The sequence below is a fragment of the Collinsella aerofaciens genome (assembly GCF_015558785.1).
Lineage (GTDB): Bacteria > Actinomycetota > Coriobacteriia > Coriobacteriales > Coriobacteriaceae > Collinsella > Collinsella aerofaciens_P.
Genome location: NZ_JADMOP010000006.1, coordinates 1 through 57,671, shown reverse-complemented (window position 1 = coordinate 57,671; position 57,671 = coordinate 1). Strand labels below are relative to the sequence as shown.

Genomic DNA, 57,671 nt, shown 5'->3' with positions numbered 1-57,671 from the left:
CAGGCTGTTGAGCATGTGCTGGCCCGCGCGACGGCACCCGATGCCGCCCCCGAGCTCGCCGCCTCGCTCAAGGCCCTTTACGCCTGGTATCCCATGGCGGGCGAGGGCGGGCCGTTTGGTACCGGCACGACCATTAAGGGCCTGGTGCGCGAGCTGCTGGAGCTGTCGAGCCAGTTGCCGGGCGGCATGGACGACGTGCGCGTGGCGCGCGGCCAGGCCGATACCTCGGCACTCGCCGATGCCTATCGTGCGGCGCTGGGCGCAAGCAAGGCCGCGACCGAGAAAGCGCAGGTGGCGCTCGATGCCATCGATGCGTTTGAGGCGAGCGGCAAGACCATGGCCGATGCGGCGCGACTTATGATGTCGTGCACCATGCCGCGCGCGAGCAAGGCGTTTCCTAAGGAGCAGGTGGAGCTACTCAAGGCCGAGGCGGCTGATGCGTTTATCAATATCGTGCTTGCCTGCGGCGGTTCGGCGCTCGATGCGCTGGTGGGGCTCGCCCGTGCCGTAGAGGCGGAGTATCGCGCATTGAAGGCTGCCCAGTCCGCCCTCGATAATAACGACCTGCTGCGTATGGCCTACGAGGCCCTGCGCGATTACCCAGCCATCCGTGCTGCGTACGAGGGCCGCTTTAAGATGGTCATGATCGATGAGTTCCAGGATACCGATCAGATGCAGGTCGATTTGATTCGCTATCTGACGGGCGCGGGGGAGCGCGCGCTGTGCACCGTGGGCGATGCGCAGCAGTCGATCTACCGCTTCCGTGGCGCCGAGGTCGAGGTGTTTCGCCGCCAGGAGCGCAAGGTGGGCTCGTCTGCCGCGTCCGAGGCGACTGCCGTGGCCGATGCCCCTGCCGGCGAACTCGTTAAACTCGTGCGCAACTTCCGCAGCCATGACGAGGTGCTGCGTTACGTGGCGCGCGTCTTCGACGGCGATGACGGCGGCCTGATGCAGGGCTTTTTGGATCTTGAGGCGAGCGACGGCCGCAAGGACACGCTGGTGGCGGACGCCTCGCGCCGCCAGGCCCTCTTTGTTGCCGGCGGTAGTATGCAGGAGCGCACACAGGCCAAGGCCCGTGCGATCGCCGAGCGCTTCCGCGCGCTTGCCGATGCCGGCCAGCCCCAGGGCGGCATGGTACTGCTGCTGGGCCGCATGACCAACGCCGACGTCTACGCCCAGGCCTTCCGCGATCAGGGGCTCGACTGCGTCATCGCGGGCGGCTCGGTCTTTGCCCAAGCAGCCGAGGTGCAGACGGTGCGCGCCCTGGTTTGTGCGCTCGCCAATCCGGCCGATACGGCGCGGGGCCTTATGCCGCTGCTCGCCTCGCCGATGTTTGCGCTCGGCGCTCAGGAGTTCCTGGCGCTGGCGACCAAGCTCGATAGCGAGACAGGGGAGACCTCGCGCCGGAATATCGACATGGGCATCATGAGCGATTCCGACGTGCCGGGTTTGCAAGACTTGCCGCTTGTGAAGCGCGCCCGCGAGGTGCTGCGGTATGCGCTTCGTCGCGCGGGCCGCGATTCGTTCGCCGCCATCGCGCGCGACGTGGTCAACGCCTCCGGCTGGTTTGTGCGCCTGGCGCAGCGCGGCCCCGAGGGCAAGGCCATTGCCGCCAACGTGCTCAAGGCGCTCGACGCCGTGGCTGAGGCTGAGGCCGAGTTCGGCAACTCGCCGCGTTCCATCGCGCTGGCCTTCGACCGCTTCTTGGCGGGCAAGGAGGCCCCGGGCGCGCTCAACGAGGAGGGTGACGGCGCGGTACGCATCATGACGGTGCATGCCTCCAAGGGTCTGGAATATCCGGTCGTGGCGGTCGCCGAGTGCTTTGGCGTGCGTAAGTCCTCGGGTGCGGCACAGATGGGTCGCGTCGATGGCGGAGCGCAGGTCGTGGCACTGCCGGCACGCTTCGACGGCGTTAAGCTCGCCGACGGAACCTTTGTGAAGGGCGACGACGTCAAAAAGCAGTTTGAGCATGCGTTTAAGGGCAAGGGCACGTCGCTGTGGCTGCCGCCGGAGCTCATGGAGGACGTTTGTGCGACGGGTTCTCCCGCCGAGGCATTTGCTCGCCTGCGCAACGACGACCTGCAGCTCTCGCTCGAGGAGCGGGCCCGCCTGCTCTATGTCGCCATGACGCGAGCACGCGAGCTGGTCATTCTGGCGATGGATGCCGGTGTGAGCCGTGGCAAGGTGACGGCGCCGACCTTCGATGTCGAGACGGATCTGACCTACGACGTGCTGCGCCGTATTTTGCCGACCGACGCTCTGGACACGCCGCAGCTCGATAGCGACCGCCTGGTGTTCGACAACTCCCAGCCGGGCGACTACGAGCTCATTTCGCTCACGGACTTTACCTTTGGCGAGCAGGCGTTTGAGGCAAACGCTTCGCTGGATGCCGAGGGCAGGCTTGTCCGCGGCGATGCGGAGCCGGAGGGTGCCGGTGCAGATGCCCGCGCCGCCGTTCCCGGTCCTGCCGACCCCGAGCCCGATGCGTTTGAGCTCGTGTATCCCCAGGCGGTGGGCGTGCGCATGGGCACCTGCCCGTATCCGGAGCGCGATTCGTACAGCTACTCGTCAATTGCCGCGGCGCTGCATGCCGAGTCCGAGGACCGTGCCGCCGAGGCGCACGTGCCCATGGACGAGGCTGGCGATGATGCAGAGTCGGATGGCTCGGAGATGGCCGATGCGGACGTGGCCGTCGTTGAGCCCGCCGGCAACCCCATGGCGCTGGGCTCGGCGTTCCACGCCGCCTGCCAGTGGCTCATCGAGATGGGTGCCGACGCGTTGCCCGCTGCGCGCGCCGATGCACTGGCGCGTCTGTGGCGCCTGACGCCGGAGCAGCGCGAACGCTTCGACGTTGCCCTGAACCGCTGGCTCAAGTCGGCTGTTCGTGCCGACCTGCTCGCGTGGCCGTGCGTTCGCGCCGAGGTGCCGTTCTTTTCGCTGGGCTGCGAGGACGAGGACATCGCCCGCTACGGTGCATATGCCGAAGGCGCCATCGATGCACTGGCCACCGACCCGGCCGATCCGTCGCGCGCCCTGGTCATTGATTACAAGACGGGTGGCACGCCGGATGAGACGCCGGAACAGCTGCTCGAGAAGCACGCCCTGCAGGCGCGCGTCTACGCCGACGTGTTGCACAAGGCGGGCGTTGAGGCGGTGACGGTCAAGTTCGTTCGCGTGGAGCAGACGAATCCAGCCATCTTCGTCGAACCCGCCGAACCTCAAGTAGTCACCTACAATCTCTAGCCCTCAGATAACTTGCGGTGGAATACGGACTGTTTTGGCCAAAAAAGCCGCCAAACAGTCCGCATTTCACCGCAACTGCAAGAGGAGCCGTGTTGGTTTGGCTAGGTTCGGGTGCCGTCCGCGCCGTGCGGTAAAATCGTTCAGTCAGAACACGAACCCGCATCGGAGCTCATCACATGGCATTCGTCCATCTGCACAATCACACTGTTTTCTCCATGCTCGACGGTGCAACCCGTATCCAGGATATGGTCAATCGTGCCGTTGAACTTGGCATGCCCGCCGTGGCCATTACCGACCACGGCTACATGTATGGCGTGCCCGACCTGGCGCTGGCCTGCGACGCCGTCAATCACAACACGCCCGAGTACAAAACCTGGAGCCACGACAAGGCCTTCTTGGAAAAGGACCGCCGCGACGAGCTGGTGGAGCCCGACCCCGAGGAAAACCCGCGCGAGCATGCCCAGTATGTGAAGGACATGGCCATGTGGGACGAGAAGGGCAATATCGACGAGCTCAAGCCGCCTCTGGTCATCAAGCCCATCTTTGGCTGCGAGGTCTACTTTACGCCGGACGAGACCCTTGCCCGCGACCACAAGCCAGAGCTCTACCACATGATCCTTCTGGCCAAAGACCAGGAAGGCTACGTCAACCTGATGCAGACGGTTTCCGAGGCCGCCGTGCAGGGCTTTTACTACAAGCCGCGCGTGACGCTCGACAACCTACGCCGCCACGCCAAGGGCATGATCTGCACGAGCGCCTGCATCGCGGGCATCATCCCCAAATACATCGACCGCGGTGACATGGAGGGCGCCATCAAGTGGGCCGAGACCTTCCGCGATACCTTCGACCCCGGCGACTTCTACATCGAGATCCAGGAACATGGCATCACCACCGACAACGGCCTGACCGACGAGCAGATGGACCGCACGCTCATCGATATCGCCAAGCAGGTGGGCGTCAAGGTCATCGCCACCAACGACTTCCACTACCTGCGCCGCGAGGATGCGCCCGTGCAGGACGTCATCATGTGTATTGGCATGAACGCCAAGGTCGATGACCCCAACCGCATGCGCATGACCGGCTCGGAGTTTTACATGAAGACCGAGGAGGAGATGCGGGCGATGTTCCCGTATTGCCCCGAGGCCTGCGACAACACGCTCGAGATCGCCGACAAGTGCTACGTTGAGCTGGACTGGGACTCTATCATCCTGCCGCGCTTCCCGTTGCTCGATCCCGGAGAGACGCACGAGAGCCAGTTCCGCCGCGAGTGCGAGAAAGGCCTGCGTCAGCACTACGGTGACGACTGGGCCACGCGCGAGATCGGCGGCGTCAACATCAAAGAGCGCTTTGAGTACGAATACAAGGTCATCTGCGACAAGGGCTTTGCCGCCTACTTCTTGATCGTCGCCGAGTACGTGCAATGGGCCAAGGACAACGGCATCGGCGTCGGCCCCGGCCGTGGCTCGGCCGCCGGCGCTATCGTCGCCTACGCCATGAACATCACCGCGTTCGACCCGCTCGAGAACGGCCTGATGTTCGAGAGGTTCCTGTCCCCGCAGCGTACCGAGATGCCCGATATCGATATGGACTTCGACGATGAGCGGCGCCTCGAGGTCGTGGAGCACGTTCGCCAGCTCTACGGCCCCGAGAAGGTCACCCACGTCATCACCTACTCGACCATTAAGGCCAAGCAGGCCATCAACGACGCCGCGCGCGTCCTGGACTACCCGGTCTACATGGGCCAGCGCCTGTCCAAGATGGTCTCGAGCGACCCCAAGGTCAAGCTCAAGCAGGTGCTCGAAAAACAACCCGGCAAAGAGGATCTGTTTAACCCCGACTTTGCCGAGGCCTATAAAAAGGACGACGACGCCCGCCGCATCATCGACACGGCGCTCTCGATTGAGGGCCTCACCCGTGGCGAGGGCGTGCACGCGTGCGCCGTTCTGATCTGCCGCGACCCCGTCAACGAGCATGTGCCCACCAAGCTCGACACCAAGGGCGGCGTCGAGATTACCCAGTACGAGGGCCATACCGTTGCCGACATGGGCCTGCTCAAGATGGACTTCCTGGGCCTGCGCACGCTGACGGTTATCTCCAAGGCTAAGGCAAACATCAAGAAGAACTTCGGCATCGACATCAAAGAGGAAGAGATTCCCTTTGACGATCCCGAGATCTTTAAGCTCATGGGCTCCGGCCACACCGCCGGCGTCTTCCAGGTCGAGTCCGCCGGCATGACGGCCACGATCAAGAACATGAAACCCACCGAATACAAGCACGTCGTGGCATTGATCGCTCTGTACCGCCCGGGCCCGCTGGGCGCCGGCATGGTTTCGTCCTACATCAACCGTATGAACGGCAAGGAGCCGGCCGTCTCCTACGACGACCGCCTGGACGACATCCTGGGCGAAACCTACGGCACCATGGTCTACCAGGAGCAGGTTATGCTCATCTCCGTCGAGATGTGCGGCTTCTCCAAGGGCGAATCGGACTCGCGTATCCGTAAGCCCGTGGCTAAGAAAAAGATCAAGCTGCTCACGTCGACGGTGCTCCACTGGGAGGATGGCTCGGACGAGACCACCTACGACCACTGGATGAACGGTGCTATCAAGAACAACTACACGCGCGAGGTCGCCCAGAAGATTTGGGACGATGTTCTCGAGTTCGCGTCTTACGCCTTTAACAAGTCGCACTCCGCCGGCTACGCCATCCTGGTTATGCAGACGGCGTGGCTCAAGGCGCACTATCCGCACGAGTACATGGCGGCCGTTCTGACGTCCTACACGGGCAAGACCGACAAGATCGTTCATTACGTCTCGGCGTGCCGCCACGACGGCATCCCCGTGCTGTCGCCAGATGTCAACGAGTCCGGTACCGAGTTCACGGCTACCAAGGAGGGCGTGCGCTTTGGTCTGGCCGGCATCCGCGGCGTGGGCACTGGCGTGGCGCAGGCGATTATCGCCGAGCGCGAGGCGGGCGGCCCGTTTAAGACGCTGCACGACTTTGTCGAGCGCGTGGACTCGAGCCAGGCCAACCGTCGCGTGATCGAATCGCTCATCAAGGCAGGCGCCTTCGACTCCACGGGGTATCCGCGTCGCCAGATGATGCACTTTGTGGATAAGAACAACCCCGAGAACATCATCGATGCCGCCGTGAAGCGCCAAAAGGATCGCGCGAGCGGCCAGACGTCGTTCTTCGATATGTTCGGCGACGTTGAGGGCTCGGGCTTTGAGGTGAGCGTGCCCGATCCGGACGGCCAGGAGTGGGACCGCCACCTTAAGCTGAGCCAGGAGAAGGAGGTTCTGGGCATCTATGTCTCGGACCACCCGCTGCGCCCGTTTGAGTATGCGCTAGCCAAGGCGCGCGACTTCTCGTTCTCGCAGATCGACACCGGTTACGAGGTGCAAAACCCTACGGGCGGTACCATCAACCAGGAGATTCCCGAGGGCAAGGCGCTGTGGTGGGCCGGTATGGTCTCGAGCGTGTCCAAGCGCGTGACCAAAAACGGCGACCCCATGGGCATCGTGCAGCTCGAGGACATGGAAGGTGAGGCCACGGTCGTGGTGTTCCCCAAGACCTACAAGGAGGCCGAGGGGTACCTGTACGGCGAGGTCGATCCCGAGACCGGCGCGCAGCTGTCCGATGCGTTTGTGCGCATTAAGGGCAAGCTTGAGCGCTCGGACCGCGGCGACCAGATCATCGCGCAGGAGATCGTGCCGCTTGAGCTTAACGAGGAGAACAACAAGCCCAAGGTGTTTGAGGTCATGGTGCCCAACAGCCGCTTTAGCCAGGGCAATATGGCGCGTCTTGCCACGGTGCTTACCGCAAACCCGGGCGGCGACCGCGTGGAGATCTTTATCGAGCAGGTGGACGGGCGTGTGCTGCGTGCCGAGGTGCCGGCCAAGGTCAACGCACGCTCGATTCCGCTGTTGGCAGAGGCAAAAGCCATCGTGGGTAACCAGGGTCGCGTGACGGTGATCTAAGGGCGACCTTGCTGGTCCGCGCGAGATTGGAGGAAGTGATGGCACAGGGGACGTTTGTGCAGGCGCTTCGCAAAGAGGCGGCGTTGAGCGGCACCTTTATGAAGGGGCGTTCGCTCATGCTCAACGGTGCCGTGCTGTCGTTTGAGGACTCCGGCTCGCGCTTCTCCAAAAACGTGAACATCGAGGGCTCGGTGCGCGGCTCGCGCGGCGACCTGTACAAGACGCACGTGGCGCTCGACATGGACGAGCACGAGGTTATCGACTACGACTGCGATTGCCCCGCCGCCTTCCGCTATTCCGGCATGTGCAAGCACGCCATCGCCACGGCGCTGGCGTATCTGGATGCCAGTGGCGCCGAGCCCGTCGAGGGTTTGCGCACGCCGGTCCGCACGTTTACAGTACCGCCCGCACAGTCCAAGCAGCCCACGCGCTCCGCGCCCACCGCATCTGCGGTCAACCCCAACTTTCCCTTCCCGGCGCCCGTCCCCACGAGCCCGAGCCTTGTGGCGGCGCTTTCCGATCTTTCGGACGCGCGCATGGACGAGCTCGCGGTCATGCGTCGCAAGCTCGCCAGCACCATTGACCCCGATGCGCCCAAAGCGGTGCTGGAGCCCTCGCTGGTGCCGTACTACAATCCGCTGTTTGCCGATCGTTTTAACTGGGCGCTCGAGTTTCGCATTCGTAGCGGTTCGGTGTCCTACGTGGTTAAGGATATCGACGGCATGGCCGATGCCTATGTGCGCGGCGGTACGTTCTCCTATGGCAAGAAGCTTACGTTTGCCCATGTGCCCGAGGCTTTCGATGACGTGTCGACAAAGCTGCTCGACTTTATCGCAATGACGGTCGCCTACCTAGGCGATATTACGAGCTCGCGCTCGGCGTCGTATGACTTTGTCCGCAACGGTTTTGTCGCCGAGCGTCAGTTGCCGATATCCGAGCATTCCATCGTGTCCGTGCTGGACCTGCTGTGCGGCAGGACCATGTCCTTTGAGCCTGCTTGGTCGCGGGGAACGACGACGCATCGCGCCTACGAGGTGGCAGTCGAGCCGTCGCCGCAGGGGGAGGGCGAAGTCCCGGCTAAGCGCCCGCCGCTCCTTGCCGCCAAGATTGCACCGGCGGCGGGAGGCAGCTACGACTTGCGCCTGCCGGCCGATACGTACTGCTTTGTCGCAGGCGACGCAGCCTATCTGGTCGATACGCGCCGCGCGCGCCGTACCGACACGGCGTTTGCCCAGCATGCGGCGCCGTTCCTATCGCACTTGTTGCCCTGCCGCATGCCGGTCCATATCGCCGCCGACCAGGTGGGCGAGTTCTGCCGCATGGCGCTGCCGATCTTGCGCGACTACACCGACCTGACCGCTCCCGCCGTACTTGACGCCGTGGCGCCCGAGCCGAGTTTTGCCATGGCGATTGGCGTCGACGATGGCCTTGTGACCTGCAAGATTACGGTGGCCTACGGCGATTGGTCGGCAGATCTCTTTAGTCTTGGTGCTCCGGGCAGTCCTTTCGAAGAGCAACGCCCCGGCGTTCCGCCCCGCGATACGCTGGCGGAGTTTCGCGTTATGGACACGGCTGCCCTGTACTTTGATTTCCGCGAGGGCGGCCTGGCGTTTGAGGAGCGCGATGACGAGAGCCTGTTCCACTTGCTGACCGAGGGCCTGTCTGCCCTGTCCGAGCTTGGAGAGGTCATGCTCAGCGACCGCCTGCGCCAGATTTCGGTCCGCCCTGCGCCCAAGCTCTCGGTGCGCGCCACCGTCAAGAGTAACTTGCTCGATGTCGAGCTGGGCGCGAGCGGGCTTTCGGCTGCGGACCTTGCCATCTACCTCGACTCCTACAAGCGTCACCAGACGTTTGCGCGTCTCACGTCGGGCGATATCATTCGCCTGGATGAGGGGGCGCGCGCCGCGTTTGGCCTTGCCGAGGATCTGGGGGTCGATGCTGTCGACCTGCTCGACGGCGTGTCGCTTCCCGCGTCGAGTACCCTGTTCGTCGACAGCATGCTTGCGCGCACGCCGGCGCTTGAGGCCGATCGCGACGCTGCGTTCCGCCGTACCGTCGAGCGCCTGGACACGCTCGGCAAGATGGACTTTACGGTACCTGCCTCGCTCAAGGCCACGCTGCGTGGCTACCAGGTCGACGGATACCAGTGGCTCGGCTCGCTCGAACACCTGGGCCTTGGTGGCATCTTGGCCGACGACATGGGCCTGGGCAAAACACTCCAGATGATCGCGCATGTCCTGGCGCGCGTGGAGGCGGGGGACATCAAGCCCACGCTCGTGGTATGCCCGGCCTCGCTCGTGTACAACTGGACTGCCGAGCTGGAGCGCTTTGCGCCCTCGCTCGATGTTTGCGCAATCGTGGGCGCCAAGGCGCAGCGCCGCGTGCAGATTGCCGGCGTGGCTGAGCATAACGTGGTCGTGACGTCGTATGACCTTATGCGGCGCGATATCGACGAGTACGTCGAGCAGAACTTTGCCCGTGTGGTGCTCGATGAGGCCCAGTACATTAAAAACCCGCTCACCCAGGTGGCTCGCGCCGCCAAGCGCCTGCCTGCCGGCGTGCGCTTTGCTCTGACGGGCACGCCCATCGAAAACCGCCTATCCGAGCTCTGGAGCATCTTCGACTTTTTGATGCCGGGCCTGCTGGGCACGCGTGAATCGTTTGCAAAGCGCTTCGAAAGTCCGGTCGAGCACTCCGAGGGCGACAGCGCCGCTCGCCTGCAGGCACTCGTGTCGCCGTTTGTGCTGCGCCGTGTCAAGGAAGACGTGGTGGCCGATCTGCCCGAAAAGATCGAGGACACTGTCGTGGCTCAGCTCGCCGGTGAGCAGCGCAAGCTTTACCTGGCAAACCAGGACCGCATTGCCCAGCAAGTGCAGCACCGCGAGGCATCCGAGTTTAAGAAAGACAAGCTCAAGGTACTCGCCGAGCTCACCAAGCTGCGCCAGATCTGCTGCGACCCGCGTCTACACTACGAGGATTACAAGGCGGGGAGCGCCAAACTCGATACGTGCATGGAGCTCGTGCACGGCGCACTCGACGGTGGTCATCGCATCCTGTTGTTCAGCCAGTTTACGGGCATGCTCGATATCATTGGCAAGCGCCTGGCCAAGGAGGATATCGCCTTCCTCAAGCTCACGGGCGCATCGTCTAAAGAGAGCCGCGCCAAGATGGTCGCACAGTTCCAGGCGGGCGAGGTGCCGGTCTTTTTGATCTCGCTCAAGGCGGGCGGTGTGGGCCTTAACCTGACGGCGGCCGACGTGGTCATCCACTACGACCCGTGGTGGAACGTGGCGGCGCAGGACCAAGCGACCGACCGTGCGCATCGTATTGGCCAGCAACATACCGTGACCGTGTACAAGCTCATCGCCAAGGACACGATTGAGGAACGCATTATGCAGATGCAGGAGTCCAAGCGCGACCTGGTCAACAGCGTGCTCGGCGGCGACGGCATCTCGTCGGCGCTGTTTACCCGCGAGGATGTTCTGGCGCTGCTCGGCGGCGACGGGCGCTAGCCGCGCGCGGGGTGGGACTGCTGGAATGGGCAGGACGGTCGACGCATTTTGGCCCGACCGCTTGCCTGATCCGTTATGTGTTCATTTGCAATGCCGTGGATGGTTTGTCTGCCTTTGGGCATAAGAACCATCAAGAACATTGGCACATCAGCAAAGGAGAACATCATGGCGAAATTCTTTAAGGACCCTGACGGCAAGCTCATCGCTGCCCTTGGCGACGGCGTTGCGACCCCTGCCGGTTGCACGGAACTGACTGCAAACACTGAGGACGCGGCGCACGAGAAGCACGTGCCTGTTGTCGAGACCGAGCGCGACGGTCACGTGATTCGCGCACGCGTTGGCTCGGTCGAGCACCCCAGCCTGCCCGAGCACTACATTGAGTGGATCGCGCTTGAGGCCGAGGGCCGCTTAGAGGTCCATTACCTTGAGCCCGGCATGAAACCCGCGACGTTTTTCGCGGGCGGCTCCAAGACCGGTACCGTCTATGCCTACTGCAACCTGCACGGGCTGTGGTCCGCGACATTCTAGGAGCGCGCCCCCGCTCGGGGTATCATAGCTAGCATATGCACATGCAAGCGCCGGCTGCATTATGCGGCCGGCGCTTTTACTACGATTTCGATGGTTTACGACGGAAAGGGCTGAGCCATGAAGCTCGCGCTTGCACAGATCGATATGCGCCTTGGGGATATTGAGGGCATTTGCGGCCGCATCGAGGACCAGGCTCGTCTGGCCCACGAGCGCGGGGCGCGCGTGCTGTGCGTTCCGGCTCCGCTCTTTATGGGCGCCATGCCCGGTGGCCTGGTGGGCGCTGCTGACTTTGAGCACGACGTGCTTGCCGGTTTGACTGGTGTCGCCGAGCGTATCCAGGAGCTTGACATGATCTGCATCGTGCCCGCGGCGGTTTCGTTTGAGGGCCAGCCGCTGCTCGACTACATGATGCTCAAGGACGGTCATGTGGTGCCGGCGCGTTCGAGCATTGCCCTGCAGCGTGGCGAGAACAACGACACGCGTTGGGCGCCGCCGGTGTTCGACGTGGACGGCGTGCGCATCGCCGTGATTTTTGACTTGGACCGCGAGCTCGAGATGTTGCCGACCGGCGTCGACCTCATTGCCTATTTCCAATTCAACGCGTTTGACATGACCGACCGCGAGACTGCCGCCATTGCCGCCGTTCGCAGCGGCGCCTACCGCAAGATCGCATCCAAGCGCAGCGTGTGGTTTGCCTGCATGGCGCCGGTCGGTGCCTATGACGAGTCGGTGTATACCGGCGGTTCGTTTGTGCTCGACGACTGCGGTCGCGTGGTGGCCCAGGCGCCGTGTTTTGAGGAGAGCCTGCTGGTTCAGGAGATTCAGCGCGGCGTGATGCTCGATGCCCTGGAGGATCACGAACTGCCCGAGTTCCGTTCCGAGGAGTGGCTGTGGCAGGCGCTGGTGCTCGCCGTGCGCGACAACGCCCGAGCCCACGGTACGTCGCGTGCTGTGGTGGCACTCGAGGGCGACTTGCCGTCGTCTTTGCTGGCGGCGCTGGCCGTCGACGCTCTGGGCCCGCGTAATGTGATTGGCTTGGTGCTGGGGCGCAACCGTATCTTTACGCCGGCGCAGGAGGAGGCCGAGGCTGCCCGCTGTGCCGCCGTCCGTGCCATCGCCGAGCGTTTGCACATTCGCACTGTCGAGCGCGATGTACCGGATGCGGCGCGTGTGCTCGATCGCGACGTGTCGGCGGGCGATGCCGAGCGTCTGCGCTTGCGCACGCTGGGCCTCATGCTGGAGGACACGGCGCTCGAGCTGGGCGCGATGGCGCTGAGCCCGCTGTCCAAAACCGAGTATGCGCTGGCGGCGCCGGCGCTTTGCGGCGGTTACCAGGGCGACTTTGCGCCCTTTGGCGATGTGTACCTGTCGACGCTTGAGTTTGTGGCGCGCGTGCGCAACCGCACGTCTGCCGTGGTGCCCCAAGAGCTCGTGACGCTCAACGCGGTGGAAGACTGCATGGAGCGAGTGTTGGCGCAGGCGCTCTCGACGCTCGATGGTCCGGTCGATATGCTCGACCGCGCGGCACAGCTGCTCGGCGGGCTTGAGCCGGGTGAGGTCGATGGCGCGCTCGAGGCGCACGTGGACCGCAGCCGACCCTTCGACGACATCCCGATGGCCGCTGGCAAGCCTGAGGCCTGCTCGCTGCTGCTGATGCTCGTGCGTCAGGGCGAGGCCGCCCGCCGCATGCTGCCGACGGCGCCGATCGTCTCGGCCCGTTCGTTTGCCGAGCGTGCCTGGCCGTATATGCTCGCGTGGTCCGACCTGGGGCTTAACGGCAAGGAGCGTATGACGGTCGATTCGCTGGCGCGCGCCGAGGTGCGCCGTTTTGCTGACGAGGATACGAGCGAGCGCGTGCGAAACGAGATGATGGGCGTGCTGGGCGAGCTACTGGGTATTTCGCCCGAGCAGATGGAGGAGCTGCGCTCTGAGGACGGTCAGCGTCGTTTGCATGAGGGAATGAAAAAGTTCGAGGGCGAGGTTCAGGACGCCATCGATAAGATGATGGGCGGTCAGGGCGGCTCGCAAGGTAGTCCCCAGGGTGGTCCGATGCCGCATCCGCCGGTGGATCCGAGGCAGTTCCCCTTTTTCTCGCAGAACTAACTATGGGATAGGGCCAAGGTTACGCGGTTTTACCAAACCGCGTAACGAGTCGACGCTGCGCGAGCCCCTGCCGGGCAATCTGCCGCTCAAACCGTCGCTTGCGTACAGAAGTACGCGGCGCTCCTCTTTCGTGACACCTTGCCACGGCAGGGACTCGCTCGCTGACTTATGCTCAACCTATGGTTCAACCTTGCTTGCTAGATACGGTCGCTGTTGTGTTATTCTAGAACAGACGTTCGTGAATAGTGCGCGGGGCCTTGCCTTGTGCTTTGAAAAAGACGAGGGGAGGTTGGCTTGGTTATCTTGGGCATTGACCCCGGTTTGGCTCATACGGGTTGGGGGATTATCGAGGAGCGTCGTGGCGAGGTTCGCTGCCGTGCCTATGGCTGCATCGAGACCAGTGCCGGAAGTCCGCTCGCGGTGCGCCTGTCGCATATCGCCCGCGACCTCAAGGGTGTCGTGGAGCGCTACCGCCCCGATACCGCTGCTTTCGAGAGCATTTACTTTGGCGCCAACGTTCGCTCGGCCATTCCTACGGCTCATGCCCGCGGTGCTGCACTCGTGGCGCTTTCGGAATGCGCGCTCGAGATTGGCGAGTACACGCCCATGCAGATCAAACAGGCTGTTGTGGGCACCGGCGCCGCGGACAAACGGCAGGTCGCCTACATGGTGCGCACGCTCACGCAGCTCGACCACGACCCGCATCCCGACCATGCCGCCGATGCCCTGGCCTGCGCCATCTGCCACGTAAACCTCAGCCGCACCCGCGCCCTCACCGGTGGCGAGTTCTATCAACAGAGAGGAACCGGATACTGATGATTTCCCAGCTCCATGGAACGCTTGTCGAGGCCACGATGAGCTCTGCTGTCGTCGATGTGTCGGGCGTTGGCTTTGAGCTCGGCATCTCGGGCAGCACTGCGGCCACGTTGCCGACGCCCGGCGGCGAGGTCCGCCTCTATACGCGTATGCAGGTGCGCGAGGACGCCATGACACTTTTCGGTTTTTCCTCCAAGGATGAGCGCACGATGTTCGATCGGCTCGTGTCCGTCTCGGGCGTTGGCCCGCGCTTGGCGCTCGCCGTGCTTTCCACCTATACCGTGGGGCAGCTGTATTCGCTGGTGATGGCCGAGGACGACAAGGGCATGGCCAAGGTACCCGGTGTGGGCAAAAAGACAGCTCAGCGCCTGATCCTGGAACTCAAGAGCACCTTTGCCAAGGATAAGGGCTTTGTGCCGGTCGACGTGATTCCCGGCCAGGTTGCGATGCCCGTGCCCGCTGCTGCTCCCTCGGCCATCGATGATGCCCGTGCGGCGCTCCTTTCCATGGGCTTTAGCCCGCAGGAGACCGATGTTGCCCTGAGCGGGTATGATGGGCAGAATATGCGTGTCGAGGATCTGCTCGGCGCGGCGCTTAAGCGACTCGGAATGGATGCGTGATGTGGGAAGCCGATGACTCTCAGGACCTGTGGGCGACGCCCGGTAACTCGCCGGCGGCATCCATGGCGCACGGCGAGCGCATGGTGGGCTCGGAGCTGACGGCCGAGGACCTCGATGTCGACCGCACTTTGCGCCCCCAGCGCCTGGACGACTACTGCGGCCAGGAGCACATCAAGCAGAGCCTGCGCGTGTTGATCGAAGCGGCGCAGAACCGTGGCGAGACGCTCGACCACGTGATTTTCTCGGGTCCTCCGGGCCTGGGCAAGACCACGCTGGCCACCGTTATCGCCAACGAGCTGGGCGCTCAGATTAAGACCACGAGTGGCCCCGCCATCGCGCGCACGGGCGACCTGGCGGCCATCCTTACTAACTTGCAGCCGGGTGATGTGCTGTTTATCGACGAGATCCACCGCCTCAACCGTTCGGTCGAGGAGGTCCTGTACCCCGCGATGGAGGACTTTGCCCTCGATATCGTGATTGGCAAGGGTCCGGCGGCGCGCTCGATTCGCCTGGATATCCCCAAGTTTACGCTGGTAGCGGCAACGACTCGCTCGGGCATGTTGACCGGCCCACTACGCGACCGTTTTGGCATTTCGTATCGCCTGGATTACTACACCGTCGAGGAGCTCGCCCAGATTGTGACACGCTCGGCGACCATTCTGGGTGTGACGATCGACCATGCCAGTGCACTCGAGATCGGCTCGCGTTCCCGCGGTACGCCGCGTCTTGCCAACCGTCTGCTCAAGCGCGTGCGCGACTACGCGCAGGTGCGCGGCAACGGTCCTATTGAGCTTGACATTTGCCGTCAGGCGCTCGAGTTCTTTGAGATCGACGAGCTTGGTCTGGACTGGATGGACATTCGCATCTTGGAGACGCTTGCCAAGACGTTCTCCGGCCGTGCCGTGGGCCTGACGACGCTTGCTAGCGCGGTGGGCGAGGACCCGGGTACGCTTGAGGATGTCTACGAGCCCTATCTGCTGCAGTGCGGCTTGATGATTCGCACGCCCCAGGGCCGCCAGGCAACGCTTCGCACCTTTGAGCATTTGGGTATTGAACCGACCCTGTAGGAATGGGCTTGTTTTAGCGCATCTGTAGGCTATCGCTGGGCATCGGGTAAACATATCGCCGTTCATCGGTTATGGGCGTTTTACTATTGCGCGCCCGTGCTATGCTGAATTGGTCTTTTTCTCATTCGGTAACGAAAGGACCGCCCATGCCTACTGACATCGAAATCGCACGTTCTGTCACGCCGCTGCCTATTACCGAGGTGGCCAAGAACGCCGGCGTCGACGTTAAGCACCTTATTCCGTACGGCTTCGACAAGGCTAAGGTCGACTATTCACTGCTCAACGAGCCGACTGATCACCAGGCCAAGCTCGTTCTCGTGACCGCTATCAACCCAACGCCTGCGGGCGAGGGCAAGACCACCACGACCATCGGTCTGGCCGATGGCCTGCGTCGCCGCGGCGTCAAGAGTGCCGTGGCCCTGCGCGAGCCTTCGCTCGGCCCTGTCTTTGGCGTTAAGGGCGGTGCTGCCGGTGGCGGCTGGGCTCAGGTGATCCCCATGGAGGATATCAACCTGCACTTTACCGGCGACTTCCACGCTATCGGTGCTGCCAACAACCTGCTGGCCGCCATGCTTGATAACCACATCCAGCAGGGCAATCAGCTCGGTATTGACGTTAAGCGCATCACCTGGAAGCGCGTCGTCGACATGAACGACCGTCAGCTGCGCCATGTTATCGATGGCATTGGTGGTAAGGCCCAGGGCGTGCCGCGCGAGGACGGCTTCGACATCACCGTCGCCTCCGAGGTCATGGCAATCCTGTGCCTGTCTACGAGCATCAACGACCTCAAGGAACGCTTGGGTGAGATTGTCGTCGGCTATAGCTTTGCCGGCGAGCCCGTCCGTGCCCGCGACCTCAAGGCCCAGGGTGCCATGGCCGCGTTGCTTAAGGACGCGCTCAAGCCCAACCTGGTGCAAACGCTCGAGGGCACGCCCGCGTTTGTCCACGGCGGTCCCTTCGCCAACATTGCCCACGGCTGCAACTCTATCATGGCCACGCGTATGGCGATGCGCTTTGGCGATGTCGCTATTACCGAGGCCGGCTTCGGTGCCGATCTGGGTGCCGAGAAGTTCCTCGACATCAAGTGCCGCATGACGGGCGTTCGCCCCAGCGCTGTCGTGATCGTCGCGACCGCTCGTGCGCTGAAGTACAACGGTGGCGTCGCCAAGGCCGACCTCAACGAGGAGAATCTCGAGGCACTCAAGGCTGGCATGCCCAACCTGCTGCGTCACGTCGACAACATCCAGAACGTTTATGGTCTGCCCTGCGTGGTCGCCATCAACCGATTCCCGACGGACACCGAGGCCGAGCTTGCGCTCATCGAGTCCGAGTGCCAGAAGCTCGGCGTCAACGTTAAGCTATCCGAGGTCTGGGCCAAGGGCGGCGAGGGCGCGCTCGAGCTGGCCGATGAGGTTATGCGTCTGATTGAGCAGCCGAGTGAGCTCAAGTTTGCCTATGAGGACGGCGCCGATGTGGCCGACGCTCTCGAGGCCATTGCCACCAAGGTCTACCGCGCCGACGGCGTTGACTTTACGCCGGCCGCCAAGCGCCAGCTCGCCGAGCTGCGCGAGAACGGCTTTGGCAACCTGCCGGTGTGCGTCGCCAAGACGCAGTACAGCTTTAGCGACAACGCCAAGGCCCTGGGCGCTCCCGAGAACTTCCGCATCACCGTGCGTGAGCTCAAGGTTTCTGCCGGCGCCCACTTTGTGGTCGCGCTGACCGGCAGTGTTCTGACCATGCCGGGTCTGCCCAAGGTGCCCGCGGCCGAAAACATCGACGTCGACAACGACGGCAACATCACCGGCCTGTTCTAAGCCTGCTGTCCATAGCTGCTAGCCCGCCCCGCCGCGCCCACAAGGCACGGCGGGGCTTTTTGATCCTTAGGCCCGCGCATGTCTTGTAGATACCGACGGACTCTGCCCGTCATAGGCTTTTGCGCGGGTAGAATGCATGGATAGCTTGAGGCTCACGCGCGACGGAAAGGAATCGTTGCATGGATCAGGACAAGACAACCGTGATGGGCGGCTACGGTTCCGCGCAGGTTGGCGATAGCGCCGATGCGACCCGCGTTGTTCCCAACCCCGGTTATACCGACCCCGCCGCGACGCAGCCTTCTGCCGAGCCCACCCGGGTTATGGGCTATGGCGACACGGCGCAGGATTCTTACGCTGCATCTTCGCAAGGCCCCTATGGCAACGCAGCCCCGGATCCGTTTGATTACGCGCCGCAGGATTCTTATGCTGCCTCGACGCCGAATCCCTATGATGACCTGCCGCAGAATCCCATTCCGCAGGCTCAGCAGACGACGTATGTGCCGCGCACGGCACAGGCCCAGCCTCGATATGAGTCGCGCGATCCGTATGCGCGCCAACCTTATCGCGACTATCCCAAATCGATTCCGCAGTATGGTGAGGACGAGGAAGAGGCGCCGTCGCGTTCGTCGAGTGTGATCAAGAAAATCCTGATTGTGCTGGCGATCTTCTTTGCCCTCTCGATTGTGTTCGCCATTGTGTCGGGCATGCTCAACAAGCGAGGGAGTTCAACGGCCGATACCACTGCCGGGCAAACCGAGTCCGCCTCGTCTAGCACCGTCGATCTGAGCGATATCCCGGGGCAGTACTGGTCCAACGCCAAGAAGCTCCTCAAGTCGCGCGGTGCCGATCTTTCGAATGCCGTGGTCCTGACTGATGATGGCTCAACGCCCGTCGTCGATGCCAACTGGGTCGTCACATCTGCCTACTATAACGACAACGGTAACCTTGAAATTCAACTCACGCACAAGAACAGCTCGGGCAACTCGTCCGACGGCCAAAGCGGCACCGACAGCTCGAGCTCTAACATGCTGGAGGACCTGAGCAACAAGGCGCAGGAATTGGGAGACAAGGCGCAAGAGCTGGGCGATACGACACAAAACCTGGGCGATACCGCGCAGAACTTGGGAGACATGGCGACGGATGCCTGGAACGCCCTACAAAACGGCATTTCGGGCGCACAGGGAAACTAGCGGCCGAGCGGCTAGAAGTCTTAGCAGTGCAAACAAAAACGGGACGCAGGATCGCGTGACCGGGCGCGTAGGCGCGTTGGTCGGCGGTCCTGCGTCCCGTTTTGCTGTCGATTACAGCTGCTCTGCCGGACGTTCGGGCGAGCTAAAGCCCGAGTCAAACGTGACGACGCATGATGCATCGGGTCGACGCTCGTGCACGATGCGCGTGACGAGCTCCAGCAGCTCCTCGTCGGATATGTCAAAGCCGTCGGGACGCACCAGGTCAAACGAAACGAACCCGTCGTGTTCGTGAAGGTCGTGGATGGAAAGCGTGGGGTCGATCTGCGCTACGCCGCGCTTGACCCAGCCGCGCAGGTCGTCGCCGGTGGTGGCTATGGGGTCGCAGTGCAGCGTGATACCGATGCCCATCTGGCGTTTGATGTCGTGTTCGATGGTGTCCAGAATCTCGTGGTGCTTAAAGGCATCGCCCTCGCCGGGCATTTCCACGTGTGCGCTGGCAAACTGACGGCCGGGGCCGTAATCGTGCACCATGAGGTCGTGCGTGCCCAGGACCTGCGGGTACGACATAATCCTATCGCGGATTTCCTGGACGAGTTTGGGGTCGGGCGCTTGTCCCAGCAGCGGGCTGATGGCGTCGCGCACCAGGCCCATGCCGCTGATGCAAATGAAGATGCCCACGCCCAGGCCCGCCCAGCCATCGAGGTCAAAGCCGGTCGTTTGCGAAATGAGCGCCGCCGCCAAGACCGAGCCCGAGGCGATGACATCGTTTTTGGAATCCTGCGCCGTGGCGATGAGCGTCTCCGAGTCGATGCGGTTGCCCAGCGTGCGGTTGAACGCCGCCATCCAGAACTTGACGAGCATGGATGTAGCCAGCGCCGCAAGGGAAACGAGTGTGTAAGCGGTGGGGGAGGGCTTGATGATCTTGGTAACGGACTCGAGCACCAGGTTGATGCCGACGGCACAAACGAGGACGGCGACAACCAGACCGGCGAGGTATTCGTAGCGGCCGTGGCCATAGGGGTGGTCTTCGTCTGCCGGGCGGCTGGCAAGTCGGAATCCGAGCAGGCTCACGATGTTGCTCGACGCATCGGAGAGATTGTTGAAGGCGTCGGCGATGAGGGAGACGGAGCCGGCGAGCAGACCCGCGATGCCCTTGGCCAGGCACAGGGTGATGTTGAGGCCAATGCAGACGAGGCTTGCGGAAAAGCCCGCGTTGGTGCGGCAAGATGCATCGACCGGCTCGCTCTCGCTGCCGGGAACAAGCGTATGTACCAGCCGATTTACAAATAGCATAGCGGTCGTCCTCACAATCATGTTTAAGGGGATAGTGTAGCTCGCACGGGGGCGCCGTGCGCCGATGCTCAGAAAATGCAGCAATAGTCTGCCGGTGCTAACGAGCGAGCCTTCTCGTCTGCCTGGGTGGTCCATTTTGGGCCACATGGGTATGGGCATGTGCCTGCTTGCTCGACATACTTAATGTCGACAGCCCCTGTGCAAAGGAGGACGTTTCCATGGACGAGATGTTTGCCATTAAATGTCAAAACTGCGGCGGCCCTATGTACTCGCACCAGGCTAAGCGCAGCTTTGAGTGCGCCTATTGCGGCACGGTGGTTCCGTGGCAGGCGGACGCCGGAGAGCCCAAGAGCGCTTTGGGTATTCGCCATACGCCGTTGACGGTGGTGGATGGACTGCTCAAACTCACGCATGTGTCGCAACTCGAGCGCCCGCAGGACCCGGACTGGTATTTCTTCAATGCGCACTGGCGCAATCAGTCGGTCCTGGAACATCTGCTGTGGGAGGATCGCGGCACGGCGCAGGAGTTCCAAGAGGCCACGCATGTGAGCATTCCTTGCCCCTTCTGCGGAGCGTCCTTTGAGGGCGAGTCAACGCAGCGTGTGTTTGAGTGCCCGTCCTGCGGCAATAAGATCGGCATTGCGGACCTGCTCAAGCCGGGGACGTTTAGCAAGCGCCTGACCATGGGCGTTGGTGCGGAGTATGTGCCCGAGCAGGGTATTCCCTGCGAAATCTCGCCGCAGCAGGCACGTGCCAACGCGCTGCAGCTGGTGCGCCAGTATCCGGATGCCTTTGCCGGGCACGACATGGAAGACGCGATCCAAAACGACATGATGCTCTTCTATTTCCCCATGGCGCTGGCGGACTTGCGCATGATGGCGAGCTTCCCGGGCAAGGGCCTGAGCAAGGAGGCCTTGGTGTACTACGAGGTGCTCGACTGGGCATACCCCAGGGCAAACTACCTGGACGTTCGCCTCATGGGCATTTTGGAGCCGTGGGACTTTGCCAAGGTCGGTCCGTTCGATCCCGCCATGCAGGAAGGTGACTTTCGCGTTGTCTCAGTCGATGCGTCTACCAAGGACCAGGTGGTCATTGATAAGTTGGCGCTCGACGTTGCGGGCAACGACGCCGAGGCTGTACTGGGGCTCAATAAAAAGAGCATTCGCATGTGGGCGCGCAAGGCCCGCAAACATAAGGACGGCCTGGTGATGGTGCCGGTCTACTTTGTCGATCGTCCGGCGACAGACGGCCGCGATGGCGAGCAGGTGCGCATTGCCGTAAACGGCCAGACGGGCCGCGCGGCCGCGGTGGTGTTTAGCGACAAGCGCGAAACGCATATCGTGGCACCGCTCAGCCCGAGCCTGCATCTGTCCGGTGAGAGCACCGTGCACGCCACGCCCGTCGAGGTCAAATACGTTAAATCGCCCTTCCTGTACCAGATCGTGCGCCGTGGAGGCGGCGAGCAACCGCGCCAGGTTGCAGCCGCCGTCGAGGGTTCCTACCGAGAGGAGAAGCCCAAACGCCGCGGTCTGCTGGGTGCGCTATTTGGGAAGTAGGGGAGTAGCACCGGTTGTTGCCGTAAGGTGATGGCCGGGGGTGCGGGGCAGCTCTCAGGAGTGCGGGCTGCCGTCTGATTGTTTGAGGGTGCCAGATGTAAATAAACAGTGGAGCGGCTGCAAAAGAGCCTCCTCACTGGGTAAAATCAGGTTGTGCCGCGGAACCCGCTCCTCAGCTAGTCACACTTCGGAAGCGCGGGCAACGCAGGTATTATCGTCTAAAGGGCCGGCTGCAACCGGCCCTTTTCTGTGGCAGCCAATGGACCCACATCAGACGAAGGCCGCGTCTTTGCCTGTCAGGTCACGCTCGCCAGCCACGGCTAGAATGTCGTTGCCGGCGTCCATGACCGGTATTGTTTCGTAGCGTGCGTCGCAACCGCGAGTGCGCCTGCGACGGCTGCGGTGGCTTCGGTCGCAACGTGCTGCTACCCTTGCGTTTCGCCATTGGTCGCTTCGTTGATGGCGCGGTACTCGGCGCTTAGTTCGCGCGCCAGCTCTTCCTTGCTTGGAAGATACGGCAGGTATTTGGCGGCAAACACTTGGTCGTTGTCTTCGGGCAGCGTGTACTCGACAATCGAATCGCTTTTGTCCGCGCAGAGCACGATGCCTATGGGCGGATTGTCGCCTTCGTTCATGAGCTCGCGCGTGTAGTAGTTCACATACATTTGCATCTGGCCCAGGTCCTGATGCGTAAGGTCGTCCGTCTTAAGGTCGATGAGCACGAAGCAGCGCATCAGATAGTTGTAAAAAACAAGGTCAATATAGAAATGGCGCCCATCAAAGGTGATGCGCTTTTGGCGCGCCTCGAAAGCGAAACCACGGCCAAGCTCCAGCAGGAACTTCTGAAGATGCGTGATGAGCGCCTGCTCTAGATCGCTCTCGCGAAACGCAGTATCGTCCGAGAAACCTAAAAACTCCAGTACATATGGGTCGCGGATGATATCCTCGGGGCGACGAGCCGGGGCGCTCTTTTGGATTTCCTGGGTGACGGCCTCCTTGTCCTTGCTGGCAAGTAGGCGCTCGCGGAACATGGTGTTGATCTGGCGTTCGAGCTGACGCGTGCTCCAACGAGAATCGGCGCATTCGTTCATGTACCATGTTCGAGCATCAGGGTCGGTTATACGCGATAACCTGCGGTAATGTGTCCAATTCAATTCGGAACGCAGCGCGTTCCGGATTGGGAACGCAAGATAAAACTGACGCATGTATCTTAAGCTTCTGGCGTTGAAGCCTCTGCCAAAATCCTTAGTCAATCTAACGGCAAGTTCGTCGATCAGTGCATCGCCATACTTGGCGCGCTCCTCTCCGCCCTGTTCATCAACAATACTCTTGCCGATCTCCCAATATGCCTCAACCATCGCAAAGTTAACGGCGGTATAGGCCTTGTCGCGAGCGGCGTTGAGAATCGAGGAGACCTGCTTGTAAAAACCTTCGGGCACGATTGCCGATTCTCCACGGTTTACTAGTTCACCCATCACTGTCGCCCCACTTTCCTCTTGTGGAATGCATCTTTAACGCATTTAGTTTAAAGCCTCGCGCGGACACGAATTGCTATGTTGTCTGGCACCTTCGCATGGGAGCCTTGCGGTGGTTAAAATGTGACCATAGAGGCAGTTTTAGCGAACCCCGCGGGAGTGACGCGTATGGACAACAACACGCTGCTGTTCCAGGACAAAGGTTCGGGTAGGTTTAAAGACGTCAAGATCTACCCTAACCGCATCGAGGTGCTCAAGAAGGGCACTTTTGGTGGCAAGCACACCGAGATTGTTTATCTTAAGGACATTACGGGGGTCAGCAGGATCAAGGGCCGCGACGTTTTCCTACGTAACAGGCTGTTGACTGCCTGTGTCTTTAGTCTGAGCAGCCGCTCCCAAGCTCAGGAGTTCGTGAATGCGCTGAACATGGTGATGTAGCCGATAACGGTGTTCGGGCTAAGGTAAAAATCGGGGCGCAGAACGGTATTCTGCGCCCCCCCAATTGAGTCGATGTGTCTAAAAGGCGGGCTTGCCTATTCGCTGTCGTCCCCAACGTTTTCGCGGTCATTGGCAAGCATCGCCGCGCCGGCGACCGTTGTCGCCACGGCGGCGGCAGCGAGCCCGGCGGCAATGCCAGAGCCGTCGCCCGTGTCGGCGAGTTTTCCGGCCGAGCTTTTGCCCTTGCCGTTCTTGTCGGCGCTACCTGCGTTGGAGCCCGTGCCACCGTCGGTGCCGGCGCCGTTGCCGCCCGCGTTGCCCGAGGCTGCAACGGTAAAGCTTGCGGCTCCGTCGCTGGCGAGCGTGTAGTTCTGCGCCGCGTCGCCCAAGAGACCGTTCACGCGCACCCAGTACGTTCCTGCGGCAAATGTTTCGCCCTCGGCCATTGCCGTGCCCGGAGCGCCGTCCGCGTCGTGCACAAACTCGAGCTGGGCCGTGCAGGCATCGGTTTCGAGCTTGCCCTCGAGTGATGCCGCAATCTTGGCGCGCACGTCTTCGCCGGCCTTAAGGCCTTCGAGTCCCTCAAAATGGGGCGTCAGCGCGCGTGGATCGATATCGATAGGCACAAAGCCCTGCAGTCTTGTAACGGTCTCGTTGCCCAGGGCATCAACATCCACGTATTCAATGGCAAACGCATGGCCCGAAGCCGCCACGTTGAGTACGTTGCTGCTGTCGACAAGGCGGAAATGGCCCTCGCCAACGGTTTTGCCATCCTGGAGCGAGGCATCGCTCAGCGAGTCGCCGTACGTCATGCGCATGCGGGTCGGGAGGTAGTACGAAGCTGTCTGCTTGTGCTGTGTATCGTAATCGTAATTGCGCTGGTAGATGCTCCGGGCCAGCGCCGCATCAACAAAGTCGGATGCGATGATGCCAATGTGCTCGAGGTAATCTGACTTTGTATCCTCGATGCCGCTGGGATTGATGTACGGGCTCTTATACAGATGCTCGTTGACTACTCGTGCCGAGGTAAAAGGATTGCCTCCGTGCGACAAGCCCGTGCAGCTGGTGTAGTTGATAGACCAGCAACGCTCCTGGACTTGCACCTTGGCCCCGTCATCGTCCACGACGTCCACCTTGTTGCGCGTGCGCCCGGTCGTTTCCTTCAGCGCATTATCGACCCAGCTGAGCTTGTCGGTTCCCGTGAGTTTGTACTTGTCCTGGGCGTATACCTTGGTGCAATAGGGCTCTTTGTCGCCTGTTTCCCCCGCGGCTTCAAAGCCCCGCGCGTCTTGGACAAGACACATAGTGGCGCTGTCGGAGTGAGCCTTGATCTTGTCATCCCATTCGGTAAGGTCGAGGCCCCACGTGTGGCCGCTTACACTGTTGCCGGCGAGCCTAAATCGACGCAGCAGAACGATCTTTCCGCGCACCTTGCCCAGCGTGGGGACATGGCTCGACGTATAGAACAGTTTGGGGTTGTCGTCCAAAACCTTGGCGAAAGCCGTCGTAACACTTTCGTCGGTAGCCTCGTCGTTGCCTCGTGATACAAGCATGATGAGCGCTTCTGTCGGGTTTTCGTTCAAAAACGTTTTGAAGTAGCCTATGACATCGGAAAGATGCATAAAGTACGCGTCTTTTTTGAGCAGGTAGTAATCCCCGTGGTCGATACCGGGGTCGTTGCCCTTTCCGAGTCGGATATCAAAATAGCGAATGCCTTCGAGCAACTGCGTGGGAATGTAATCCTGCTGGCATTTTACTTGCGAGGATTGGGGCTCAGTGTCGTTGTCCACGCTGCAGGTGCCCGAATCGTGCGTACCCGGGATGCTCAGCTCGTCGAGGAACTTGTTGTCGTCGACGTATTTCATCCAACATGGCCCATCGACGTAGCTGCTGTACGTGATCCAGTCGAGGCTGCTAACCGTGGCATCGTTCTTTTTCATGTCGTAACCGATAAGTTCGAGCTCCCACGGAATGCTCTTACTCTTATGGCAGATCTTATTGTTGTCCTGGTCTTCGCCGTTCGATTCTATTGCCAGGTACTTAATGTCTTTTTTCTCGGTTTCTTTCTCGACCGTGCGGTCTCGGATGATATAGGTTCCGTTTGATTGACGCTCGAACGCAAAAGCGCGGCTGGGCTTGTTGTCATACTCGCCGCCCCATACGTGGATGACCTTTCCATCTTTGTCAGAGTCGTCGTCGACCGACCAAATGCTGTAGCCCGTCTTTTTATGCTCTTCGAAATTGAGCAAGGTGCGGATAGCATACCAGTTTGTATCGTCATTCTTGGTCGTTACGTTCTCAAGGATGAGCTTGCTGGACGTGCCGTCGTTAAACAGGTGGCAGACGTTGCCGCGAACGTTGCCGTCTTGGTTGACGCTCGCGGTGCGAAAATAGCCCGCGGGGCGAAGGCGAATGACGAAATTGTCGAGGCTGTCCGACGGTGCGGGTGTGTTGTCTGCAAATGCCGCTCGCAGGGGAATGCCCGGCGCTGCGGTTTCGGGCAGGCTTGCAAGTGGTGACAACGCCGCAAGCCCTAGGCCCAGCGTAAACGCTCGGCGGCTGATGGCATGGTGTTCGGTCATAACTTCTCCATTCGCAGAGTGCGGTTATGCGATAGTTTTGGTCACTATACTGCCCAGATGTTTAAAGATGCTGGTTTAATTGTCTGCGCGGCGCAATAAATCGGTGGGCGGACGTGTTGGGGTGTTTGTCGTTTTCGTACTGTTGCCACATTTGGGGCGGTTCCGGCGTCCGGCATCCTCGCGTTCGTCGGCTACAGGCATAAGAAAGGGAGGGTCGGTTTACCGGCCCTCCCTGGGTACGAAGCGCTGGGGTACCGTCGCTTGTTTGCACTGCGACCGTGTTTCCCGTTGCGCTCGCCAGTCGCTTAGCGCTTGATCTCGATATCGTCGAGCTTGACGTCCATGGCCTCGGTCTTGGCCTCGGCGATGTCGTCGGCAAATTCCAGAGACTTCATCATGGTCTCGACGGCGTCCTTGTGCTCCTCGACGTTGTCGATACGCACATACACACTGCCGCCGTCAACGTCGGTGAAGTATTCGGTCGTTACGCCGCCCGAGTGTGTATAGGAAGCGTTGCGCCAAGTCTTGCCGTTGTACTTGACGGGGTCATTCTCGGTCCACTCAAAGCTGGCATTCCACTTTGCCTCGTAGTCGAACAGCTCGTCGGCGTTCTTGTCAGGATCGAAGACGGGGATGAAGCGATCGCTGGCGTGCTCGCTCTCGGTGAACTTAAACTGGGCCCTGTCGGCAGTGTCGCCTGCGACGTCGGTGATCTCGACGCCCTCGGGGACCTCGACCTTAAACCAAATGAAGTCGGTCCTCATATCCACGGCTGGCTTTTCTGCGCCGCCGCCACCGCCACTGCCGGTAGCGCCGCCGCTTCCGCCGCAACCCACCAGGGCAACCGCGGCAAAAAGACTCATGCAGAGGGTGAGAATCGCAAAGGCCTTCTTTTTCATGGTCGTGTCCTCCTCGATCTGTAACCGCCCATGGATTACCTGTCTTTACTGTACGCGTGAGCAGCTCATTCGGGTGGGCCATGTGTCCCATTCTGGGGGCAGGATTTGCGCCGACAAGTGGCAATATGCGAGGGCGCAAAAGAGGGGAGGGCCGATGCTGTCGGCCCTCCCCGGGTTGGGCGCCCGTTGTTTTAATGGGGCGCGCCTACGCGGGTTCGCGTAGGCGCGTACGGGTGCCCCGTTACTTGATCTCGATGCTCGAAATCTCGACTTCACGTGCCTCGTCAACTGCTTTCTTCATGTCGTCGGGGAACTCGATGGAGTTGAGAAGCGCCTCGGCTTCTTTCTTGTGCTGGTCGAAGTTCGAGATGAGGACGTAGACGCTTCCCGGCTCAACATCGGTAAAAAGCATGGTTGAGATGCCGCTGTTGTCCTCGTATGTTCCGACGAGCCACGTCCTGCCGTTATACTCGACGGACCCGCCATCCTTCCACTGGAACGTATCCCCCTTCTTTTCCGCCTGGTCGGCGTGGGATTCCTCGGCCGTCAGCGCTTTTTTCCAAACGGGGATAAAGCGATCGGCCGAGGCGTTCTCGTCTTCGGGGAAGGTGAGCTGGACCCTGTCGGCATTCTTGCCGGCAGAGTCGCTTACGCCGACGCCCTCGGGCATCTCGACCTTAAACCAGATGTAGTCGGTCTTCTTGGCGACGGGGGCCTTTTCCTTGCTCTCGCTCTTGGGGGCGCTGCCGCCGCCCGATGCGCTCCCGCCGCAGCCCACAAGGGCGAGCGCGGCAAAGAGGGCGATGCAAAGGGAAAGGATCGATAGGGTCTTTTTCATCATGGTGGCGTCCTCCTTGTCTGTTAGTGACATCATGGCGCCGCATGTTGTTGGGGCGTTGTTTCCGTTTGCGGCGGATGTCTTTGTGCGTGGGTTGTATGAGTACGTTAATGCATCCTTTCGTGGTTTGTGGTCGTTGCGCAGCCGTGCCCCAACGGGCTCCTTATTTATAGATATGCCCCGGTTTGTGCTGCCAGAGAGTCTCGAAAGGTGGGCCATGTGTCCCATGTTTGCGGTGCCGACGCCTATCGTGTGCCATAGAAATCCGCGATGGCCAGGTGCGCTGACGCTCGCGTACTTATGGGCTAGACTTAGCACCATTACGTGATCGATGCGGTCGGCCGACGTCGGCCGCCCGACCGATATATATGACTTGAAGGTGCGTGTGCGTATGAGCCAAGAGATGATGGATAAAACCTGTCGCGGTTTTGCCGAGGCGCTGGCCGCGCGCGAGCCAGTTCCCGGTGGTGGCAGCGCGAGCGCTTTTGTGGGCGCGCTGGGCGCCTCGCTGTGCGGAATGGTTGCCCGCTACGGTGCGACCAATCCCGCGCTTGCTGATCGTGCGGATGACCTGACGCGTGCGTTTGCCCAGGCAGACGAGTTGGCGCAGGAGCTTGTGGGTCTGGTCGCCGAGGACGTTCGTGCGTACGGCCAGGTGTCCGCTGCGTACGGTATTCCGCGTGAGGACCCGGCCCGACCGGCTGCGATTCAGGATGCGCTGCATGTGGCCGCTATGCCGCCGTATCGCATTATGGATGCCTGCGGGCGCGCACTGGCGCTGCTCGAGGACATGGCCGACAAGGGTTCGCGTCAGCTGCTGTCCGATGTGGCGTGCGGCGCCGTATTCTGCCGCGCCGCCATGCAGGGCGCGAGCTTGACGCTCTTTGCGAACACCACGTCTATGAAGGATCGTGCACGCGCCGAGGAGCTCGAGACGGCGTGTGATGAGTTGCTCGACACATGGTTGCCGCGCGCCGATGCGCTGGCGCGCCGCGCCTCCGACGCTGCAAGAAAGAGGGGATAGCCATGGCTGAGCTACTGAAGGGTGCTCCCGTCGCCCGCGCTTTGACTGAGGAGCTCGCTGCCCGCTGCGCTGCGCTGCGCGAACGCGGTGTTGTTCCGACGCTTGCTATCGTGCGTGTGGGTGAACGCGAGGACGACCTATCCTACGAGCGCGGCGCCCTTAAACGCTGCGAAAAGGTTGGCATCGAGGCGCGTCGCGTGTTGCTTCCTGCCGGTGTTTCGCAAGACGAGCTGTTGACGGCCATCGAGGACATCAATGCCGACCCGGCTGTTCATGGCTGTCTGATGTTTCGCCCGCTGCCCGCCGGCCTTGACGAGAACGCCGTCGCCGCAGCGCTCGATCCCGCCAAGGACGTTGACTCCATGACGCCGGCTTCGCTGCTCACCACGCTTTCGGGGCGCGGCGAGGGTTTTGCCCCCTGCACAGCTGAAGCCGTGCTTGCTTTGCTGGATCATTACGGCGTTGAGCTGGACGGCGCCAAAGTTGCCGTGGTCGGACGCTCACTGGTAATTGGCCGCCCCGTTGCCGCCATGCTTACGGCGCGCAACGCAACCGTGACGACGTGCCATACGCATACGCGCGATCTTGCCGCCGAGTGCTGTGCTGCCGACATTGTGGTTGCCGCCGTTGGACGCGCGCGCACGATTGGCGCAGATGCGGTCCGCGAGGACCAGGCGATTATCGATGTTGGCATTAATTGGGACGAAGCCGCTGGCAAGCTGGTCGGCGACGTCGATTTTGATGCCGCGGAGCCGGTTGTTGGCGCAATCACCCCCGTGCCGGGTGGCGTGGGCGCCGTGACGACAGCAATTCTCGCCAAGCACGTGATCGAGGCGGCTGAGCGCGCGGTAAAATAGGCGTTTGGAGGCTGTTTAGGGGGTTGGTTAGATACCCCGTGGTCAAAAAATGCCAAATATGAGTACTGTTGCCAAGTTAGTCACATATGTTTGAGATCATTTTGGTTCTTTAGCGATAAGTAATATCGTTAAAGAGCCAATTTTATTGGACGTATGGGGAATTACTAGACTCAGTTTTTGGACAGGTGAGGATTCCCGGCGCCCGGAACAGTGCAATTTGCTGCCACTAAATTTGTGACAGTACTCATATTTGGCATTTTTTGACCACGGGGGCTGCCGAGGCCGTGGTTTCGCCCTTTCTGCGCCGAAGCGATACACTGTTGCCGTTTGATTTCTTCGCTCAAGGAGGATGCGCATGCCGTGCACAACGATTCTGGTCGGTAAAAACGCAAGCTACGACGGGTCGACCCTGGTCGCGCGTAACGAGGACTCGTCCAACGGGGTATTTGAGCCCAAGCGCATGCGCGTAGTGCATCCCGACGAGCAGCCGCGTGTCTACACGAGCGTCCTGAGCCACCTGACCGTTGAGCTGCCCGATAACCCCATGCGCTATACGAGCGTCCCCGATGTTGTCCCGGGCCACGGTATCTGGGCCGAGGCCGGTTTCAACGAGCTCAATGTTGGCATGTCCGCAACCGAGACGCTTACCACCAACGAGCGCGTCCGCGGCGCCGATCCGCTCGTGGACTACGTGCCCGCCAAGGGCAACGAGGGTGAGGACGGCTATGTGCCGGCGCAGCCCGGTGGCCTGGGCGAGGAGGACATGGTGACCCTGGTGCTGCCGTATGCCAAGTCCGCCCGCGACGGCGTGCGTATCTTGGGCGACCTGCTCGAGCGCTACGGCACTTACGAGAACAACGGCATCGCCTTTAGCGACGTGGACGAGATCTGGTGGCTCGAGACCATCGGCGGTCACCACTGGATCGCCAAGCGCGTGCCTGACGACGCCTATGTGACCATGCCCAACCAGCTGGGCATCGACAGCTTTGACCTGGATGACGCCGAGGGCGCCCAGGCCGACCATATGTGCTCCGCCGACCTGCGCGCCTGGATGGCCGAGTGGCATCTGGACCTGACGCTGGGCGTCGAGAGCGACGGCCCGGCTGCCGTCTTTAACCCGCGCGAGGCCTTTGGCTCGCACAGCGACAGCGACCATGTCTACAACACGCCGCGCGCCTGGTACATGCAGCGCTGCCTCAACCCCAGCGACGTGTGGGATGGCCCCGACGCCGACTACACGCCCGAGAGCGACGATATCCCCTGGAGCCGCGTGCCCGAGCGCAAGGTGACCATCGAGGACATCAAGTACGTGCTCTCGAGCCACTACCAGGGCACGGAGTACGACTGCTACGGCAGCAAGGGCACGCCCGCTACGCGTGGTGCCTATCGCCCCATCGGCATCAACCGCAACAGCCAGCTCGCCGTGTTGCAGCTGCGCCCCTATGCGCAGCCGGCGTATCGCGCCGTGCAGTGGATGGCCTTTGGCTCCAACTCGTTTAACGCGCTGGTCCCTCTGTACGCCAACGTCGAGACCATGCCCGAGTACTATGCCGACACGCAGGCTCGCGTGACGTCCGAAAACTTCTACTGGGCCAACCGCCTGATCGGCGCCCTGGCCGACGTCCGTTTCCATGAGTGCGGCCGCGCTGTGGAGGACTATCAGGAGAAGGTCGGTGGCATGGGCCACAAGCAGATCCATGACGTCGACGCTGCCGTAGCCGCTCTGCCCGAGGTCGAGGTGCCTGCCGAGCTTGCACGCGCCAACGAGGCCTTTGCCGAGCGTGTTCGCGTGGAGACCGATGCCCTGCTGGGCAAGGTGCTTTACACCACGAGCTGCGCCATGAAGAACTCTTTCGCGATGAATGACAACGTGAGGTAGGGATTTCCCGTCGATCGAATAGCGCTAAAACGCTTTGTCGCTTTCGCTCAATCTTGGGTACAAGAACGTCAATGCAGTTGTTTGTGATTGGAGATAACCATGGTTATGAAACTCGATCAGCTTGTTAACGGCGCCATTAACGTGGGCTTTGGCGCTGCCGCCGTTGCTGTCGAAGGCGGCAAGAAGGTCCTCGACGACCTTAACACCAAGGGCGAGCAGGTCCGCAAGGACACCGCCACCCCCGATATCGCCCGCAGTGTGTCCGACATGTTCGAGCAGGCCGGCGGTACCATCTCCGATCTGACCGAGCGCTTGGGCATGCAGGGCGAGACCGCGGCCCAGCGCGTGCTTGACGAGCTCATCCTTGCCCGGGTCCGCGTCATGACCGCCCCCGAGCGCACGGCCTTCCTGGCCCATGTGCGCGACATCGTCGATTCGGTCGAGGACAACGTGACCTCGGTGCCCGTCGAGTCCGTTGAGCCCGACGATGCGAAGGATACCGAAGAGGCCGAGTAGCAGCGCAGATGGCAGATTCCACCACCGATTACAACAATCTAGATCCTTTGGGTGACGAGGCGGCGGTTGTCGATGAGGTCGATGCCGCCGTCTCGGGCGCTCGCAAAAAGCCGCGCGCTGTCGATATGGTGCCCGAAGAGCCCGACGCGATGGCGCCGGACGAGGAATACCAGCTCACGCCGGCGGGTCGTCGCGAACGCATCGGGCAGATTGTTCGCTTGGTCAAAAAGTACCGTGTGTGGGATAACCTCACGCCGGTTCGCTTGCGCCGCCTGCTCGAGGAGCTCGGCCCCATGTTCGTCAAGATGGGGCAGATTCTGGCCAACCGGTCCGAGATTCTGCCGCAGCGCTTTTGCGATGAGCTGCGCCGTCTGCGTTCCGACGTGGAGCCGGTGCCGTACGAGGTAGTGCTCCGCTGCTTGGAAGAGGAATACGGCCTGCGCCTGGGGGAGATGCTCGATGCGATCGACCCCAATCCGCTTGGTAGCGCATCGCTCGCGCAGGTGCACCGCGCCCGCCTGGTGACCGGCGAGGACGTGGCCGTTAAGGTGCAGCGCCCCGGTGCGCAGCAGGTTATGGCACAGGACATCGATATCATCCGCTCGGTGGTGCGTATCGTTTCCAAGTTCGTCAACACCGATCAATTCGTTGATCTGCACGGCGTAGTCGAGGAGTTGTGGACCTCGTTTCGCGAGGAGACCAACTTTTTGGCCGAGGCCAAAAACCTCAACGACTTCTACGAGTTCCATAAGAGCGTTCATGGCGTGACGTGCCCTAAATCCTATCTGGACCTGTGCACCGAGCACGTGGTGGTTATGGACTACGTCGACGGCATTTCGATCGCCGATCCCGAACGCTTGGTGGCCGAGGGCTATGACTTGGAAAAGATCGGTGCCGCGATTGTCGAGGACTACTCTACGCAGGTGCTCGATGACGGTTTTTTCCATGCCGACCCGCATGCGGGAAACATCATTCTCAAGGACGGCATCGTCTACTTTATCGACTTGGGCATGGTCGGACGCATGTCGAGTCACGATCGCGGTATCGTCAAGGACATGATTTTCGCCGTGGCCGAGGGTGACGTGCCCAAGCTCAAGGATTCGCTCATGCGCTTCGCCGTGACGCGTGGCGATTCGGCCGAGCTCGATCATTCAGCGTTTTTGTCCGACCTTGACTTTATCGTGGCTGACTTTGCGGGCCTTGACCTGAAGGATCTGGATATCGGCGAGTTTTTGACCTCGCTGTTAAACCTCGCGCGTAAGAATGACGTTGAGCTGCCGAGCGTGGTGACGATGTTCGCCCGCGGCATGGTGACGCTCGAGGGCCTGTTGACCGAGTACATGCCCAACGTCAACATGATCCAGATCATCCAGACGCACATCAAAAACGAGAAGAGCACCTACGCCCGCATGCGCGAGATGAGCCGCGATCTTGCCGCGAGCAGCTATCGCGCGGCAAAAGGCTCGCTCGAGGCGGCCGAGTATCTGGGCTTGGCTTCGCGTATGCTTACGCGCGGCCAGCTTAAGGTAAACACGCAGATCATGAGCAGCGATAAGGCGCTGCGACAGCTGGGTGGAATTATCGACCGCATGTCGATGGCGATTGTGATCGCCGGTCTGTTTATCGGTTCGTCGGTGGTGTACTACGCGCGCATCGAGCCGGTTGTGTTTGGTATCCCGGTCATTGGCTTTATGGGCTACGTGAGCGCGCTGGTGCTGGCGCTTATGCTGGGCCGCAATATCTGGCTCAACAGCCACGGCGGCAAACATTAGAGGCTGCGACCGTCACCGCATTTTCCTATCGCAAACAATAGCTTTTACCTTGGGCTTCGCCTGTGTGCGGGGTCCTTTTGCGTGATACCATTTTGACGGTAATAATCGATGGCCTAGATGGTGGTGCGGAGACGCACGAACGCGCGGTTTTCCTGCGCGTTTGGGAGAATCGGGGTGCAAGTCCCCGGCTGTACCAGTAACCGTAATTCCTCTTGGCTCGGGATGTTCGCGTCGCAGATCGGACGACGCGCCTGAGCCGTTAAGGTTAAGTCGGATCGCCTCCCATCTTGCATGCGGCTGCGGCTTTTGCCGCCGGTGTGCATAGGGCTCTGGAGGGAAGGGGGACCCCGATGGGGGAACTCGAGCGTAACATGCGCGATGACGTGGGGCAGCCGCTGGGCAATGCTCCAAGTACAGACAATGGGGGACAAATGGATATGTTTGAGGACGAGCGCGAGCGCGCCTCGCTGCATCGCCGTGGCGCGATTGCACGCGGTGTAGCCAAGCGCGGCCTGGTGGCATTCCTGGCCTTCGCGATGGCCTTTGGCACCACGCCGGCTCAGCTGTGGGCCGAGGGCGCCGAGGGCATTGCCGAGGCTGTGGCTCAGGCTACGACGCCGGGCGAGGACGCAGCGCTTGCGGGCGGTGCCGCTGGGCAGAGCGGCGCCGAGGTTTCGGATTCTGGGAGCGCGCCTGCAGCTAGTGCCGCCACAACAAAGGCAGCAACTGGCGACGAAGGCTCGGCGACGGGGGAGAGCCCTGCCGCGAGCAAGCAGTCTTCGGCGGCATCCGCTGGCCAAGCAGGATCTGCCGCCGCGGCTGCCGTTCAGACAGAGAACCCGACAGAAACCGGCGATGCTGCCAAGAAGCAGGTCGAGGTCTCGTTCTCGATTATCGGCACCGATGCCGACGGCAAGGCTCAGACCTGGGTGGCGCCTACGCAGCTCAAGCTCGACGAGGGCGCAACGGCTGCGGATGCCTTCGTTAAGCTGCAGCAGAAGACGGGCTTTAAGGCGGATTACGATCCGAACACGGCATACGGTTTCTACCTCAAAAGCATCACATCCCCGAACGATGGCCGCACGCTTGCCTACGATCCGACGACTTATGCCTTCTGGCAGCTGTTCGTCGACGGCGCGTCTTCCTCGGTCGGCGCGAGCAGCGTTAAACTCGCCCAGGGGCAGAAGATTGAGTTTGCCTATACGGCTGGTAGCACTACCCCCGTTGTTAAGGACCAGGTTGCCGCAAATGTGACCGTCATTGGTCGCGATGCCCAGGGCAAGACTCAGACTTGGGTCGATAACGCGCAGTATGTGGTGACGTCCGGCTCGAACGCACTTGACCTTACGAAGGTCGCGCTCGAGGCGAATGGCATCGACGCCGTTGCTGCGGGCTCCTTCATTCTGAGCCTTAAGTACAACGGCGTTGAACTGGGTACGCCGCTCGATTATTCGACCTATTGGCAGCTGTTCATCAACGGCAAGTCGAGCGACTACACGGCAGACAATGTCACCATTCATGCTGGTGATACCGTTACGTGGTTCTACGGTGGCTGGGGCGACCAGTTGCCGTCCGATTCTGTCCATGCTTCCGTTCAGGTACTTGGTAAGGACAAGGACGGCAAGCAACAGGTTTGGGCTTCGACGGACCAGACGAGCCTCAAGGCAGGCTCCACTGCTAAGGATCTCCTTGAGCAGACCGGCCTTACTCTCGATGCTGGCGAATCGTCTTGGGGCTGGTTCCTCAACGGCATTACTTCGCCGTTCGATGGTAAGTCCTATGGCTGGGATGCTGCGACCAATAGCTATTGGCGCTTCTACGTAAATGGCAAGTTCGCCGACGTTGGCGCCGGTGCCTACGAGCTTCAAGAGGGCGATGCCGTCACCTTTATGTATGGTGCTGACGCCGATGCCCTCCCCGGTCAGGTGCTTGGGTCTGTCGATGTTATCGGTCCCGATGTCAACGGCAACAATACTCGCTGGGGCTCGGCAAGCAATGTTTCTTTGCCCGAAGGCTCTACTGCCCAGAACCTTATTGAGACGGTCCTGAAGGCCAAGGGCGTTACGTACAACGGCTCCCAGAGTGGTGAGTACTGGTTCCTCAATTCCATCAATTCGCCGTTCGATCACAAGCCGTATGCCTGGGATGCTGCGACCAATAAATATTGGCACCTGTATATCAACGGAGAGCCCTCCTTACTCTGCGCCAATCAGATTACGCTCAAGAGCGGCGATAAGGTTACGCTTGCCTATACCACCGACGATTCGGCCATGCCCGATCCCGACAAGATTGTCGTGGACCCGAGCGCGACGACTCCTGATTGGGATGCCGAGTGGGCCGGCTACGGCAACAGTGGCAACGGTTCGACCGTAACGGATGCCAAGACGCCTGCGCAGGCCGCCGGTCTTAAGTGGGCCTTCGATTGGAAGGCCGAGTCTGGTCAGCAGTATGCCAACTGCAGCGAGCCTGTCATCGCTAACGGCTTTGTGTACATCGCGACCGAGAACGAGCTCATCAAGATCGATTCGTCCACGGGCAAAAAGGTTGCCTCTGCGCCGCTTGCCTCCAAGGTGAGCTATACTTCTCGTCCGATCTATACCAATGGCCTTATCATCGTTCCGCTCAACGGCGGTGCGGTCCAGGCGATTACTGCAGACAAGCTGATCTGCAAGTGGCTGACGCCTGGTTTGACGGATTTGACGCAGAGCTCCTGCACCGTCGTTTCGGACGGCGAGTACGTCTATGTAGGCTCGGTCGATATTTCGTATGACGAGAATTACAACGCGACCTACGGCAACGGCTCCCTTAAGCGTATCAAGATTGCCACGGGCGAAGTCTCTTGGCAGAACATCGACCCTGCCGAGGGCTATTACTGGACTGGTGCGGCTTTGACGGATAAGTATGCCATCGTTCCTACGAGCGCGGGCACGCTTAAGTGCATTGATAAGACGACGGGCGATGTCGTTTCGACCATGAAGCTCGGCGCTCTCGCGAACGCCGACTGTGTCGCCGATCCGTCCAATGGTTCGACCTTCTATCAGATGACGCACGATGGAAAGCTCCATGTGATTTCGCTTTCGGCGAAGGGCGTGCTGAGCGAGCAGAAGACGGTCGATCTGGGTCTTACGAATAACATGAGCGCACCGGCGGTGGCTGGCGAAAACTTGATTGTCGGCGGACAGACGGCTACTGGCTCTGCTCTGGCTCTCTATAATCTGAAGACCGGTAAGACCACGATGGTCACCGCTGCTGACGGTAAAGAACTGCCGGCCGGATTTAACGGTATTGCTGCTACTCCGCTGGTGAGTGTTCAGGGCGGCAAGACCTATGTGTACTTCACCGTTAACAGCGCGGATAGCAAGGATTACGTCAACTACTCTGCTGGTGGTGGCGTATATCGCTATACGCTCGGCGATGCAGAGGCGACGCAGATTTATGATGCGGCTGGCCATTACCAGCACTGCGACTCTCCGGTCATTGCCGATGCATCTGGCAACCTGTACTACATCAATGACTCGGGCACTCTGTTCAAGCTGGGGGCCGTTGAGTCTTGGACGGTTGCCTTTAATTCCAACGGCGGGTCTGCTTGCGACACTAAGTTTGTTGCTACGTCCGATGGCAAGCTGGTCAAGCCGGCCGATCCGACGCGCGATGGCTACGCTTTCGGCGGTTGGTTCACCGATGAGGCTTGCACGCAGGCGTATGACTTCGGTACGCCGGTGACGGCCGACCTTACGTTGTATGCCAAGTGGACCAAGAATGCCGTTAACCCTGGCGGCAATGGCGGTGCTGGTTCCAACGGCGGTAGCGGTTCTGGTACCGGTTCCGGCACTGGCGCTGGCACGGGTTCTGGTTCCGGCTCGAAGGGCGGCGCTATTGCCCCGGGCAAGAAGCCGGTGACCAAGACAACAGTGTCAATCAAGACGGAGACCAAGGACGACAAGAAGTCCGACAAGAAGGACGAGAAGAAGTCTGACAAGAAGTCTGACAAGAAGGACAGCAAGTCCGACAAGAAGTCCGATTCCAAGTCCGATACGGGCGCTGCTTCCACGACCACTGCTAAGAAGTCCTCTAGTGCTTCCGAGCAGGAGACTGGCACCAATCCGCTCGCCATCGTCGGCGTTGCCGCCGGCGTCATCGGTCTCGCCATCGTCGGCGTGTTCGTGTTCACCAAACGTCGGTAGGTGAGGGCTGTGTCCAATAAATCCAAGGACGCTGACCCCAAGCAACCAGATTCCTCGTTCATTCAGTTCGACGATTCAAAGCAACAGGGCGCCGCTTCGACGGCGTCCGCCCCTCGACGGAAGGCGCTTACTGGCGTCCTGACCGCCGCGTGCGTTGCGCTGATTGTCATATCGCTGGGCTTCGTCCATCCTTCCGAGAGCGGCGCCTGGTCCATTGACTGGATCGTTCAGACTGTGACGGGGGAGAGCGTCGTCACCAAGGACACCAAGGCGTCTGGCTCGTCTGCCGCTTCGGGCGAGGCCAGTTCCAAGGATTCCAAGTCATCGAATGACGCAAAAGATGAGTCCAAGTCCAAGGACGATTCCGAGTCTTCGCACAAGGAATCGGATAAACGCTCGGATAGCAAGAAGTCTGAGGACCAGGACGGCAAGAAGTCTGGCGATAAATCTGCTGCCCAAAATACGGGAGCCGGTGATACTTCCAATGTGTCTGGCGGTGCTTCTTCGGGCGGTGGCCAGTCGTCTAATGGAGCCTCATCCTCTAATGGTGGAAACGCCTCCTCGGGCGGCCAGAGCGGCTCACAGGAGTCTAACTACGTTACGGTGACGGTTTCGGTCACATCGAGCGCTGTGGGCAATCCTGTGTCCTCTGGTGGCACCTTTACCTTTAACGAAGGCGCTACTGTCTACGATGCCCTGTGCGCGCTGGGCCTTTCTGTCAACGCACATGGCTCGTCGTACGGCACGTATGTCTCCGCGATTGGTGGTTTGGCCGAGAAACAGCACGGCGGCACGAGCGGCTGGATGTACTCCGTCAACGGCACAACGCCCATGACGGCCTGCAGCAACTACGTTCTCTCCAATGGTGACAACGTGGTCTGGTATTACGTGACAGGCTAGAGGCCTCGACATAGCGCGCCAGACGGGCGGTTCGGACAAACATCCGGGCCGCCCGTTTTTCGTGCGAATGGGACTGGGCCACCGGGTCTCTCGGTAAACAAAAAAACCGGTTGGAACGGGAATTCCAACCGGTTATACATTCAAGCAAATAGTGAATCGACTACGACCGTGCGCCCTCGAGGAAGAAGCGGCGGCTGAAGTAGTTGTACCAGGTGACGAGGAACGTGGCGATGGCCTTCATGGCTTGGTAGCCGATGCTCAAAAACGTGACGCCCACAAACATGTACAGGTCGTTGAGGCCCAGACCGATCACCGACAGGATGGTGAAAATCGTGAACTCGCGCTTGCGGCTCATGCCTTCGCGGTGGTCGAACACGTACTTCATGCTGAGCCAGTAGTTGACCACGACGGACGTGATAAACGAAACCGTGGTGCTCATCAAAAAGTCGAGGTGGAACAGCTCGACGAGCGCAATGAGCATGCCCCAGTCGATGCCAAAGGAGATAAGACCCACGACAGCAAACTTGAGGAACTGCTTGGTATGAGGTTGTGCCAGCGCCTTGCGCACGTAATCACATCCAATGCGTTGATGAATCGAGCAGAGGATACTTTAGAGCTTTTACAAGGGAAACGTAAGGTCTTTGCCAAGAACTATATGAACTCGCCAAATTTTCAAGAGCTAATCCGCAAACGTTGAAAATTTGCCCGTAAACGAGCGACACCCACGGACGATACTGCGCTGAGTGCGCGTCGTCCGTGGGCGCCGTAATGCTGCAGGGGTTTCGAGCTATTTTGTCTCGTCGCCCTCCAGGAAGATTTTTCGGGTCACAAAGTTGTAGACCATGACAAGCGCGGTGGCGCAGATCTTGGCGATATTGGCCTCGAGTCCCAGGCCGGCGTTGAGGGCCAGCACGATACCGTCGTTGAGTGCCAGACCGATCACGGACAGCACGACAAAGATGATGAACTCGCGGCGGCGGCTCATGCCTTCCTTGTGCGCAAACACGTACTTCATGCTGGCGACGTAATTAAAGATGAGCGAGACGATAAAGCCGCTGGTGTTGGCGATTAGGATGTTGAGGCCCAGACCGTAGTGGAGCAGATTCATAATGCCAAAGTCGATAACCGTGGCAATGACACCGACGACGCCAAATTTCATGATCTGCGCAAGGAGCTTTTGCATGGTACCTGCCTTAAGCTGGCGCCGAAGCGCCGCGGGGATGACAAACTCAGCAAGTTTAGCCAATCCCCGCGGGTGGTGCTAGGCGCGCTCCTCGATAGCACCGTTTCTATATGCATCGAGCAGCTGACGCAGGTCCTGGATTTGGCTGCGGATCTTGGCGCCAGTATCGGTGTCGCTCACCATGCGGCGACGGTCCGCTTGGTCAAAACGGTTGGTCTCGCTTTCGATGTCCACGTTGCGCGTGAGTGCCTCGGCAACCGTCGTAAAGGCCCGGTGCGACTTGAGGCGGCAGCCGCGCGAGCTCGAGATAAGCGTATAGCCGGCGATGCCCGTCTTGGGATGGTAAGCGCGGCAGAAGCCGCCATCGATGACCAGCAGCTTGCCCTCGCCGCGGATGGGCTGCTCGCCCTTGGTGGTTTTAACGGGCGTGTGGCCGTTGATGATGTGGCCGGTCGGCGAGCATGCCATGGGCGCGACGCCAAACTCGCGCATGATATCATCGCAGACCGAGGGCGACTTGGTAAGCGTAAAGTACGGGTCCATCGGCTCGACCCAGGTGCTCTTATCGGCGATATAGGCGCGCTCAAAGGTACGCACCAGGCGTCCGCTGGCGGGTGAATTGAAGCCAATCCACAGGTACCACATCCAGTCGAGGGCATCGCGGTCGCCCACGCGCCACGCGCGGCGGGCGATGTGGTCGCAAAAATCGAGATAATCACGGCCAGCGTGCCAGGTGCCCAGGCAGTTCATGCTGCTAAAGGTGCCGTCCTCGTTGAGCGGCACGCAGCCATGGAAGAGCAGGTTGCCGTTGGCGACCTTGTACATCGAGCCGTGGGAATAGAGGAAATCGATATGGCGATGCAGGTGATCGGCGGTGACAAACTCGGACACGAGCTTGTCGATGATGTGCTGCTCCTGAGACGTGAGCGTATAGGGGTCCGCCGGGTCGACGGTGGGGAAGTCGTTGGTCGTGAGCGGCCACACGCTGCCGTCGGCGAGCGTGACCGTGCCGGTGTCGTGGTCGATCTTGTCGAGTAACAGGCGGTCGGTCATATCGAACTCGGGGTGGCGCTGGATAATCTGGCCCTCGAGCTTAAAGAGCAGCACGTTGATGGCCTTGATCAGCGGGGTGATGGACTCACCGGCGGTGTAGGCGGCATCGGCAAAGGCGACAAGCTCACGCAGCGAGATGCCGTAGTCGTTCTCCAGGATCTCGTAGTTGTCGTAGCGTAGGTTGTTGCGCAACACCGTGGCGATGCAGGCGGGCTCACCGGTCGCAGCGCCCATCCACAGCAGGTCGTGGTTGCCCCACTGGATGTCGAGCGAATGGTAGGTGAGCAGACGGTCCATAATCTTGGCCGCGCCGCCGCCGCGGTCGAAGATGTCGCCCACCAGGTGCAGGTGGTCGACGGCCAGGCGCTTGATGAGCGAGGCGAGCGACTCAATAAAGTCGTCGGCGCTGGCGGTCTCCAGGATGGACTCCACGATGCGCTCGTGATAGCGCACGCGATAGTTGTTCTCGTCCGGGTGCGTGTGCAACAACTCGTCGATGATATAGGCGTAATCGCGCGGGATGGCCTTACGCACCTTGGAGCGCGTGTAGCGGCTTGAAAGTGAGCGAGCGACCATGATGAGCTGGTCAAGCATCGTCTTGTACCAGGTGGGCGAGTCCTCGCGCTGACTGCGGACCAGGTCGATCTTCTCGCGCGGGTAGTAGATGAGCGTACACAGCTCGCCCTTTTCGTCAAAGGAGAGCGTGTCGCCAAAGATCTCGTCGACATGTTCGCGCACGACGCCCGAGCAGTTGTTGAGGATGTGCATAAAGGCTTCGTACTCACCATGCACGTCGCTCATAAAATGCTCGGTGCCCTTGGGTAGGTTAAGGATGGCCGAGAGGTTGATAATTTCGGTAAATGCGGATTGTTCGGTGGGAAACTGTCTCGACAGCAGGCGCAGATACTTGAAGTCTTGCGGGTTGCGATCGAATGCGACCATGAAACACCTTCCGATGGGGCTGGTAAAACTGATAAACAGCATCAAACGTTTATCAGTATGCGCCGCTTTTGTTTTGATTTTGCGCCAGCGGCTGAATTGTCGGCTGAACGGTTTGGTAAATCGATTTAGTGAAGGTAGATGTGTCGGTTGGGTGGAGACGACAGAGGGTGTTTTCTCAGATATTTATGCATGGGGCCGGTGGAGACGATGGTGGTAAAGATGTTCACTATATTTGGTTCGATTTGGTAAATAGTGGACATATGTACAGCATGTAGGCTCACTGTGCGATAATTTGCGCAGCAATGAGTAAGGAGCCTCATATGAGTGATTTTGTCCTGACCTGTGAATCCGCCGCCGACCGAACCCGTGAGTTCTTTGCGGCGCGCAATATCCCTGTCGTGTGTTTTCATTACGAGATCGACGATGTTGTCTATACGGACGATCTGTATCAGTCGATTACGCCGGACGAGTTTTTTGCCCAGATTGCCGCGGGCGCCATGCCCAAGACGTCTCAGGTGAGCGTGGGTGAGTACGAGGAGTTTTGGGAGCCGTTTGTTGCCGAGGGTAAAGACGTGCTGCACCTGACGTTGTCGTCGGGTATTTCGGGCACGTATGGATCGGCTTGCGTTGCGGCGCAGATGCTCGCGGATCGCTATCCCCAGGGCGGCAAAGTGCGCGTCATCGATTCGCTGGCGGCGTCTTCGGGCTTTGGTCTGTTGCTGGAATATGCCGCCGATGTGCGCGATAGCGGGGCTTCACTCGACGAGACGGCTGCCTGGATCGAGGAGCGCAAGCTCAACCTGCACCACTGGTTCTTCTCGACCGATCTGTCGAGCTACCTACGAGGCGGTCGCATTTCGGCTGCGAGCGCGATCATTGGCACGGCGCTTAAGATTTGCCCGCTTATGACGGTCGATTGCGAAGGTAAGCTGTCGCCGCGTGAGAAAATTCGCACTAAGAAGCGAGCGATTTCCGAGATGGCTAAGACCATGATGGCACACGTGCAGGACGGTGTGGATTATTCGGGTAAGTGCATCATGTCGCACTCGGCGTGCCGCGAGGATGCCGAGGCGGTTGCGGCGCTGATTGAGGAACAGGTTCCGCAGCTTAAAGGCAAGATTGAGATCAATGACATTGGTACTCTGATTGGCTCGCATACCGGACCTGGTACGGTGGCACTCTTCTTTATGGGCGACAAGCGCGTGGATTAACGTTCGTGGGCTGGCTGACAGTTTTAACCGTTGCGCCTGTCCCTTCTGACATTCGATAACAGAAAGGGCCCGTTCCGTTGTTTGTGGGGCGGGCCTTGCTGTTGCGGCTAGCGTTTCTTTCCGCGGAAGAAAAAGCCGTGCAGTGACGGCTTGAGGCCGCGGTTGGCGCGATGCTCCTCGACGCGCTCGTGGATCGAAGCGACGCGCTCGATGACTTCGTCGGGAATCGGCACATCGGGATTCATGTTCTCGACTTGGCTGACCTCGGCGGCGGCGACCTGGTCGATAATGGGCACGTCGTCGCGCGAGATGACGGGTGTGGCGTCTTCCTTCATCTTGCGATAACGCTGCATCATGTCGGTCTGTAGCTGCTGGGCCGAAGGCGGTGTCCAGATGATGGCGTTGGCGCCGGCGGCGATGGTCTCGCGAATGCTCTCGGGCGTCTTGCCGCCCGGCGCGATAAGCGGCAGGTTGGGATAGTGCTCGCGCAGCTCGCGTAGGACCTGGGGCGTATTCTTGCCGGCGGCGATGTTGAGAATCTTGGCTCCAGCGCGCACCTTGGCGTGGGCATCGTCGTCGCAGCGAACGACCGTGGCGATGACGGGGATGTCGGCGATGTTGGTGATGTGCTCGACCATCTCGGCAGTAGCGGGGGAGTTGACCACGCAGCCCGCCGCGCCCTGCATCTCGGAGACGGCTGCCATCTGCACGGAGCGCTTACCGGTCGTAGTTCCGCCACCCACGCCTACAAAGACCGGGCACTCGGCGACGGTCAGCAGCGCTTGCGTAATGGCGGGCTGCGGCGTGAAAGGGTAGACCGCAAAGACGGCGTCGGCGTTGGAGTTGCGGATAACCGCGACATCGGTGGTGTAAATGAGCGACTTGATGCGTCGGCCAAAGAGCGTGAAGCCGCTGGCCTCCTCGATCTCGTCGGGCATGCGAAGGGCAGCCTTGCGCAGGCGTCCGTCGATGGGCAGGGGCTCCATAGGGAGCAGGCCGTTGGGCGTGACGGCTACTTGGGGCTCGGTGAACTCGTCTGCGAGCTTGACCTCGGAGAAATCGACCGAGGCGACGATGTCCTCGTGAACCTCGGCGGGCACATCGATGGGAGCTTGGCCGTTTGCCGCGGCAGGCGTGTCGAAGGAGCTGGTGCCGACGAAGGCGTCGACGCGCTCATTTAGATCGTTGAGGGTATCCATGGAAGCTCGATTCTATGTGATAACGGCCGGCGCTATGCAGCCGGAATTGCGAATGCTAAATCGTTTGACGAGTTGATTTTTCCCCGCCGCGCCATCCGTTAGACCGAAGGGCCGGCGAACGTGAAGGAGCTGTGGTGGCGGGTATCGAGGTGCTATCTTGAAAGTCCCGTTTAAAAGAGAGGTGACGCGGTATGGAATTGACAGCTATGTTTGGCTCGATTGGCCTGTGTGTGGCCGCAATCGTTGCCGCCGCGGTCATCTACTTTGTGGTCACGGCCATTAAGGGCAAAAGGGCCGAACGCAAGGAGCGCGCGACGCTTAAACAACATCGTGACCAGCAGGGCAAACGCGCACAGAGATAGCTTGTTGAGTTTTGGATCCGTGCGCTAGCTGCGTTTTCGGATCAGGGCAATGTAGAAGCCCTCAAAGTCGCGGCTAGGCGGAATGGTGAGCGTGCCGGGCAGGCCGTTGGCGATGGCCGATACCTGACCCGCGGCAATGGCCTCGGTCAGGGCGTTGGACTCGATGCGCGGCTCCTCACCAGCTTCCTGGGCGCGGCGTGCTTCACTTTCGCTTGGCGTGCCGTCGAGGGGGATAAGCTCGCAGTCCATGTGCTTGTCGAGGGCTTCTTGCAGGGCGTCCTCGTTTTCCTGCGGCAAGATCGAACAAGTCGAATAGACGAGCGTGCCGCCCGGTTTGAGGGCTCCCATGGCGCGGTCCAGAAGTGCTCGCTGCGAGCGCGCGCACTTGCTCAGCAGCTGCTCGGTCAGGCCGCGCAGGCTTTTCTCGTTGCCGCTGATGACGGTGCCCGTGCCGGTGCATGGGGCGTCGAGCAGGATGCGGTCGAAGCGGAAGAACTCGTCGAGCTCGCGTGCATCGATGCGCATGACGGGCACGTTTTTGGCACCTTGGCGGTGGAGGTTGGACTCAAGCTTTTCGGCGCGGGGAATGCTCATCTCGCAGGCCGTGAGGTGTGCCTGGCCCTGGGTGAGGGCGGCGATCTGCGTCGTCTTGCCGCCAGGGGCTGCGCACATGTCCAGGATGTCCTCGCCGGCCTGAGCGCCCAGGACCAACGGCGGCATCATGGACGACAGGCTCTGCAGATAGATCTTGCCGTCGCGGTAGATGTCGAGATCCCACAGATCGGAAACCTGGGCCTCGGGCAGGATAAAGGCGTCCGGATACCAGGTAACGGTTTGGTGCGCGATGCCGGCGGCATCGAGCACCGCAACGATGTCCTCGGCAGTTGCCTTGAGCGTGTTGGCGCGCAGCGTGACCGGGCGTGTGGCCGCGGCGCCGAAGCCCTCGATCATGAGCTCGGCATCGGTGGGGGCATAGGCGCCGGCGACCGTGTCGACCATAAAGCGCGGCAGGTCGGCGGCGGAGTGTTGGGCGGCAAGCTGGTCAGAAAGCTCGGTAGCGGCAAACTGCCTGAGCTTGAGCTCGGCCTTGACCTGCTTTTTCTGCTTACGACGACGCGGCTTGGACATCCGTCTTTCCTTCCCGTCCCAATTTGACTACTTTCCGGGCACGCCGCTGCTGGCGTGCTTTAGTACTGGCTCTCGTGCTTGCTAAAGAAGTCGAAGCGCGGGGGCAGCGGCTTCACACGGTGCTCGCCGGGCTTCTCGCCCAGGCTCTCTACGAACTCGTCCGTGGAGGCAAAGATGTTATCCCAGCTAAAGAAGGCGACCGGATCGACGTCGAAGTGCTCGCAGATGAGTTCGCAGCCGGCCGGGACGATACCGTGCATCAGGACGGTCGCCACGCGCAGCTCGGTAAAGGCATCGACCAGGGCCTGCGTCATCGCTGCGTTTGCTTCGTCGCCCTCGAGCTTGTTGGCGGCCTTGGAGGCGTCGCTCCAGCGCTTGTTGGCGGCGCGCAGGTAGTCGTCGCACACGGCAAGCGCGCGGTGCGTCTCGAACTTGTACATGGCCTGCTCAAAGGCGAGGGCTGCCTGCTGGGCGGCTTCGACCACGGTGTCAGAAGCGGCACCGGCGGGGATGCAGCCGTTGCGGTAGGGACTCTCGTCGCCTTCCTTGACGGCGACGCCGTAGAAGCAGCTGCGGGCCAGACGGTTGAACACGCCGGTCAGCAGCGCGCTCTCCTTAAGGGCTGGGTCGATAACGCGCTTGTCGTCGCAGGCCCGCACCTCGTTGCCGTTCTTGTCCTTGCCGGTCACGCGGGTGTCGTATGCCTTGGGGCTAAAGCTCACCGGCTTTTCGGACAGGCCGAGCGACAGCCAGTGAGCGCGCATCTGCTCGCAGGTGTAGTGGTTGAGTAGGTCGTCTGCCGGCGGGGGAGGCGTCTGCGAGGACGAGCTGGCCTTTTTGCCCATGTAGAGCAGGTGGTAGCAGGCGCTGACGGTGCTCTGCGTGAGGTCCCAGCCCAGGGCCTCCCACATGGCGGTCTGCGCGACGCAGTAGAAGTAGATGTTGTCCTGACCGATAAACTGGTAGATCTGTGCGTCGTCCGAGCACCACCAGTCGCGCCAGTCGAGCGAGCTGTGCTGGTAGGTGGGCGCGGGCACCTGTGTGGAGTCGGCAGCGGGCTCGCCCATGAGGGCGGCATCCTGGGCGGCGACGCCCTCGGTCACGCCGGCGGCCTTGGCATCGCGCGCGAGCACGGTACGCGTATAGCTGATGGGCGCCCACAGGCTCTCGGGCCAGCACCAGCAGGTGACGTCGGAAACGCCGTCGACCTGGGGCACCGGAACGCCCCAGTCGATGTTGCCGGTGATGCGGAAAGGCACGAGCGCCTTGCCGCTGCGGAAGCGCACGCCGCCGTTGGCGAGCACCGCATGGGCGTCGTCGCGCTCCTTCCAGCTGGGGAAGGTGACGGTAAAGCTGCTCTTGTTTCCCTCGGGCTCCAGCACGGTGTGCTCGGGAAGCTGATCCTCGACGGCATCGAAGGCCTCGCGGAACTTGTTCTGGATGTAGAGCTGGGCCGGCAGCAGCCACTCTTCCATGGTCTTGGAGACCACGGAGCGAACCTGCGGGTTCTGGGCGAGCTTGGCGGTATAGGTTTTCATAAAGTCGAGGTAGGCCGGCAGGTCGAAGTAGAGGTTGTCGACCGGGCGCAGCTCGGGCACCTCGCCGGTGAGCTGGCTTTTGGGCGCGATGAGCTCCTCGGGCTCAAACTGGTGACCCAGGTCGCACTCGTCGGCATAAGCCTTCTCGGACTTGCAGCCCTGGATGGGGCAGCGGCCGATCACCTGGCGGCCGTTGAGGAACGTGCCGGCCTTGGCGTCGTAGAACTGCAGCGTGGAGCGCTTGGAGATGGTGCCCTGTTCGTGCAGACGCTCGATAATCTCGGCGGTCACCTCGTTGTGAATCTGCGCAGCCGGCTCAAGGCCCGAGCCGCCGTAGATATCGCAGCTGATGTTGTAGTTGTTGAGGGTCGCGGCCTGGCGGGAGTGATTGGACTCGACATACTCGGCGATGGACTTGTCGTAGCCCTCGTTCTCCTTGAGCTTGCGGTAGCTCTCCATGATGGGCGAGCCATAGCAGTCGGTGCCCGAGGTGAAGATGACGTTCTCGCGGCCCAGACGGTCGCGCAGGAAGCGGGCGAAGAAGTCGGCCGGGACAAAGACGCCACCGACGTGGCCAAAGTGAAGGCCCTTGTTGCCGTAGGGCTCGCCGGCGGTAACGATGGCGCGGCGAGGCCAGCTGGGACGGTCGTTCATGGAGTATTTGGATGCCATGGGACTCCTTCGCATATGGTGAGAGCGCGGCCGGGCGCAAGGCCTGGCGACGCGGTGGTCAATTCGTGCATATCGTTCGACATTATCGCACATGCGGACGGGTACGTGGCAGGGGCGCTATCCTAAGATGCTATGAATGAGATTTCCAACATACATGCGTTTGAAGACGAGGAATTTCTGCACGCTTGCTTCGTGTGGGGGATGGTCGTAGTCGGCGTGTTTGCCGTGTGCCTGGTGCCGGTGTTTATGCTGCTGGGCGGGCCTGCAGACTTGGATGCGGCTGACGCGGGCGGCTGGATGGCTGTCGTGGGCTGGATAGTCGGCTTGGCTGCGATCTCAATGGCGTCGTTCGCCGTGCACGAGCTGGTGCACGGTGTGTTTTTTAAGCTGCTGGCGCCTGCGGGCGCGAAGGTGACCTTTGGGGCGAATCGCGAGACGGCGATGATCTATGCCTGCGCCGAGGGCGTTGTGTATTCGCGCCGGCGGTACATGGCGGTTTGCCTGGCGCCGACGGTTGTTGTGACGGCGGCGTTTGCCCTGGGATTTGCGTTCTCGGGCTATCCGCTGCTGTGCTACCTGGCGGCCGGCTTGCATTTGTCGGGTTGTGTGGGCGATTGGTATTACGTGCGGACCATTTTGCGCGACCGCCGCATTGTCGCCTGCGAGGATACGTCCTTTGGCGTGCGCTTTTTTGGGTGAGGAGATGTCGATGAAGTCGTTGTTGCTGCATGCGTGCTGTGCACCATGCTCGCTTGAGCCGGTTCGCCTGCTGCGCGAGGAGGGGTTTGAGCCCACGATTTGCTGGACCAACCCCAATATTCAACCGCGCGATGAATGGCAGCGCCGCTTGGACGAGCTGCGCCGGTGGTGTGCCGATGGCGACATCGAGCTCATCGAGGCAGGGGAGGACCGCGATCGCTGGGAGACCGGCGTGGCGCCGCTGGGTGCCGACCGAGCCCGTCGCTGTCGCGCGTGCTATGCCCTGCGTCTGGCCGAGGCGTGCCGCGTGGCCCAGGAGCGCGGGTTTGAGTTTGTGGGCACGACGCTCGCCGTCTCGCCGTACCAGTTGTTCGAAACCTGCAATGATGTGTTGGAGCGTCTGGCTGCCGCCCGCGGTCTCACCCCGGTGATTCGCGATTTTCGCCCGTATTACCCCGAGGCGACACGCCGTTCGCGCGAGCTTGGCATGTATCGGCAGAACTACTGTGGTTGCCGCTTCTCGGCTGTCGAGGCGGCCATGGACCGCGCCCGTATCCGCGACGAGCGCAAAGCCGCCAAAAAGTAGTTCATTTGGGCTGGGGCCTTGAGCTGTCTGTGCGGTACGGTCGTTTTTGGGAAAGTCGATTTAATTAAGCGTGTGATCGTGGCTCGCTTGATACCAAACGACGACTCCTATGATTCTAATCCTCCGTTTGTTAAACATCAGATCCGGACTTGCTGTTGCATATGAATGGGACGACAGCACAATCATGTCGTTTCCTTCTGCAAATCGCCTAATTACCGGTGTTTTACCGTCTGCGAGCGCCAATACAGCACAGCCGTTCCAAGGCTTTGCGGTGGTATCGACAAGTAGTAAGCTGCCGGGAGGGTAAATGCGGGACATTTCGTCACCTTTGATTTTAACGAAAACGCTATGTGGGTGACGCTTGGCTACGTCTACGGGCGCGCAAGCATTTTGTTGGCTGTGCGTGATGCGGCGCTTTTGCGATTCGATATCGATGACGGGAAATGCGCCCTCCATTTCGTGGATAGCAGGGTCTTCGTCGGTGACGATTCTTTTATTTGCGAGCTTTACGGCCAAACCGTTTTCCTCGCCAACAAGTTCATCGCGGGTGCAACCGAAGAGCGCTTGTAACTTTTCAATATGGCGCTCACGGGGGGCATACCGACTTTTTTCCCAACGACAAACGGTCTCTTTAGATACCCCCAACATCTCTGCAAGTTGCGCCTGACCAAGATGCTCCATGGTGCGGAGTTTACGAATATTTGCCCCGAAGCCCATGGCTATAGATCCTCTCGCCACAGGGGGAGGCATAGACAGTTTGTGCCACCATAGCCTTTGGTGAGCTCGTCAATGGATAACGGGAATAATTCCATTCCTGCTTTCTCAAGCGCTTCGTTGGTCCAAACGTTTTCTTCATATACGCATAGTTTTCCTGGCGAGAGCGCAAGGATAGACGTTGCGTTGTTCCGGCGCTCTCTTTCGTAGGCGGTTTGATTCCCGCCTCCGCAGTCAATTACTTTTATTGGTTCGCAACAGGCTGCAGAGAGTATTTCCGGAATCGTGCGATCGATAGGAGTGATCGTAAGGCCCTTTCCGGATCGTTTTAGTTGAATGCTGTATGCATCAACGGCATTGCATATCTCACGATCGATGAGGAACGCGTCGTGATCAATTCTACTTATGAACGTATCGAGGTGGATACGCAGCCCGTCAGAGGGGACTCGAATCGCAATTAGCTCGGTGGTCTGGAATTTATTTGAGGTCAGGAGCTCTTTTGCAAGTGACTCGACGGCGGCGGGTTCAGTTCGGTCAGAGATTCCAACTAAAATTGTCTTAGCACTGATAACAAGAATGTCTCCGCCTTCGATATGGTAACTACTCCTGTTCAAATCACATACTGGGGTTTCTCCCATGATCTTGTGGTGGGTGAATATCTGCCGGTATAAGGCGACCTCACGATCACGCTCAGGCCAATACATATGATTTAGGATGATGCCGTCTCCGACTACCACAGCAGGATCACGAGTGAAAAAAAGCGTGTTGAGGGGATTGACCAAGAGCGAGGCGGGGTCAAATTGCTCGTGCACGAGCGCTCGTAGTGTTTCCGACTGGTTTGAACATAGCTCAGTGTCTCCAAAGCGAATGCCGTTAAGTACTATATTCACCAATTCCTGGGTGTTCTTAGCGTTCTCAAACAGCTGGGTTATTGTCTCGAGGAACTCTCTGCCTGTTGCTCCGCTGCAACGGAGGTAGTCATCAATAAAATATTTAAGTGATTGGGGCTCAGTTTCAAGTGAGTCTTCGAGAAGGTCCCTAATTTCAATGGTTTCTACGCCATGCTTCTTAAGCAATTGAACCATGGAATCGTGCTCATATATTGCTTTGTCGAGGTCAAAACGACCGCTCCATTTTCGCAGGGAGAAAACTTGGCTGAAGTCGGCATCAGGGTAGTTTTGTGTTTCAGCTCCAGGTCGATGGACAAGTACGGCTTTTAAATGACCGATTTCATTTGTTATGTGTACGCCTTGCATGTCTGTCTCCTGTCCTGCTGGTTTTTATATAAGGCTAAGGCAGGTTCCTTGTTGTGTTGCGGAAAAGTTAAAAGACGTATGTAATTGATAAATAACATCAATTTTAAATATCAGATTGATTAATAACGTCACTTTAGCTGCCGTTCATAGGTGAAAAGCGACACGATGGCGATGGTTGGCCGACCAACGCTGAGCAACCTCATACATTTATGGTGCCAGCTGGATAGATGGGAAAAGGAATGAAGGAGGAGAAATGGCAGCGGAAAGTTCGAAAGGCATCAAGCAGTTCAAGGTCCCGCACGTATATGCGATCATCTTTGCACTTATGGTCATCTTCGCTGTTCTCACGTGGATTGTTCCCTCTGGGTCCTATCAGCGTCAGGAGGTGAACGGTCGTGAAGTCGCTGTCGCAGGTACGTATGAGCAGAGTGAAAAGACATATATTGACGAGGAAACCGGGGATGAAGTAGATCTCAGACAAGGCGTCTTCGATGTTCTTCAGGCTCCAACGCGCGGTATACAAGAGGCAATTGAGGTCGTTGCATTCATCTTGATTGTGGGCGGTTCGTTTCAGGTTATTACTAAAACGGGCGCTATCACGAGCGGAATGGGTCGTGTCGTTCGCCGCTTTAAGAACAAAGACATTCTAATTATTCCTATTGCGATGGTTCTCTTTGCATTGGGCGGAACGAGCTTTGGCATGGCGGAAGAAACTCTTCCGTTCTTTGCGATCTTCATGCCAATTATGATGGCTATGGGCTTCGACTCGATGACGGCGTTCATGGTCGTGTTCGTTGGAGCGCGCACGGGTTACATCGCCTCAACGATTAATCCGTTTAATGTTCTCATTGCGCAAGGTATTCTTGGTATTCAGGGCAACCCCCAGCTGTGGCTGCGTATGATTGCCTGGGTTGTTTTGACCGCCGTTGCAATTACTTGGGTTGTCCTCTATGCACGAAGGGTAAAGAAGAACCCTGAGTCATCGATCACATTTGAGGATGATATCGCCAAGAAAGTCGAGTTCGCTGCCGATGAATCTGCCCTTGACGCGGAATTTACGGGTCGTCAAAAAGGCGTGCTTGCGGTATTTATCGCTGGTATGTGCCTTATCATCTGGGGACTTGTGACCCAGGGCTGGTATATGAACGAGATTTCTGCGGTCTTTTTGGCCATGGGCCTGTTGGCTGGTGTTATTGCGGGCTTTAGTCAGGACGTCATCGCTCAGGAATTTGTTGCGGGTATCGCTGACTTTGCTTTCTCGGCAATTGTCGTTGGACTTGCGCGTGGCATCCTTGTCATTGCCTCTGACGGCATGATCATTGATACCATCCTCAATGCGCTCGCTACTGGTCTGGGCGGCATCCCGGCGGTTCTCTTTACTACGCTTCTTTATGCGGTTGAGAACCTCCTGGCGATTCTGGTTCCCAGCTCATCTGGCCTTGCAGCACTGACCGCTCCCATTTTTGGACCTTTGACCGAACTCATGGGCCTTAATCCCGAGGCTGCCGTGTGGGCTCTCTCCATGGGTAGCGCGACGATGTCTTTGATCTGTCCTACTAGCGCCATTCTTGTAGCGGGTTTGGGCGTGTGTAAGATCAAGCTTGGCCAGTGGTGGAAGACCGTTTGGAAATTCTTCTTGGTCGTGTCGCTCATCAATATCGTATTCGTAGCAATCTCGGGACTTATTGCCCTGTAGGTTTCATGGCTGAAATGGAGTAACAGGAATGTCTAAAGGACTGAATGTACACAGCGAGATTGGTAAGCTCAAGAAAGTTGTGCTTCACCGCCCCGGTCGTGACCTTGTGAACGTAAAGGCGGAAGAGTTCGAGGATGTCTGGATTCACGACTGTTTCTATCTTGATGTGGCTCAAAAGGAGCATGATGCCTTTGCGGATCTTCTGAGGAGCGAAGGTGTTGAGGTTCTCTATATGGAGAAACTCGTTGCTGAGGCGCTGGATGCATGCCCCTCGGCTCGCGCTGAGTTTACCGATACATTTATGGCTGAGAGCGGGATTGTCAATCCTCTGCTTGAGCAGGCTGTTCGTGAAAAGCTCGACGCTATTTCAGATTCGTATCAGTTTGTACTTGAGGCTATGGGGGGGTATCGTTATCGTGACCTTGAGCTGCCTCGCGTCTCGACTACGCTTAGTATGATGGATAATGAGGATGCGAAGCCCGATGATTTGGTGTTGAAGCCTCTTCCGAGCTCGTATTTCTCTCGCGATCCTCTTGCTTCCGTGGGCAAAGGCGTTCTGCTTCACCATATGTATTGGAAACAGCGAGATCGTGAAGTGCCCTTCTATGAAGCGATTTTCAAATACCATCCCGATTATGTAGGGACTCCGATTTGGTACGACCATAAGAATCCCTGGCATATCGAGGGCGGTGATGTGCTTAACATTAACGCTCATACCTTGGCTATTGGAATTAGCCAGCGAACTGAGGCGGCTGCGATTGAGGAGCTTGCAAAGAATTTGTTCTGGGGATCTGGGAATTCTGAGATCGATACCGTTTACGCTATTAAAATCCCCAACGGCTATGCTTACATGCATCTTGACACCGTTTGCACCATGGTGGATTTCGATAAGTTCACAGTTTATCCCGGTATTTTTGAGACCCTTCGTGTTTATCGTCTGACTCGTGGTGACTCTGAGGGAATGGTCGCTGTTCAAGAGATTGATGACACGCTTGAACATATTCTTGAAATGGCTACTGGCGTGGAGAAGGTGCAGCTTATTGAGTGCGGTGCCGGCGATATGGTTGAGGCATCTCGCGAGCAGTGGAACGACGGGTCGAACACTCTTGCCGTTGCTCCTGGTAAAGTCTGTGTTTACGAGCGCAATGTTGTCACAAATGATGAGCTCTACAAGAACGGTTTGGAACTTTTGGTCGTTCCCTCCGAGGAGCTGTCCCGCGGTCGTGGCGGCCCGCGCTGCATGAGCATGCCCTTCTGGCGCGAAGATATTTAGTTGCAAATCCACTGTGATAGGAGATGGCGAATATGGGTGTTAACATCGCTGGGCGCAGTTTTCTGAAGCTGCTTGATTACACGACGGAAGAGATTGAGTATCTGCTTGAGCTTTCTGCTAACTTCAAAAGCATGAAGCGTGCCGGTGTTCCGCATAAATACCTTGAAGGTAAGAATATTGTTTTGCTATTTGAGAAGACTTCCACGCGTACTCGTTGCGCCTTCGAAGTTGGTGCACTTGACCTTGGCATGGGTGTAACTTATTTGGATCCGGGCTCGTCCCAGATGGGCAAAAAGGAGTCGATTGAGGACACGGCTCGCGTCCTTGGCCGCATGTATGACGGAATTGAATACCGCGGCTTTGAGCAGACGAAGGTTGAGGAGCTTGCTGCAAAAGCTGGGGTTCCCGTTTGGAATGGGCTGACTACTGAATTTCACCCGACTCAAGTGCTTGCCGATATTCTGACCATGCGTGAAGAGTTTGGAGAGATTAAGGACAGGAAACTTACATTTTTTGGTAAGGCGGCCGGAAACGTCGCCGATTCGCTCATGGTCATTTGCGCTAAGCTCGGCATTAACTACTGTTCTTGCGGCCCAATCGGGGGAAATTCGGAGGGGGCTACATCCTATGACCCTGAACTCCTTGCAGAATGTAGTCGTATTGCGGCCGAGCATGGATCGACGATTACCATTACAGAGGATATTGAGGAAGGCGCTCGTGATGCCGATGTAATTTACACGGATGTTTGGGTTGGCATGGGTCAGCCCGCAGAGCTGTGGGAAAGCCGCATTAAGCTAATGTCGCCGTATCGTGTGACCGCTGAGGTGATGTCTATGGCAAAGCCCGAGGCGATTTTCCTCCACTGCCTTCCGAGCTTCCACGATACTAATACTACTGTTGGTGCCGAAATTGCTGAGAAGTTTGGAGTCACCGAAATGGAAGTCACGGACGAGGTTTTTGAGTCCGATAAATCTCGTGTTTTCCAAGAAGCGGAGAATCGCATGCATACGATTAAGGCGGTGATGTACGCAACGCTTAAGTAGCGGGGCGTTGAGAAAACAGTCGCAAATCTGTTTGCCATACTATATTTCTCTCAACAAGCTGATAGGATACAGGGGAGAATGATGCGCGCGTCAGTCGATTTTTTCGACTGACGCGCTTTGTGAAAGAGGCAAAGATGCGTACCGATGATTTTGACTACAACCTTCCTGAGGAACTGATCGCCCAGGCTCCAGCCGAGCCGCGCGACTCCTGCCGCCTGCTGGTGGTGGATCGCAAGGGCTCCCAGGCGGGAACGCCGCTGGAGCACGGCGGTACCGTTGAGCACTGCATCTTCCGCGACATCATCGACTATATCGAGCCGGGCGACGTGCTCGTCATCAATCAGACGCGCGTGATGCCGGCCCGTCTGATCGGTCGTAAAACGGGATCGGGCGGCGTGGTCGAGACCCTGCTGCTCAAGCGCCGCGAGGACGTGGATCCGCTGGGCCATGTTTGGGAGTGCTTGGTCAAGCCGGGCAAGCGCCTGAAGCCCGGTGCTCATATTGAGTATCGCGCCGGTGGCGCCCATGCGCCCGAGGGGGCTCCCGTGGTGCTGACGGCCGAGGTTGTCGACTTTGTCACCGATAGCCGCGGCGGCCGCCTGGTACGCTTTGAGCCGGCCGGTTGCAATGCCGCCGGCGAGCCGCGCACGCTCGACGAGGCCATCCATGCTGCCGGCCACGTGCCGCTGCCGCCCTACATTACCGATTACGAGGGCGATCCCGAGAAGTACCAGACCGTCTACGCCATGAAGGAGGAGCACTCGGCCGCTGCTCCCACGGCGGGTCTGCATTTTACTCCCGAGCTCATGGCTGCCATCGAGGCCAAGGGTGCCAAGTTTGCCGCCGTCGAGCTCGAGGTGGGTATCGATACCTTCCGTCTGGTGGAGGAGGACGACCCCGCGCAGCACGTGATGCACACCGAGCGCTACCACGTGTCGCAGGAGGTTGTCGACGCCGTGCATAAGGCGAAGGCCGAGGGCCATCGTGTGATCGCCGTCGGCACTACCGCAGTGCGCTCGCTCGAGAGCGCGTTTGACGCGGACGCGCCGGTGTCCGATCCGGCTGTGACGGCGCGCTATTTTGAGGGCCGCGAGGACGGGGCCGACACGCTCGGCCGCGGCGACATCGTGGTGCGCGAGAACGCGACAACGCAGCTCTACCTTATGCCCGGCTCGACCTATCACGTGGTCGACGCGCTGATCACGAACTTCCACGTGCCGCGCTCCACGCTCATGATGCTCGTGAGCGCACTTGCCACCCGCGACCAGATTATGGATGCCTACGCCGCCGCCATCGAAGAGCGTTATCGCTTCTTCAGCTTTGGCGACGCGATGCTCATTCAGTAGGTTACGGCGTTTTACAAACGCCGTAACCGGTCGACGCTGCAAACCCGCCAGAGCGGCAATCTGCCTTTCAACTTCGGCGGCATGACCAGGAAGGTTCCGCCGTTCTGCCGAACGGTGGACCGGGCGACGCTGCGCGGGCCGCATTTGGACAATCTGACGTTCAACTTCAAGGGCGCGACCAGAAGGTCAGCGCCCTTTCGTTTCATGTCACCTTGTCTCAAATGCGACCCGCTCGCTGACTCTGCCATAACATCGGTGTTGCCGTGGTTGTTGAGTAGTCATTGGGCACTTGGCACTTGGGGACGTTCCTTTTAATATGAGCAGGACATTGTCAAGAGGCAAAATCGGGCCTGGCCCCAACGATATGGGGTCAGGCCCTCTCCCTATATCAGCCCGTCCGCGGCGACCTCGGCGTGTCTTACCGACGCTCGTCTTTGCAGTTTAATATCCGCCCGCGGCGATCTCTCGCTGGGCAATCCGTTGCTACGGCTGAGGCTTCTTCGTCGAACCGACAGTCTGTGCACGCGTGTGGCGCCCTGGGCGCTCGCAAAAAGGGACCTGAGGTTCGCCTCAACGGCTTCGGATCGAACCGCTTCCGGGGTGACTGTGGATTGGCAACACCTATTTGGACGATTCCGGGAGGGACAGCCCCGCCTCCCTGAACTCGACCGGAGACATGTAGCC

The 57,671-nt window shown here is 59.8% G+C and carries 40 protein-coding genes (1 of these 40 running past the window's edge); 27 read left to right on the top strand and 13 right to left on the bottom strand.

The genetic code is table 11. From position 1 onward, the window contains the following. From I2G40_RS04460 to I2G40_RS04415, 10 genes are all read left to right on the top strand, one after another. Positions 1-3,243, top strand: the 3' portion of a protein-coding gene (locus tag I2G40_RS04460) for a UvrD-helicase domain-containing protein (RefSeq protein WP_195544325.1). The gene continues 390 nt to the left of window position 1, outside the view; the window shows 3,243 of its 3,633 coding nt (coding positions 391-3,633); its start codon lies off the left edge, out of view; the stop codon is at positions 3,241-3,243. Positions 3,244-3,419: 176 nt separating this feature from the next. Further along, positions 3,420-7,223 carry a DNA polymerase III subunit alpha gene (gene dnaE / locus I2G40_RS04455; RefSeq protein WP_117637344.1) on the top strand — a complete coding sequence of 1,268 codons (3,804 nt, stop codon included), beginning with the start codon at positions 3,420-3,422 and terminating at the stop codon, positions 7,221-7,223. Positions 7,224-7,261: 38 nt separating this feature from the next. Beyond that, positions 7,262-10,735 carry a DEAD/DEAH box helicase gene (locus I2G40_RS04450; protein ID WP_195544324.1) on the top strand — a complete coding sequence of 1,158 codons (3,474 nt, stop codon included), beginning with the start codon at positions 7,262-7,264 and terminating at the stop codon, positions 10,733-10,735. 165 nt (positions 10,736-10,900) lie between these two features. After that, positions 10,901-11,263, top strand: a complete 363-nt coding sequence (locus tag I2G40_RS04445) for a desulfoferrodoxin family protein (protein ID WP_035137352.1) — start codon at positions 10,901-10,903, stop codon at positions 11,261-11,263. Between the two features lie 117 nt (positions 11,264-11,380). Beyond that, positions 11,381-13,366 (top strand): NAD(+) synthetase, encoded by a 1,986-nt coding sequence (locus tag I2G40_RS04440; RefSeq protein ID WP_195544323.1) that lies wholly within the window; start codon positions 11,381-11,383, stop codon positions 13,364-13,366. A 294-nt stretch (positions 13,367-13,660) separates the two neighbouring features. Beyond that, on the top strand, positions 13,661-14,182 hold the full coding sequence (gene ruvC / locus I2G40_RS04435) for a crossover junction endodeoxyribonuclease RuvC (RefSeq protein ID WP_195544322.1): 522 nt from the start codon (positions 13,661-13,663) through the stop codon (positions 14,180-14,182). Then, positions 14,182-14,802: a Holliday junction branch migration protein RuvA gene (gene ruvA / locus I2G40_RS04430; protein WP_055310211.1), complete on the top strand. Its 621-nt coding sequence runs from the start codon at positions 14,182-14,184 to the stop codon at positions 14,800-14,802. Before ruvC ends, ruvA begins: the two co-directional genes overlap by 1 nt. Then, a complete protein-coding gene (ruvB, locus tag I2G40_RS04425; RefSeq protein WP_195544321.1) occupies positions 14,802-15,869 on the top strand; it encodes a Holliday junction branch migration DNA helicase RuvB in 1,068 nt (355 codons plus the stop codon). Before ruvA ends, ruvB begins: the two co-directional genes overlap by 1 nt. Before the next feature lie 146 nt (positions 15,870-16,015). Next, a complete protein-coding gene (locus tag I2G40_RS04420; RefSeq protein ID WP_118065139.1) occupies positions 16,016-17,683 on the top strand; it encodes a formate--tetrahydrofolate ligase in 1,668 nt (555 codons plus the stop codon). A 179-nt stretch (positions 17,684-17,862) separates the two neighbouring features. Beyond that, positions 17,863-18,873, top strand: coding sequence for an SNARE domain-containing protein (locus I2G40_RS04415; RefSeq protein ID WP_195544320.1), 1,011 nt, complete (start codon positions 17,863-17,865; stop codon positions 18,871-18,873). Between the two features lie 111 nt (positions 18,874-18,984). Here the strand turns inward: I2G40_RS04415 and I2G40_RS04410 are convergent, their stop codons facing one another. Then, positions 18,985-20,166 carry a cation diffusion facilitator family transporter gene (locus tag I2G40_RS04410; RefSeq protein WP_195544319.1) on the bottom strand — a complete coding sequence of 394 codons (1,182 nt, stop codon included), beginning with the start codon at positions 20,164-20,166 and terminating at the stop codon, positions 18,985-18,987. Between the two features lie 218 nt (positions 20,167-20,384). Here I2G40_RS04410 and I2G40_RS04405 point away from each other — a divergent pair, with 218 nt between their 5' ends. Continuing rightward, the gene (locus I2G40_RS04405; RefSeq protein ID WP_195544318.1) at positions 20,385-21,722 is read left to right on the top strand and encodes a TFIIB-type zinc ribbon-containing protein; all 1,338 of its coding nucleotides are present in this window, start codon (positions 20,385-20,387) and stop codon (positions 21,720-21,722) included. A gap of 425 nt (positions 21,723-22,147) precedes the next feature. On the opposite strand, the gene I2G40_RS04400 is transcribed toward I2G40_RS04405, so the two are convergent. Continuing rightward, on the bottom strand, positions 22,148-23,197 hold the full coding sequence (locus I2G40_RS04400) for a PDDEXK nuclease domain-containing protein (RefSeq protein ID WP_229028365.1): 1,050 nt from the start codon (positions 23,195-23,197) through the stop codon (positions 22,148-22,150). 168 nt (positions 23,198-23,365) lie between these two features. Between I2G40_RS04400 and I2G40_RS04395 the strand changes: the two genes are divergently transcribed. Continuing rightward, positions 23,366-23,635: a hypothetical protein gene (locus tag I2G40_RS04395; RefSeq protein ID WP_138340451.1), complete on the top strand. Its 270-nt coding sequence runs from the start codon at positions 23,366-23,368 to the stop codon at positions 23,633-23,635. Between the two features lie 95 nt (positions 23,636-23,730). Here I2G40_RS04395 and I2G40_RS04390 read toward each other — a convergent pair whose 3' ends face one another. The 3 genes from I2G40_RS04390 to I2G40_RS04380 form a co-directional block, all read right to left on the bottom strand. Then, the gene (locus I2G40_RS04390) at positions 23,731-26,217 is read right to left on the bottom strand and encodes a phosphatidylinositol-specific phospholipase C (RefSeq protein WP_195544317.1); all 2,487 of its coding nucleotides are present in this window, start codon (positions 26,215-26,217) and stop codon (positions 23,731-23,733) included. 305 nt (positions 26,218-26,522) lie between these two features. Further along, the gene (locus tag I2G40_RS04385) at positions 26,523-27,116 is read right to left on the bottom strand and encodes a hypothetical protein (RefSeq protein ID WP_195544316.1); all 594 of its coding nucleotides are present in this window, start codon (positions 27,114-27,116) and stop codon (positions 26,523-26,525) included. 241 nt (positions 27,117-27,357) lie between these two features. Beyond that, a complete protein-coding gene (locus tag I2G40_RS04380; RefSeq protein WP_195544315.1) occupies positions 27,358-27,957 on the bottom strand; it encodes a hypothetical protein in 600 nt (199 codons plus the stop codon). Positions 27,958-28,345: 388 nt separating this feature from the next. Here I2G40_RS04380 and I2G40_RS04375 point away from each other — a divergent pair, with 388 nt between their 5' ends. From I2G40_RS04375 to I2G40_RS04345, 7 genes are all read left to right on the top strand, one after another. After that, positions 28,346-28,978: a cyclodeaminase/cyclohydrolase family protein gene (locus I2G40_RS04375; protein ID WP_161159940.1), complete on the top strand. Its 633-nt coding sequence runs from the start codon at positions 28,346-28,348 to the stop codon at positions 28,976-28,978. A gap of 2 nt (positions 28,979-28,980) precedes the next feature. Further along, on the top strand, positions 28,981-29,835 hold the full coding sequence (locus I2G40_RS04370) for a bifunctional 5,10-methylenetetrahydrofolate dehydrogenase/5,10-methenyltetrahydrofolate cyclohydrolase (protein WP_195544314.1): 855 nt from the start codon (positions 28,981-28,983) through the stop codon (positions 29,833-29,835). 355 nt (positions 29,836-30,190) lie between these two features. Further along, the gene (locus tag I2G40_RS04365) at positions 30,191-31,714 is read left to right on the top strand and encodes a C69 family dipeptidase (protein WP_195544313.1); all 1,524 of its coding nucleotides are present in this window, start codon (positions 30,191-30,193) and stop codon (positions 31,712-31,714) included. Positions 31,715-31,813: 99 nt separating this feature from the next. Next, positions 31,814-32,230: a hypothetical protein gene (locus tag I2G40_RS04360; RefSeq protein ID WP_117583986.1), complete on the top strand. Its 417-nt coding sequence runs from the start codon at positions 31,814-31,816 to the stop codon at positions 32,228-32,230. Between the two features lie 8 nt (positions 32,231-32,238). Beyond that, complete coding sequence (locus I2G40_RS04355; protein ID WP_195544312.1) at positions 32,239-34,002, top strand: ABC1 kinase family protein; 1,764 nt, start codon at positions 32,239-32,241, stop codon at positions 34,000-34,002. A gap of 350 nt (positions 34,003-34,352) precedes the next feature. After that, the gene (locus tag I2G40_RS04350) at positions 34,353-38,186 is read left to right on the top strand and encodes a DUF4430 domain-containing protein (RefSeq protein WP_195544311.1); all 3,834 of its coding nucleotides are present in this window, start codon (positions 34,353-34,355) and stop codon (positions 38,184-38,186) included. A gap of 9 nt (positions 38,187-38,195) precedes the next feature. Beyond that, entirely contained in the window at positions 38,196-39,086 is an 891-nt protein-coding gene (locus tag I2G40_RS04345; RefSeq protein ID WP_324252568.1) for a DUF4430 domain-containing protein, read from the top strand. A 160-nt stretch (positions 39,087-39,246) separates the two neighbouring features. Here I2G40_RS04345 and I2G40_RS04340 read toward each other — a convergent pair whose 3' ends face one another. From I2G40_RS04340 to I2G40_RS04330, 3 genes are all read right to left on the bottom strand, one after another. Then, positions 39,247-39,654 (bottom strand): GtrA family protein, encoded by a 408-nt coding sequence (locus tag I2G40_RS04340; protein ID WP_022095123.1) that lies wholly within the window; start codon positions 39,652-39,654, stop codon positions 39,247-39,249. A gap of 219 nt (positions 39,655-39,873) precedes the next feature. Continuing rightward, positions 39,874-40,269, bottom strand: coding sequence for a GtrA family protein (locus I2G40_RS04335; RefSeq protein ID WP_195535654.1), 396 nt, complete (start codon positions 40,267-40,269; stop codon positions 39,874-39,876). 78 nt (positions 40,270-40,347) lie between these two features. Then, entirely contained in the window at positions 40,348-42,264 is a 1,917-nt protein-coding gene (locus I2G40_RS04330; RefSeq protein ID WP_195544310.1) for a fructose-1,6-bisphosphatase, read from the bottom strand. Positions 42,265-42,584: 320 nt separating this feature from the next. Here I2G40_RS04330 and I2G40_RS04325 point away from each other — a divergent pair, with 320 nt between their 5' ends. Beyond that, positions 42,585-43,475, top strand: a complete 891-nt coding sequence (locus I2G40_RS04325) for a DegV family protein (RefSeq protein ID WP_195544309.1) — start codon at positions 42,585-42,587, stop codon at positions 43,473-43,475. Between the two features lie 107 nt (positions 43,476-43,582). Here the strand turns inward: I2G40_RS04325 and I2G40_RS04320 are convergent, their stop codons facing one another. Beyond that, positions 43,583-44,674 (bottom strand): beta/alpha barrel domain-containing protein, encoded by a 1,092-nt coding sequence (locus I2G40_RS04320; RefSeq protein WP_195544308.1) that lies wholly within the window; start codon positions 44,672-44,674, stop codon positions 43,583-43,585. A 191-nt stretch (positions 44,675-44,865) separates the two neighbouring features. Between I2G40_RS04320 and I2G40_RS04315 the strand changes: the two genes are divergently transcribed. Continuing rightward, complete coding sequence (locus tag I2G40_RS04315; protein ID WP_158556936.1) at positions 44,866-45,036, top strand: hypothetical protein; 171 nt, start codon at positions 44,866-44,868, stop codon at positions 45,034-45,036. A 24-nt stretch (positions 45,037-45,060) separates the two neighbouring features. Here I2G40_RS04315 and I2G40_RS04310 read toward each other — a convergent pair whose 3' ends face one another. Both I2G40_RS04310 and I2G40_RS04305 read right to left on the bottom strand, forming a co-directional pair. Further along, a complete protein-coding gene (locus I2G40_RS04310) occupies positions 45,061-46,164 on the bottom strand; it encodes an RsmB/NOP family class I SAM-dependent RNA methyltransferase (protein WP_195544307.1) in 1,104 nt (367 codons plus the stop codon). Positions 46,165-46,223: 59 nt separating this feature from the next. Then, positions 46,224-48,374 (bottom strand): methionine--tRNA ligase, encoded by a 2,151-nt coding sequence (locus I2G40_RS04305; protein ID WP_195544306.1) that lies wholly within the window; start codon positions 48,372-48,374, stop codon positions 46,224-46,226. Between the two features lie 132 nt (positions 48,375-48,506). Here I2G40_RS04305 and I2G40_RS04300 point away from each other — a divergent pair, with 132 nt between their 5' ends. Together I2G40_RS04300 and I2G40_RS04295 are read left to right on the top strand one after the other, a co-directional pair. Then, positions 48,507-49,073, top strand: a complete 567-nt coding sequence (locus I2G40_RS04300; protein WP_195544305.1) for a DUF3267 domain-containing protein — start codon at positions 48,507-48,509, stop codon at positions 49,071-49,073. Positions 49,074-49,083: 10 nt separating this feature from the next. Further along, positions 49,084-49,659, top strand: coding sequence for an epoxyqueuosine reductase QueH (locus I2G40_RS04295; protein WP_195544304.1), 576 nt, complete (start codon positions 49,084-49,086; stop codon positions 49,657-49,659). A gap of 60 nt (positions 49,660-49,719) precedes the next feature. On the opposite strand, the gene I2G40_RS04290 is transcribed toward I2G40_RS04295, so the two are convergent. Both I2G40_RS04290 and I2G40_RS04285 read right to left on the bottom strand, forming a co-directional pair. Beyond that, the gene (locus I2G40_RS04290) at positions 49,720-50,376 is read right to left on the bottom strand and encodes an XRE family transcriptional regulator (RefSeq protein ID WP_052044062.1); all 657 of its coding nucleotides are present in this window, start codon (positions 50,374-50,376) and stop codon (positions 49,720-49,722) included. A 2-nt stretch (positions 50,377-50,378) separates the two neighbouring features. Beyond that, positions 50,379-51,629 carry an arginine deiminase gene (locus I2G40_RS04285; RefSeq protein WP_138112882.1) on the bottom strand — a complete coding sequence of 417 codons (1,251 nt, stop codon included), beginning with the start codon at positions 51,627-51,629 and terminating at the stop codon, positions 50,379-50,381. Between the two features lie 253 nt (positions 51,630-51,882). Between I2G40_RS04285 and I2G40_RS04280 the strand changes: the two genes are divergently transcribed. The 4 genes from I2G40_RS04280 to queA all read left to right on the top strand — a co-directional run bounded on the left by I2G40_RS04280 (position 51,883) and on the right by queA (position 56,987). Next, positions 51,883-53,325 carry a YfcC family protein gene (locus I2G40_RS04280; protein WP_195544303.1) on the top strand — a complete coding sequence of 481 codons (1,443 nt, stop codon included), beginning with the start codon at positions 51,883-51,885 and terminating at the stop codon, positions 53,323-53,325. A gap of 28 nt (positions 53,326-53,353) precedes the next feature. Beyond that, a complete protein-coding gene (locus I2G40_RS04275) occupies positions 53,354-54,598 on the top strand; it encodes an arginine deiminase (RefSeq protein WP_138112878.1) in 1,245 nt (414 codons plus the stop codon). A 32-nt stretch (positions 54,599-54,630) separates the two neighbouring features. Further along, entirely contained in the window at positions 54,631-55,641 is a 1,011-nt protein-coding gene (argF, locus tag I2G40_RS04270; protein WP_195544302.1) for an ornithine carbamoyltransferase, read from the top strand. Between the two features lie 134 nt (positions 55,642-55,775). After that, positions 55,776-56,987, top strand: coding sequence for a tRNA preQ1(34) S-adenosylmethionine ribosyltransferase-isomerase QueA (gene queA, locus I2G40_RS04265; protein ID WP_195544301.1), 1,212 nt, complete (start codon positions 55,776-55,778; stop codon positions 56,985-56,987). Positions 56,988-57,671: the final 684 nt, after the last annotated feature.

Bases quoted from the DNA above. Each gene is read 5' to 3' on its own strand.
- I2G40_RS04275 (WP_138112878.1), top strand. From the start codon at position 53,354: ATGTCTAAAGGACTGAATGTACACAGCGAGATTGGTAAGCTCAAGAAA.
- ruvB (WP_195544321.1), top strand. From the start codon at position 14,802: ATGTGGGAAGCCGATGACTCTCAGGACCTGTGGGCGACGCCCGGTAAC.
- I2G40_RS04415 (WP_195544320.1), top strand. From the start codon at position 17,863: ATGGATCAGGACAAGACAACCGTGATGGGCGGCTACGGTTCCGCGCAG.
- I2G40_RS04410 (WP_195544319.1), bottom strand. From the start codon at position 20,166: ATGCTATTTGTAAATCGGCTGGTACATACGCTTGTTCCCGGCAGCGAG.
- I2G40_RS04405 (WP_195544318.1), top strand. From the start codon at position 20,385: ATGGACGAGATGTTTGCCATTAAATGTCAAAACTGCGGCGGCCCTATG.
- I2G40_RS04335 (WP_195535654.1), bottom strand. From the start codon at position 40,269: ATGCAAAAGCTCCTTGCGCAGATCATGAAATTTGGCGTCGTCGGTGTC.
- I2G40_RS04280 (WP_195544303.1), top strand. From the start codon at position 51,883: ATGGCAGCGGAAAGTTCGAAAGGCATCAAGCAGTTCAAGGTCCCGCAC.
- I2G40_RS04385 (WP_195544316.1), bottom strand. From the start codon at position 27,116: ATGAAAAAGAAGGCCTTTGCGATTCTCACCCTCTGCATGAGTCTTTTT.
- queA (WP_195544301.1), top strand. From the start codon at position 55,776: ATGCGTACCGATGATTTTGACTACAACCTTCCTGAGGAACTGATCGCC.
- ruvA (WP_055310211.1), top strand. From the start codon at position 14,182: ATGATTTCCCAGCTCCATGGAACGCTTGTCGAGGCCACGATGAGCTCT.
- I2G40_RS04380 (WP_195544315.1), bottom strand. From the start codon at position 27,957: ATGATGAAAAAGACCCTATCGATCCTTTCCCTTTGCATCGCCCTCTTT.
- I2G40_RS04395 (WP_138340451.1), top strand. From the start codon at position 23,366: ATGGACAACAACACGCTGCTGTTCCAGGACAAAGGTTCGGGTAGGTTT.
- I2G40_RS04285 (WP_138112882.1), bottom strand. From the start codon at position 51,629: ATGCAAGGCGTACACATAACAAATGAAATCGGTCATTTAAAAGCCGTA.
- I2G40_RS04400 (WP_229028365.1), bottom strand. From the start codon at position 23,197: ATGGGTGAACTAGTAAACCGTGGAGAATCGGCAATCGTGCCCGAAGGT.
- I2G40_RS04300 (WP_195544305.1), top strand. From the start codon at position 48,507: ATGAATGAGATTTCCAACATACATGCGTTTGAAGACGAGGAATTTCTG.
- I2G40_RS04440 (WP_195544323.1), top strand. From the start codon at position 11,381: ATGAAGCTCGCGCTTGCACAGATCGATATGCGCCTTGGGGATATTGAG.
- I2G40_RS04355 (WP_195544312.1), top strand. From the start codon at position 32,239: ATGGCAGATTCCACCACCGATTACAACAATCTAGATCCTTTGGGTGAC.
- dnaE (WP_117637344.1), top strand. From the start codon at position 3,420: ATGGCATTCGTCCATCTGCACAATCACACTGTTTTCTCCATGCTCGAC.
- I2G40_RS04370 (WP_195544314.1), top strand. From the start codon at position 28,981: ATGGCTGAGCTACTGAAGGGTGCTCCCGTCGCCCGCGCTTTGACTGAG.
- I2G40_RS04320 (WP_195544308.1), bottom strand. From the start codon at position 44,674: ATGGATACCCTCAACGATCTAAATGAGCGCGTCGACGCCTTCGTCGGC.
- I2G40_RS04310 (WP_195544307.1), bottom strand. From the start codon at position 46,164: ATGTCCAAGCCGCGTCGTCGTAAGCAGAAAAAGCAGGTCAAGGCCGAG.
- I2G40_RS04445 (WP_035137352.1), top strand. From the start codon at position 10,901: ATGGCGAAATTCTTTAAGGACCCTGACGGCAAGCTCATCGCTGCCCTT.
- I2G40_RS04290 (WP_052044062.1), bottom strand. From the start codon at position 50,376: ATGGGCTTCGGGGCAAATATTCGTAAACTCCGCACCATGGAGCATCTT.
- I2G40_RS04420 (WP_118065139.1), top strand. From the start codon at position 16,016: ATGCCTACTGACATCGAAATCGCACGTTCTGTCACGCCGCTGCCTATT.
- I2G40_RS04330 (WP_195544310.1), bottom strand. From the start codon at position 42,264: ATGGTCGCATTCGATCGCAACCCGCAAGACTTCAAGTATCTGCGCCTG.
- I2G40_RS04365 (WP_195544313.1), top strand. From the start codon at position 30,191: ATGCCGTGCACAACGATTCTGGTCGGTAAAAACGCAAGCTACGACGGG.
- I2G40_RS04390 (WP_195544317.1), bottom strand. From the start codon at position 26,217: ATGACCGAACACCATGCCATCAGCCGCCGAGCGTTTACGCTGGGCCTA.
- I2G40_RS04350 (WP_195544311.1), top strand. From the start codon at position 34,353: ATGGGGGAACTCGAGCGTAACATGCGCGATGACGTGGGGCAGCCGCTG.
- I2G40_RS04315 (WP_158556936.1), top strand. From the start codon at position 44,866: ATGGAATTGACAGCTATGTTTGGCTCGATTGGCCTGTGTGTGGCCGCA.
- I2G40_RS04450 (WP_195544324.1), top strand. From the start codon at position 7,262: ATGGCACAGGGGACGTTTGTGCAGGCGCTTCGCAAAGAGGCGGCGTTG.
- I2G40_RS04295 (WP_195544304.1), top strand. From the start codon at position 49,084: ATGAAGTCGTTGTTGCTGCATGCGTGCTGTGCACCATGCTCGCTTGAG.
- argF (WP_195544302.1), top strand. From the start codon at position 54,631: ATGGGTGTTAACATCGCTGGGCGCAGTTTTCTGAAGCTGCTTGATTAC.
- I2G40_RS04375 (WP_161159940.1), top strand. From the start codon at position 28,346: ATGAGCCAAGAGATGATGGATAAAACCTGTCGCGGTTTTGCCGAGGCG.
- I2G40_RS04325 (WP_195544309.1), top strand. From the start codon at position 42,585: ATGAGTGATTTTGTCCTGACCTGTGAATCCGCCGCCGACCGAACCCGT.
- I2G40_RS04360 (WP_117583986.1), top strand. From the start codon at position 31,814: ATGGTTATGAAACTCGATCAGCTTGTTAACGGCGCCATTAACGTGGGC.
- I2G40_RS04305 (WP_195544306.1), bottom strand. From the start codon at position 48,374: ATGGCATCCAAATACTCCATGAACGACCGTCCCAGCTGGCCTCGCCGC.